The sequence below is a fragment of the Enterobacter asburiae genome (genome assembly GCA_011754535.1).
Taxonomy (GTDB): Bacteria; Pseudomonadota; Gammaproteobacteria; order Enterobacterales; family Enterobacteriaceae; genus Enterobacter; species Enterobacter cloacae_N.
Genome location: JAAQVN010000001.1, coordinates 172,266 through 229,936 on the forward strand (window position 1 = coordinate 172,266; position 57,671 = coordinate 229,936).

General features: G+C 56.6%; 52 protein-coding genes and 1 pseudogene (2 of these 53 cut by a window edge). 26 read left to right on the forward strand and 27 right to left on the reverse strand.

The genetic code is table 11. The annotated features are described in order from the left end of the window. Nucleotides 1-1,265, reverse strand: partial view of a 2,3-bisphosphoglycerate-independent phosphoglycerate mutase gene (gene gpmM, locus HBM95_00760; GenBank protein NIH41484.1) — the 5' portion only. 280 nt of this gene lie to the left of the window's left edge; 1,265 of the gene's 1,545 nt are visible here — the first part of the coding sequence; it begins with the start codon at nt 1,263-1,265; the stop codon falls past the left edge of the window. 246 nt (nt 1,266-1,511) lie between these two features. On the opposite strand from gpmM, the gene HBM95_00765 reads away from it, so the two are divergent. The 5 genes from HBM95_00765 (at nt 1,512) to cysE (ending at nt 4,622) form a co-directional block, all read left to right on the forward strand. Next, nucleotides 1,512-1,943: a rhodanese-like domain-containing protein gene (locus HBM95_00765; GenBank protein NIH41485.1), complete on the forward strand. Its 432-nt coding sequence runs from the start codon at nt 1,512-1,514 to the stop codon at nt 1,941-1,943. Between the two features lie 11 nt (nt 1,944-1,954). Beyond that, complete coding sequence (gene grxC / locus HBM95_00770; GenBank protein NIH41486.1) at nt 1,955-2,206, forward strand: glutaredoxin 3; 252 nt, start codon at nt 1,955-1,957, stop codon at nt 2,204-2,206. Between the two features lie 32 nt (nt 2,207-2,238). Next, nucleotides 2,239-2,706: a protein-export chaperone SecB gene (gene secB / locus HBM95_00775; GenBank protein ID NIH41487.1), complete on the forward strand. Its 468-nt coding sequence runs from the start codon at nt 2,239-2,241 to the stop codon at nt 2,704-2,706. Next, on the forward strand, nt 2,706-3,725 hold the full coding sequence (gene gpsA, locus HBM95_00780; protein ID NIH41488.1) for an NAD(P)H-dependent glycerol-3-phosphate dehydrogenase: 1,020 nt from the start codon (nt 2,706-2,708) through the stop codon (nt 3,723-3,725). Before secB ends, gpsA begins: the two co-directional genes overlap by 1 nt. 75 nt (nt 3,726-3,800) lie before the next feature. Continuing rightward, nucleotides 3,801-4,622 carry a serine O-acetyltransferase gene (gene cysE, locus HBM95_00785; protein ID NIH41489.1) on the forward strand — a complete coding sequence of 274 codons (822 nt, stop codon included), beginning with the start codon at nt 3,801-3,803 and terminating at the stop codon, nt 4,620-4,622. On the opposite strand, the gene trmL is transcribed toward cysE, so the two are convergent. The 9 genes from trmL to HBM95_00830 form a co-directional block, all read right to left on the reverse strand. Beyond that, complete coding sequence (gene trmL, locus HBM95_00790) at nt 4,619-5,092, reverse strand: tRNA (uridine(34)/cytosine(34)/5-carboxymethylaminomethyluridine(34)-2'-O)-methyltransferase TrmL (GenBank protein ID NIH41490.1); 474 nt, start codon at nt 5,090-5,092, stop codon at nt 4,619-4,621. The two genes, cysE and trmL, sit on opposite strands and share 4 nt — an antisense overlap. 45 nt (nt 5,093-5,137) lie before the next feature. Beyond that, nucleotides 5,138-6,478, reverse strand: coding sequence for an aromatic acid/H+ symport family MFS transporter (locus HBM95_00795; protein ID NIH41491.1), 1,341 nt, complete (start codon nt 6,476-6,478; stop codon nt 5,138-5,140). Nucleotides 6,479-6,655: 177 nt separating this feature from the next. Next, a complete protein-coding gene (lldD, locus tag HBM95_00800; GenBank protein NIH41492.1) occupies nt 6,656-7,843 on the reverse strand; it encodes a quinone-dependent L-lactate dehydrogenase in 1,188 nt (395 codons plus the stop codon). After that, nucleotides 7,840-8,613: a transcriptional regulator LldR gene (lldR, locus tag HBM95_00805; GenBank protein NIH41493.1), complete on the reverse strand. Its 774-nt coding sequence runs from the start codon at nt 8,611-8,613 to the stop codon at nt 7,840-7,842. Before lldR ends, lldD begins: the two co-directional genes overlap by 4 nt. Next, nucleotides 8,610-10,265: an L-lactate permease gene (lldP, locus tag HBM95_00810; protein ID NIH41494.1), complete on the reverse strand. Its 1,656-nt coding sequence runs from the start codon at nt 10,263-10,265 to the stop codon at nt 8,610-8,612. Before lldP ends, lldR begins: the two co-directional genes overlap by 4 nt. A gap of 331 nt (nt 10,266-10,596) precedes the next feature. Continuing rightward, nucleotides 10,597-10,959 (reverse strand): YibL family ribosome-associated protein, encoded by a 363-nt coding sequence (locus HBM95_00815; protein NIH41495.1) that lies wholly within the window; start codon nt 10,957-10,959, stop codon nt 10,597-10,599. A gap of 58 nt (nt 10,960-11,017) precedes the next feature. After that, nucleotides 11,018-11,608 (reverse strand): MltR family transcriptional regulator, encoded by a 591-nt coding sequence (locus HBM95_00820; GenBank protein NIH41496.1) that lies wholly within the window; start codon nt 11,606-11,608, stop codon nt 11,018-11,020. After that, a complete protein-coding gene (gene mtlD / locus HBM95_00825; protein NIH41497.1) occupies nt 11,605-12,753 on the reverse strand; it encodes a mannitol-1-phosphate 5-dehydrogenase in 1,149 nt (382 codons plus the stop codon). Before mtlD ends, HBM95_00820 begins: the two co-directional genes overlap by 4 nt. 103 nt (nt 12,754-12,856) lie before the next feature. Further along, nucleotides 12,857-14,764 (reverse strand): PTS mannitol transporter subunit IICBA, encoded by a 1,908-nt coding sequence (locus HBM95_00830; protein NIH41498.1) that lies wholly within the window; start codon nt 14,762-14,764, stop codon nt 12,857-12,859. Between the two features lie 636 nt (nt 14,765-15,400). On the opposite strand from HBM95_00830, the gene HBM95_00835 reads away from it, so the two are divergent. The 5 genes from HBM95_00835 to selB all read left to right on the forward strand — a co-directional run bounded on the left by HBM95_00835 (nt 15,401) and on the right by selB (nt 21,033). Continuing rightward, on the forward strand, nt 15,401-15,757 hold the full coding sequence (locus HBM95_00835; protein ID NIH41499.1) for a DUF3302 domain-containing protein: 357 nt from the start codon (nt 15,401-15,403) through the stop codon (nt 15,755-15,757). Between the two features lie 2 nt (nt 15,758-15,759). Next, the gene (locus tag HBM95_00840) at nt 15,760-16,896 is read left to right on the forward strand and encodes an HlyD family secretion protein (GenBank protein ID NIH41500.1); all 1,137 of its coding nucleotides are present in this window, start codon (nt 15,760-15,762) and stop codon (nt 16,894-16,896) included. 90 nt (nt 16,897-16,986) lie between these two features. Beyond that, nucleotides 16,987-17,595, forward strand: a complete 609-nt coding sequence (locus tag HBM95_00845) for a glutathione S-transferase (protein NIH41501.1) — start codon at nt 16,987-16,989, stop codon at nt 17,593-17,595. A gap of 217 nt (nt 17,596-17,812) precedes the next feature. Further along, nucleotides 17,813-19,198 carry an L-seryl-tRNA(Sec) selenium transferase gene (gene selA, locus HBM95_00850; protein ID NIH41502.1) on the forward strand — a complete coding sequence of 462 codons (1,386 nt, stop codon included), beginning with the start codon at nt 17,813-17,815 and terminating at the stop codon, nt 19,196-19,198. Then, complete coding sequence (selB, locus tag HBM95_00855) at nt 19,195-21,033, forward strand: selenocysteine-specific translation elongation factor (protein NIH41503.1); 1,839 nt, start codon at nt 19,195-19,197, stop codon at nt 21,031-21,033. Before selA ends, selB begins: the two co-directional genes overlap by 4 nt. A gap of 3 nt (nt 21,034-21,036) precedes the next feature. Here selB and HBM95_00860 read toward each other — a convergent pair whose 3' ends face one another. Beyond that, on the reverse strand, nt 21,037-21,921 hold the full coding sequence (locus tag HBM95_00860) for an ROK family protein (protein NIH41504.1): 885 nt from the start codon (nt 21,919-21,921) through the stop codon (nt 21,037-21,039). A gap of 165 nt (nt 21,922-22,086) precedes the next feature. Between HBM95_00860 and aldB the strand changes: the two genes are divergently transcribed. Beyond that, complete coding sequence (aldB, locus tag HBM95_00865; protein NIH41505.1) at nt 22,087-23,625, forward strand: aldehyde dehydrogenase AldB; 1,539 nt, start codon at nt 22,087-22,089, stop codon at nt 23,623-23,625. On the opposite strand, the gene HBM95_00870 is transcribed toward aldB, so the two are convergent. Continuing rightward, on the reverse strand, nt 23,622-24,587 hold the full coding sequence (locus HBM95_00870) for a LysR family transcriptional regulator (protein NIH41506.1): 966 nt from the start codon (nt 24,585-24,587) through the stop codon (nt 23,622-23,624). The genes aldB and HBM95_00870 overlap by 4 nt on opposite strands. A 117-nt stretch (nt 24,588-24,704) precedes the next feature. Here HBM95_00870 and HBM95_00875 point away from each other — a divergent pair, with 117 nt between their 5' ends. The 3 genes from HBM95_00875 to HBM95_00885 all read left to right on the forward strand — a co-directional run bounded on the left by HBM95_00875 (nt 24,705) and on the right by HBM95_00885 (nt 26,259). Then, nucleotides 24,705-25,445: a MipA/OmpV family protein gene (locus HBM95_00875; protein ID NIH41507.1), complete on the forward strand. Its 741-nt coding sequence runs from the start codon at nt 24,705-24,707 to the stop codon at nt 25,443-25,445. A gap of 209 nt (nt 25,446-25,654) precedes the next feature. After that, on the forward strand, nt 25,655-25,840 hold the full coding sequence (locus HBM95_00880) for an addiction module toxin, HicA family (GenBank protein ID NIH41508.1): 186 nt from the start codon (nt 25,655-25,657) through the stop codon (nt 25,838-25,840). Between the two features lie 14 nt (nt 25,841-25,854). Next, nucleotides 25,855-26,259: a type II toxin-antitoxin system HicB family antitoxin gene (locus tag HBM95_00885; GenBank protein NIH41509.1), complete on the forward strand. Its 405-nt coding sequence runs from the start codon at nt 25,855-25,857 to the stop codon at nt 26,257-26,259. A 29-nt stretch (nt 26,260-26,288) separates the two neighbouring features. On the opposite strand, the gene HBM95_00890 is transcribed toward HBM95_00885, so the two are convergent. Both HBM95_00890 and HBM95_00895 read right to left on the reverse strand, forming a co-directional pair. Continuing rightward, nucleotides 26,289-28,238 carry a glycoside hydrolase family 127 protein gene (locus tag HBM95_00890; protein NIH41510.1) on the reverse strand — a complete coding sequence of 650 codons (1,950 nt, stop codon included), beginning with the start codon at nt 28,236-28,238 and terminating at the stop codon, nt 26,289-26,291. Between the two features lie 10 nt (nt 28,239-28,248). After that, a complete protein-coding gene (locus HBM95_00895) occupies nt 28,249-29,649 on the reverse strand; it encodes an MFS transporter (GenBank protein ID NIH41511.1) in 1,401 nt (466 codons plus the stop codon). 221 nt (nt 29,650-29,870) lie between these two features. Between HBM95_00895 and HBM95_00900 the strand changes: the two genes are divergently transcribed. After that, nucleotides 29,871-30,689: a helix-turn-helix domain-containing protein gene (locus HBM95_00900; GenBank protein ID NIH41512.1), complete on the forward strand. Its 819-nt coding sequence runs from the start codon at nt 29,871-29,873 to the stop codon at nt 30,687-30,689. 57 nt (nt 30,690-30,746) lie between these two features. On the opposite strand, the gene avtA is transcribed toward HBM95_00900, so the two are convergent. After that, entirely contained in the window at nt 30,747-32,003 is a 1,257-nt protein-coding gene (avtA, locus tag HBM95_00905; GenBank protein ID NIH41513.1) for a valine--pyruvate transaminase, read from the reverse strand. Between the two features lie 241 nt (nt 32,004-32,244). Then, nucleotides 32,245-34,275, reverse strand: a complete 2,031-nt coding sequence (locus HBM95_00910; protein NIH41514.1) for an alpha-amylase — start codon at nt 34,273-34,275, stop codon at nt 32,245-32,247. A gap of 314 nt (nt 34,276-34,589) precedes the next feature. Between HBM95_00910 and HBM95_00915 the strand changes: the two genes are divergently transcribed. Then, a complete protein-coding gene (locus HBM95_00915; GenBank protein ID NIH41515.1) occupies nt 34,590-35,414 on the forward strand; it encodes a protein bax in 825 nt (274 codons plus the stop codon). Between the two features lie 39 nt (nt 35,415-35,453). Here the strand turns inward: HBM95_00915 and HBM95_00920 are convergent, their stop codons facing one another. The 4 genes from HBM95_00920 to xylF form a co-directional block, all read right to left on the reverse strand. Further along, a complete protein-coding gene (locus HBM95_00920; GenBank protein NIH41516.1) occupies nt 35,454-36,632 on the reverse strand; it encodes a XylR family transcriptional regulator in 1,179 nt (392 codons plus the stop codon). Nucleotides 36,633-36,665: 33 nt separating this feature from the next. After that, nucleotides 36,666-37,847, reverse strand: a complete 1,182-nt coding sequence (locus HBM95_00925; GenBank protein ID NIH41517.1) for a sugar ABC transporter permease — start codon at nt 37,845-37,847, stop codon at nt 36,666-36,668. Beyond that, complete coding sequence (locus HBM95_00930) at nt 37,825-39,366, reverse strand: xylose ABC transporter ATP-binding protein (GenBank protein ID NIH41518.1); 1,542 nt, start codon at nt 39,364-39,366, stop codon at nt 37,825-37,827. The genes HBM95_00925 and HBM95_00930 overlap by 23 nt, the downstream gene beginning before the upstream one ends. A gap of 72 nt (nt 39,367-39,438) precedes the next feature. After that, the gene (gene xylF / locus HBM95_00935) at nt 39,439-40,431 is read right to left on the reverse strand and encodes a D-xylose ABC transporter substrate-binding protein (protein ID NIH41519.1); all 993 of its coding nucleotides are present in this window, start codon (nt 40,429-40,431) and stop codon (nt 39,439-39,441) included. Between the two features lie 371 nt (nt 40,432-40,802). On the opposite strand from xylF, the gene xylA reads away from it, so the two are divergent. From xylA to HBM95_00955, 4 genes are all read left to right on the forward strand, one after another. Continuing rightward, on the forward strand, nt 40,803-42,125 hold the full coding sequence (gene xylA, locus HBM95_00940; GenBank protein NIH41520.1) for a xylose isomerase: 1,323 nt from the start codon (nt 40,803-40,805) through the stop codon (nt 42,123-42,125). 61 nt (nt 42,126-42,186) lie between these two features. Next, nucleotides 42,187-43,641 (forward strand): xylulokinase, encoded by a 1,455-nt coding sequence (xylB, locus tag HBM95_00945; GenBank protein ID NIH41521.1) that lies wholly within the window; start codon nt 42,187-42,189, stop codon nt 43,639-43,641. 103 nt (nt 43,642-43,744) lie between these two features. Then, on the forward strand, nt 43,745-44,284 hold the full coding sequence (locus tag HBM95_00950) for an isochorismatase family protein (protein ID NIH41522.1): 540 nt from the start codon (nt 43,745-43,747) through the stop codon (nt 44,282-44,284). Beyond that, the gene (locus tag HBM95_00955; GenBank protein ID NIH41523.1) at nt 44,284-45,204 is read left to right on the forward strand and encodes a helix-turn-helix domain-containing protein; all 921 of its coding nucleotides are present in this window, start codon (nt 44,284-44,286) and stop codon (nt 45,202-45,204) included. Before HBM95_00950 ends, HBM95_00955 begins: the two co-directional genes overlap by 1 nt. On the opposite strand, the gene HBM95_00960 is transcribed toward HBM95_00955, so the two are convergent. Continuing rightward, a complete protein-coding gene (locus tag HBM95_00960; GenBank protein ID NIH41524.1) occupies nt 45,197-46,192 on the reverse strand; it encodes an acyltransferase in 996 nt (331 codons plus the stop codon). The genes HBM95_00955 and HBM95_00960 overlap by 8 nt on opposite strands. A 182-nt stretch (nt 46,193-46,374) precedes the next feature. On the opposite strand from HBM95_00960, the gene HBM95_00965 reads away from it, so the two are divergent. The 3 genes from HBM95_00965 to glyS all read left to right on the forward strand — a co-directional run bounded on the left by HBM95_00965 (nt 46,375) and on the right by glyS (nt 49,831). Then, nucleotides 46,375-46,680, forward strand: a complete 306-nt coding sequence (locus HBM95_00965; protein NIH41525.1) for a hypothetical protein — start codon at nt 46,375-46,377, stop codon at nt 46,678-46,680. 160 nt (nt 46,681-46,840) lie between these two features. After that, nucleotides 46,841-47,752 carry a glycine--tRNA ligase subunit alpha gene (gene glyQ, locus HBM95_00970; GenBank protein NIH41526.1) on the forward strand — a complete coding sequence of 304 codons (912 nt, stop codon included), beginning with the start codon at nt 46,841-46,843 and terminating at the stop codon, nt 47,750-47,752. Between the two features lie 9 nt (nt 47,753-47,761). Then, on the forward strand, nt 47,762-49,831 hold the full coding sequence (glyS, locus tag HBM95_00975) for a glycine--tRNA ligase subunit beta (protein NIH41527.1): 2,070 nt from the start codon (nt 47,762-47,764) through the stop codon (nt 49,829-49,831). Nucleotides 49,832-49,924: 93 nt separating this feature from the next. Here glyS and HBM95_00980 read toward each other — a convergent pair. Continuing rightward, nucleotides 49,925-50,197 (reverse strand): annotated as a pseudogene (locus HBM95_00980) (hypothetical protein). Nucleotides 50,198-50,496: 299 nt separating this feature from the next. On the opposite strand from HBM95_00980, the gene HBM95_00985 reads away from it, so the two are divergent. Continuing rightward, a complete protein-coding gene (locus HBM95_00985) occupies nt 50,497-52,116 on the forward strand; it encodes an ABC-F family ATP-binding cassette domain-containing protein (GenBank protein ID NIH41528.1) in 1,620 nt (539 codons plus the stop codon). A 38-nt stretch (nt 52,117-52,154) separates the two neighbouring features. On the opposite strand, the gene HBM95_00990 is transcribed toward HBM95_00985, so the two are convergent. After that, entirely contained in the window at nt 52,155-52,442 is a 288-nt protein-coding gene (locus HBM95_00990) for an HTH-type transcriptional regulator (protein ID NIH41529.1), read from the reverse strand. A gap of 330 nt (nt 52,443-52,772) precedes the next feature. On the opposite strand from HBM95_00990, the gene HBM95_00995 reads away from it, so the two are divergent. Continuing rightward, nucleotides 52,773-53,483, forward strand: a complete 711-nt coding sequence (locus tag HBM95_00995; protein NIH41530.1) for a DUF3053 domain-containing protein — start codon at nt 52,773-52,775, stop codon at nt 53,481-53,483. Nucleotides 53,484-53,730: 247 nt separating this feature from the next. Continuing rightward, entirely contained in the window at nt 53,731-53,943 is a 213-nt protein-coding gene (gene cspA / locus HBM95_01000) for an RNA chaperone/antiterminator CspA (GenBank protein ID NIH41531.1), read from the forward strand. Between the two features lie 58 nt (nt 53,944-54,001). On the opposite strand, the gene ghrB is transcribed toward cspA, so the two are convergent. The 4 genes from ghrB to HBM95_01020 all read right to left on the reverse strand — a co-directional run. Next, the gene (ghrB, locus tag HBM95_01005) at nt 54,002-54,976 is read right to left on the reverse strand and encodes a glyoxylate/hydroxypyruvate reductase GhrB (GenBank protein ID NIH41532.1); all 975 of its coding nucleotides are present in this window, start codon (nt 54,974-54,976) and stop codon (nt 54,002-54,004) included. Between the two features lie 26 nt (nt 54,977-55,002). Continuing rightward, entirely contained in the window at nt 55,003-56,283 is a 1,281-nt protein-coding gene (locus tag HBM95_01010; protein NIH41533.1) for an MFS transporter, read from the reverse strand. A gap of 117 nt (nt 56,284-56,400) precedes the next feature. Beyond that, nucleotides 56,401-57,339: a sugar kinase gene (locus HBM95_01015; protein NIH41534.1), complete on the reverse strand. Its 939-nt coding sequence runs from the start codon at nt 57,337-57,339 to the stop codon at nt 56,401-56,403. Nucleotides 57,340-57,342: 3 nt separating this feature from the next. Continuing rightward, a protein-coding gene (locus tag HBM95_01020; protein ID NIH41535.1) for a sugar phosphate isomerase/epimerase crosses the window boundary here: on the reverse strand, nt 57,343-57,671 show its final stretch. Its footprint extends 421 nt past the window's final position; 329 of the gene's 750 nt are visible here — the last part of the coding sequence; its start codon lies off the right edge, out of view; it ends in the stop codon at nt 57,343-57,345.

Below are 57,671 nucleotides of genomic sequence, written 5' to 3' on the forward strand. Positions count from 1 at the left end.
TCCAGCGCTTCAACCGCTTTCACCGCCGCTTCCATCACGCCGGTATGGCCGACCATGTCGCCGTTCGGATAGTTACAGATGATAGTGTCGTACTTGCCGCTTTCGATCGCGGCCACCAGTTTTTCGGTCAGTTCGGCAGAGCTCATCTCTGGCTGCAGATCGTAAGTGGCGACTTTCGGCGAGTTGATCAGAATGCGCTCTTCGCCTTTAAACGGCTCTTCAACGCCGCCGTTAAAGAAGAAGGTCACGTGCGCATACTTCTCAGTTTCGGAGATACGCAGCTGGGTTTTGTCGTTCTTCGCCATCCACTCGCCGAAGGTATTTTCCAGCGAGGCAGGTGGGTAAGCGCAAGGCGCGTTGATATCTGCCGCATATTCGGTCAGCTGGATGAAGTTGATGTTCACCACTTTCTTACGGGCAAAGCCGTCGAAATCGCTGTTGACGAACGCACGGGTGATTTCGCGCGCGCGGTCAGCGCGGAAGTTCATGAAGATCAGCGCGTCGCCATCTTCCATCGCGGCATCGGCCTGGCCTTCAGCGCGGATCACGCTCGCTTTCACGAATTCATCGTTTTCATCACGCGCGTATGCGGCTTCCAGGGCTTCAACGGCGGTCGCGAACTGGAACTCACCTTTTGCCAGGGTCATCAGGTCATAGGCCTGTTCAACGCGATCCCAGCGGTTGTCGCGGTCCATAGCGTAGTAACGGCCAATGATGGAGGCCACGCGGCCTTTGCCCAGCGCGGCGAATTTGTCTTCGAAAGCTTTCAGGGAGCCTTCTGCGCTGCGCGGTGGCGTATCGCGACCGTCCAGGAAGGCGTGCAGGTAGATTTTTTCCGCACCGCGTTCAGCGGCCAGCTCAACCATCGCCATGATGTGATCTTCATGGCTGTGCACGCCGCCCGCGGAGAGCAGACCCATGATGTGCACCGCTTTACCTGCTGCAACGGCTTTATCTACCGCACCGCAGAGAACCGTGTTCGCGAAGAAGGTGCGTTCTTTGATTTCGACGTCCAGACGGGTCAGGTCCTGATACACGATACGGCCTGCGCCCAGGTTAACGTGACCGACTTCGGAGTTGCCCATCTGGCGATCCGGCAGGCCGACTTCCAGACCGGATGCATCAATCAGGGTATGCGGACGTTTTGCCCACAGCGCATCCATTACCGGGGTTTTTGCGTTGAAAATAGCGTTATCCTGGCTGTCTTCGCGGTAGCCATAGCCATCCAGAATCACCAGTACCATAGGTTTTTTAGAAACCGACATTGCAACAACCTCATGCTCAAGAGTCAAAATTTGCGTAATTTTACTACAGCTGAATCGATCAAATAGCCGCAGAAGATCAAAGAAAGCGCGGGGGCAAGATGCTGACCGGACCATTTTGAGGCATTTTTTTAGGTGGCATGCCGCAGAAAATGGATTAGGTTATGGTCGCTGGCTGTATTTGCCAGAACGCACAGGTATACTCCTGTCCTGGTTTTTTTATCACTTAGTCGGGAGTAGTTACCCTCCATGCAAGAAATTATGCAATTCGTTAGCCGCCATCCGGTTCTGAGCATCGCGTGGATTGGCCTGCTGGCTGCTGTACTGTTCACCACATTTAAGAGCCTGACGTCTAAGATTAAGGTTATCACCCGTGGTGAAGCGACGCGTCTGATTAACAAAGAAGACGCCGTTGTTGTCGATCTGCGTCAGCGTGACGATTTCCGTAAAGGTCACATTGCCGGCGCAATCAACCTGTTGCCAGCTGAAATCAAAGCGAACAACGTGGGTGAGCTTGAGAAACACAAAGCTCAGCCCATTATTGTTGTGGATGCGACCGGTATGCAGGCGCAGGAATCTGCCAGCGCGCTTTATAAAGCGGGCTTCGAAAACGTAACGGTACTGAAAGAAGGTATTTCCGGCTGGAGCGGGGAAAATCTTCCTTTGGTTCGTGGTAAATAAGGAGTTCAGTCATGGCCAATATTGAGATCTACACCAAAGCGACGTGCCCGTTCTGCCATCGTGCGAAAGCGCTGCTGAGCAGCAAAGGCGTCACGTTCCAGGAATTGCCTATCGACGGTGACGCGATCAAACGCGAAGAGATGATCCAACGTAGTGGTCGTACGACGGTTCCGCAGATTTTTATTGATGCGCAGCACATTGGCGGCTGTGATGACTTGTATGCGCTCGACGCCCGTGGTGGACTCGATCCGCTGCTGAGCTAAGAGACTTTAGGACAATTAAAAAGGGTATTTCCATGTCAGAACAAAACAACACCGAAATGACTTTCCAGATCCAGCGTATCTACACCAAGGATGTCTCTTTCGAAGCGCCAAATGCGCCGCACGTTTTCCAGAAAGATTGGCAGCCAGAGGTTAAACTTGATCTGGATACCGCATCCACCCAGCTGGCGGATGACGTGTATGAAGTCGTACTGCGTGTGACCGTGACCGCCTCTCTGGGCGAAGAAACTGCATTCCTGTGTGAAGTACAGCAGGGCGGTATCTTCTCCATTGGCGGCATCGAAGGCAACCAGATGGCGCATTGCCTGGGTGCATACTGCCCGAACATCCTGTTCCCGTATGCCCGTGAATGTATCACCAGCCTGGTTTCTCGCGGTACATTCCCGCAACTGAACCTTGCGCCAGTGAACTTTGATGCGCTGTTCATGAACTATCTGCAGCAGCAGGCTGGCGAAGGTGCCGAACAACATCAGGATGCCTGATGAGCACTGTTAATGCGTCAATGACTGTGATCGGTGCCGGCTCATACGGCACCGCTCTTGCCATCACGCTGGCAAGAAATGGTCACGATGTGGTCCTGTGGGGCCACGATCCAAAACATATCGCCACGCTGCAGCGCGACCGTTGCAATGTGGCGTTTCTCCCGGACGTTCCGTTCCCTGACTCTCTGCACCTGGAAAGCGATCTGGCGACCGCGCTGGCGGCCAGCCGCAACATTCTGATTGTGGTCCCGAGCCATGTCTTTGGCGACGTGCTGCATCAGATTAAGCCGCTGATGCGCCCGGATGCGCGTATTGTCTGGGCAACCAAAGGGCTGGAAGCGGAGAGCGGACGCCTGCTGCAGGACGTTGCCCGCGAAGCGCTGGGTGATGAGATCCCGCTTGCGGTCATCTCTGGCCCGACCTTTGCCAAAGAGCTGGCTGCGGGCCTGCCGACGGCGATCTCGCTGGCATCCACTGACCAGGCCTTCTCCGACGATCTTCAGCAACTGCTGCACTGCGGCAAGAGCTTCCGCGTCTACAGCAACCCCGATTTTATCGGCGTGCAACTGGGCGGCGCGGTGAAGAACGTGATTGCGATTGGCGCCGGGATGTCAGACGGCATTGGTTTTGGTGCCAACGCGCGTACGGCGTTGATTACCCGCGGCTTAACCGAAATGTCCCGTCTGGGCGAAGCGCTGGGCGCCGATCCGGCCACCTTTATGGGAATGGCGGGTCTGGGCGACCTGGTGCTGACCTGTACCGACAACCAGTCTCGTAACCGCCGCTTTGGCATGATGCTCGGACAGGGCAGCGATGTAAAAAGCGCGCAGGAGAAGATTGGACAGGTGGTGGAAGGCTACCGCAATACCAAAGAAGTTCGCGAGTTGGCGCACCGGTTTGGTGTCGAAATGCCAATAACCGAGGAAATTTATCAGGTATTGTATTGCGGAAAAAATGCGCGCGAGGCAGCATTGACCTTATTAGGTCGTGCGCGCAAGGACGAGCGCAGCAGTAACTAGTCGGAACCGTTGTCACCTGAATGACCCAGCCAGCGCAGAACTGGCTGGTCATTATACTATCGTCTGGAGTTAGCAATGCCGTGTGAAGAACTGGATATCGTCTGGAATAATATTAAAGCCGAAGCCCGGGCGCTGGCCGACTGTGAGCCAATGCTGGCCAGTTTTTACCACGCGACGTTACTCAAGCACGAAAATCTCGGCAGCGCGCTGAGCTACATGCTCGCCAATAAGCTGGCTTCCTCCATCATGCCGGCTATCGCCATCCGTGAAGTGGTTGAAGAGGCTTACGCCGCTGACCCGGAAATGATCGCCTCTGCCGCCTGCGATATCCAGGCCGTGCGCACCCGTGACCCGGCGGTCGATAAATACTCCACGCCGCTACTGTACCTGAAAGGCTTCCACGCCCTGCAGGCTTACCGCATCGGCCACTGGTTATGGAATGAAGGCCGCCGCGCGCTGGCGATCTTCCTGCAAAACCAGGTCTCCGTGACGTTCCAGGTCGATATTCACCCGGCGGCGAAGATTGGCCGCGGGATCATGCTCGACCACGCCACCGGCATTGTGGTGGGTGAAACGGCGGTGATTGAAGATGATGTCTCGATCCTCCAGTCGGTTACTCTGGGCGGTACCGGTAAAACCAGCGGCGATCGCCACCCGAAAATTCGTGAGGGGGTGATGATTGGCGCGGGCGCTAAAATTCTCGGCAATATTGAAGTCGGGCGCGGTGCGAAGATTGGCGCCGGGTCGGTTGTGCTCCAGCCCGTGCCGCCGCACACCACTGCCGCTGGCGTACCGGCGCGCATCGTCGGTAAACCAGACAGCGATAAGCCGTCCATGGACATGGATCAGCACTTCAACGGCATTCACCATACCTTCGAGTATGGTGACGGCATTTAACTTCTTAAAATGGCGCCGGGATAACCCAGCTGGCGCCAGGCTTCATACACCACCACCGACACCGCGTTTGACAGGTTCATGCTGCGGCTGTCCGGCATCATCGGAATACGGATTTTTTGCTCAGCGGGCAGAGCATCCAGAATCGTGGCCGGCAGGCCGCGGGTTTCCGGGCCAAACATCAGATAGTCACCTTCCTGATAGCACACGGCGCTGTGCGCTGGCGTGCCTTTGGTGGTCAGGGCGAACATGCGCTGCGGCTTCTCCGCTTCCAGAAACGCGGCGTAATCGTGATGGCGAACCACGGCGGTAAATTCATGGTAATCCAGCCCCGCGCGGCGCAGACGTTTGTCGTCCCACGTAAAGCCCATCGGCTCGATGATATGCAGGCGAAAACCGGTGTTTGCGCACAGGCGGATGATATTGCCGGTATTTGGCGGAATTTCTGGTTCGAATAAAACGATGTTAAGCATGCTGCCCCCTTAATTGCGGGGGCAGAATAGCAGAAAAGAGAGGAACTACGCGACGCCGGGTTCGTGCGAGCGGCTGTACAGCATTTTGTAGACGGTTGCCGCCGCGGCCACCAGGGCGGGCACGCTGAGGATCATTAAAATACTGTCTGCCTGCCACTGCATAGAAAGAAGCTGGGCGCTGGTCATGGTGCCCGCCACCCCGCCAAAGCGGCCAATCCCCTGCATCCAGGCGATGCCCGTCGCGCGGCACTCGGTAGGGTAAAAGGTGGCCGCGAGGGTTTGCATGCCCGACTGCGCGCCGTTCATGGCGATCCCCATCAGGAAAATCAGCCCGCCAAACAGGGCGATATGGTTATGCTCAAGGCCGAGTAACAGGATCAATCCCATCGTCAGGACAAATCCCCCTGCGACCACCTTGTGCGCCTCCCAGCGGTCCATCATCCAGCCCGCGAGCAGAATGCCTGCGGTACCCCCGAACGTGAACAGCGAGGTGAGCCAGGCGGATTCCGCCAGCGCATAACCCATCCCCTGCATCAGCGTTGGCATCCAGCTCAGCAGGACGTAGTAAATGACCAGCCCCATAAAATAGGTCACCCACAGCATCAGGGTGCCGGGCAGCCAGGGCATGGAAAACAGCTGCCCCACGCTCCCTTTTTTAGACGCAACTTTCTCCTCCGCCAGGAAAAAGCCCGTGACGCTCTCCAGCGTGCTGCGGCTGAACCGGCTGGCGATGCGGCGGACCTGCATAACGTCTTTCCCGCGCTGCACCAGAAACTTCACCGATTCCGGCAACAGCAGCGCCAGCAGCAGCGTTAAAATGAGCGGGGCAATCGCGCCGGTCAGCAGCACGCTTCGCCAGCCGTAATGGGGGATAAGCCAGGAAGAGATCGCGCCGCCGCCTGCCGCACCCAGAGGGAAGCCGCAGTACATGGTATTAATCGCCATGGCACGACAGCGTTGAGGGGCAAATTCGGAGATCAGCGTGATGGCGTTAGGCATCGCGGCGCCGAGCCCGAGACCCGTCAAAAAGCGCCACAGCGTCAGGGTATTCAGGCTTTGTGCCCAGGCCGTGCCCAGGCTCGCCAGGCCGAAGAACAGGCACGAGAAGACCAGCACGCGCTTGCGTCCCATCCGGTCCGACACCGGGCCTGCAATCAGCGCGCCCAGCGACAGCCCCAGCAGCGCCGCGCTCAGCACCGGCCCCAGATCCTGTTTGTGTATCCCCCATTCTGCCGACAGCGTAGGCGCGATGTAGCCCATCGCTGCGGTATCAAAACCATCGATCGCCAGAACCAGAAAGCCCAGCACGATAAGAAGCCAGTGAAACCCTGAAAAGGGACTCTCGTCGATAACCCGCTGAATATCCACCTTACCTGAATACGTCATACGCTCCCCTCCGATGTAATGTTGTTTTTGTGTTCTTGTATTTGCTTGTCTATACAATTGCGGGCGGGTGGGGTGTGTCAAATTTTCTTATCCAGAATGTTACATAGGTGTTATTTTCGACAAAAAAAGCGCCCGGGGGGAGTCGGGCGCATGAGAAAAAATAGTAACGGATGAAAATCAGGCCGCGTTTCCCTGCGAAAGAGGGGCCAGCGCCGCAGGCAGCTTACTCAGCTCCTGCACCAGCGAATCCTTGCTGATCTCACTAATCGACTTCGCGCCGGTCAGCGTCATCGCCACCTTCATCTCTTTTTCGATCAGGTTGAGCAGATTCGCCACGCCGGCCTGGCCGCTGGTGGCCAGCGCATACAGGTACGCGCGGCCCAGCAGCACGCTGTCTGCGCCCAGGGCAATCATGCGCACCACGTCCAGCCCGTTGCGGATGCCGCTGTCGGCCAGAATCGCAATATCGCCTTTCACCGCATCGGCAATGGCCGGCAGCGCGCGGGCAGAAGAGAGCACGCCGTCGAGCTGGCGTCCGCCGTGGTTAGAGACCACGATCCCGTCCGCGCCGAAGCGCACCGCGTCGCGGGCATCTTCCGGATCGAGGATCCCTTTGATCACCATCGGGCCGTCCCAGAATTCGCGGATCCACTCCAGGTCTTTCCAGGATATCGACGGATCGAAGTTGTTTGCCAGCCAGCCGATGTAATCCTCCAGCCCGGTCGGTTTACCGAGGTACGCCGAGATATTGCCCAGATCGTGCGGACGTCCGTTAAGACCGACGTCCCACGCCCACTGCGGGTGGGTAACCGCCTGCCAGTAGCGGCGGAGCGCAGCATTTGGGCCGCTCATGCCGGAGTGGGCATCACGATAGCGCGCGCCGGGCGTCGGCATATCGACGGTAAAGACCAGCGTGGAGCAGCCTGCCGCTTTGGCACGCTCAAGGGCGTTACGCATAAAGCCGCGATCGCGCAGGACGTACAGCTGGAACCACATCGGGCGCTTGATGGTCGGGGCGACCTCTTCAATCGGGCAGACTGAGACGGTGGAAAGGGTAAACGGAATGCCTTTGGCATCCGCCGCGGCAGCAGCCTGCACTTCGCCACGGCGGGCGTACATGCCGCATAAGCCTACAGGCGCGAGCGCCACGGGCATGGAGAGCGTTTCGTTAAACAGCTTCGTCTCCAGGCTCAGGTCAGACATATTCTTCAGCACGCGCTGGCGCAGAGCCACCTCCGAGAGATCTTCCACGTTGCGGCGCAGGGTATATTCGGCATAGGCCCCGCCGTCGATGTAGTGGAACAGGAACGGGGGCAAAATGCGCTGCGCCGCGGCGCGATAGTCACTGGCTGCTGAAATAATCATGCTTTGTTCTCCCTGGAAATATCACTGTCGCCAGGCAGACGGGTAATACGCGCCTGTCGGGCCTGGTCTTCATCGAATCGTTTAATGGTGGTGTGTACGAAGCCGAGATGCGCCATCATTGCTTTGCGCGCGGCCTCGGCATCACCGGCCAGAATGGCGTTGAGCACGGCTTCATGCTGTTCGGTCAACTGAGCAAAGACCGGCGGAACCAGATACATGCGCTGGCGGCTCTGCTTGACGGAGGATTGCAGCAGATCGAAGAACCCGCGCATGGTCTGGAGCAGAACCACGTTATGCGATGCCTCGGCAATCGCCAGGTGAAAACGGACGTCTGCCTGGGAGGCGATATCCGGATCGCTGCTTTGCGTGGCCTCAAAGCAGGCTTTGAGCTTCTCTTTGTCGGCCTCGGTTGCCCGCATCGCCGCGTGCCAGGCGGTACTGGTTTCGATGGCGTGACGCGCTTCAAGGATGTCGAAGCTGTAGTCCGGGTCGTTTTCCATCAGCGTCTTCAGCGGCTGCACGATGTTTTGCTCGGACCAGTCGTCATGCTGCCAGCGCACAAAGGTGCCACCGCCGCGACGGCTCACCAGCACCCCTTCGCTGACCAGCGTGGCCAGCGCCTCGCGCAGTGAGTTACGCGATACGCCAAGCTGGGCGGCAAGCTGGCGCTCGGCGGGCAACTTCATGCCCGCTTCCAGCTGTTGTTCTTCAATCAGCGCCCGCACGCGAGAGGCAATCTCGTCGGACAGGCGTCTGGGCATCACTATCATGGGATCATCCAGGTTAAGACATAGGCCTGCAGGGTGGTGATCACGCCCACCATGCAGGTAAATATCAGGCTGTGTTTCACGGTAAAGCAGAACAGATCCGACTCTTTACCGACCAGTCCCACCGCCGCACAGGCAATGGCGATGGATTGTGGAGAGATCATTTTGCCGGTTACGCCGCCGGTGGTATTCGCGGCCACCAGCAGGATGTCCGACACGCCAATCTGCTGGGCCGCCGTTGCCTGCAGGGCAGCAAACAGGGCGTTAGACGAGGTATCTGAACCCGTCAGGAACACCCCCAGCCAGCCGAGGAACGGCGAGAAAAAGGTGAACGCGTGTCCGGTGTGGGCCAGCGCTAACGCCAGCGTCGACGACAGGCCGGAGTAGTTCGAGATAAACGCGAACGCCAGCACCATGCCGATGGAGTAGATCGGCAGCATCAGCTCTTTAATGGTCGCCGCAAAGGTCTGTACCGCGGCGGCTGGTTTCATGCGCAGCCATACCACGGAAAGGAGTGCCGCAAACAGGATGGCGGTACCGGTGGCGGAGAACCAGTCGAATTTATAGACCGCGGCATACGGCGTGGCGGCATGCACCACTGGCGGCATACGGGCGACCATCTTGTCGAGGAACGGCACGGAGATGTTAATCACCATGTCGTACAGCGCGCCGCCGGGAGCGAACAGCGCTTTAAACGGCGGAATGCTCCACAGCGTTACCGTTGCGGTCAGGAACAGGAACGGTGACCAGGCGCGAACGATCTGTCCTGCAGTATAGCCCGTGCGGGCGAGGGTCTGATCCACATGCGACGCGCCCATGTCGGCAAAGCGGAAGATGCGCACTGGCTGCCAGCGTTTCAGGAACAGCGTCAGACAGACCAGCGATACCAGCGAAGAGATAATGTCCGGCAGTTCCGGGCCCAGGAAGTTCGAGCTGAGGTACTGGGCAATGGCGAACGAACCTCCCGCCACCATCACCGCAGGCCAGGTCTCCTTCACGCCGCGCCAGCCGTCCATAATCGCCATGATCCAGAACAGCACGATAATAGTCAGGAACGGCAGCTGGCGGCCTACCATCTGGCCAATCTCGAAGCTGTCCAGCCCGGTCACCTGTCCGGCCACCAAAATCGGGATCCCCATCGCGCCAAAGGCCACCGGGGCGGTGTTCACAATCAGGCACAGGCCCGCGGCATATAGCGGGTTAAAGCCCAGGCCGACCAGCAGCGCGGCGGTAATCGCCACCGGCGCGCCAAATCCGGCAGCACCTTCCAGGAACGCCCCGAAGGAGAAGCCGACAATCAGCATCTGTAAACGCTGGTCTGGCGTGATGGAGAGAATCGACGAGCGGATAATGTCGAACTGCCCGGTTTTCACCGAGATTTTATAGACAAAGACCGCCGCGATGATGATCCACGCAATCGGCCACAGGCCGTAGAAGAAACCGTAGACGACGGAGGCCAGCGCGCGATCGATCGGCATTTTATAGAAGAACAGCGCCACCAGTAGGGCGATGGCAACGGTGTACGTCGCGGCGAGGTAGCCCTTCAGCTTGAGCTTAATCAGCGCAAAGAAGAAGAACAGGATCGGAAGCGATGCGATCAGGCTCGACAGCCAGATATTTCCGGCCGGGTCGTAGTTTTGTTGCCAGAGGCTCATGCAGGTCTCCTGGGGACCAGACAGCCTGCGCTGCGGGTGAGTCTCCGCTCATCTCTGCATCACAAACTGTGTAAAAGTGGTCCTGCCAATATTGTGTTGTAGGGTTAATGACAATGAATGGTTAACCAGATGTTATGAGCTAGCAATGGTTTTGTGAGCGGAAATAATGGAATTGTGAACCAGGGAAGAAAGTAAAGGGGGATTGGTTGGGCCAATTTGAAGCGGGAGTGTGGCCTGCTGCCCTCACCCCGGCCCTCTCCCACGGGGAGAGGGAGAAAACAGCACCGTACAGTCCCCTCGCCCCTTTGGGGAGAGGGTGAGGGGGAAGGTATCAGAACGCGGTCTTACAAAAGCCCGTCATCTCTTTCAGGCCCATTTCGCGGCCAAGCTCGGTCATCGGGTGCACCACCACCAGGCCACGGACGCTTTTCTTCAGCTTACCCATGTCAGCCTGCTCTTTTTTGGTGATCGCGCGGCGGTGCGGCATGTTCATCAGCTTCTGCGCTTCTTTGCTCAGCTTCTGGCCTTTCACTTCGCGCAGGCGCTCGATTTCAGCTTCCAGCTTCGCGGTCTCTTTCTCCAGCTCGGCGTACTTCTCGGCGGAATCGACCAGCGACAGGCCAGCCATCTGGTGACGGATCAGATCCAGGCGGTCGCTCAGGCGTTTAATTTCGTTCTTTTCGACTTCTTTCATGACAAATGACTCTGAAAACGGGGAATTTACAGGGAAGGATACACCAATGTGAACGGGCTTACTTCTGAAACGCTTTTTTTAAGCTGATTTTAGAAATCAGCTCAGTCAGGGAGAGGACCATAGTGGAACGGACAACCTGTTGATAGCGCAGCTTTTGCATCGCGTACAGTTCAGGGTCGCTGTTATCAAAATGGGGAGCAGGAGGCAGGGCGGTAACGCAGTGCAGCTCGCCGAAGGGGCCCAGAATCTCATCATCGGTAAAGGTATACTCATTACCGTCATGATTGAGCTCTTCGCGCAGCGCCATTAACAGTTCCGCATCTTCATACTCTTGTCGGTTGAGCACGCCCAGGCCATAAATCAGCTTCAGGCGCACCGACAGATCGCCCAGCGGTCCGTCTCCGTCCAGTAACGGTTCTACAGCGTACTTTACCGCGTAGTCGTCTTTGCGAAACACCTGAAGCACCAGAATGTTCACCGCCTCGGTTAACAGCTCGACGGCGGCAATCAGGAAACTTCGTACGGTTTTGCCAGCATTCAGACGCTCAAGCACACGATTTTCAAAGGCCTGGGTTTGTTCCATTATTGCCTGCATATCTGACAATCTGTTATTCGGGCGCAGGCTAACCTGCGCCGGATTCTGTATCATTTGGTTGCGTTATATGCGTTAACCGCCTCCGCCACCACGTCGCTGCTGGCGTCCAGACCGGAAATCTGCGCCAGCGCAGCCTGCGCGCCTTTGTCATCAATCAGCTGAGCCAGCTCAATCGCCTGCGGATCCTGCTCGCTGCGGTAGTGCATCGCGGCGGCAATTCCTTTCACCAGATTGGCGTGCGGCAGACCGTATTCCAGCGTGCCGAGCAGCGGCTTAATCAGGCGGTCGCCCGCGCTCAGCTTACGCAGCGGCTGACGGCCCACGCGCTCAACGTCATCTTTCAGATACGGGTTTTCAAAGCGGCCGAGGATTTTCTGGATGTATGCTGCGTGTTTATCAGCATCAAAACCGTAGCGTTTGATCAGCACAGCGCCGCTCTCTTCCATCGCCCCTTTTACCACCGCGCGGATCTGCTCATCGAGGATCGCATCACGAATGGTCTGATGACCGGCCAACTTTCCGAGGTACGCGGTTATAGCATGCCCGGTGTTCAGCGTGAAGAGTTTGCGTTCGACAAATGCCATCAGGTTATCGGTTAATTCCATACCCGGAATGGTCGGCAGCGCGCCCTTAAACTGGGTTTTATCGACGATCCACTCGCTGAAGGTTTCTACGGTCACTTCCAGCGGATCGTGGGTGGCGGATTCGGACGGCGGAACAATGCGGTCCACGGCGGAATCGACAAAACCAACGTGCGCGTCAACCCAGGCTTTATCTTCGTCAGCCACGGCCGCCATGACGTGACCTTTCAGCTGCGTGGTACCGCGCACCATGTTTTCGCAGGCGATGATGTTCAGCGGAGCGTCGTTGCCCTGCACCTTACGTTTTGCCAGGCCTTTCGCGACTGCTGGAGCGATACGCTCAAGTACGACCGGGCCCACAGCGGTGGTCACCAGGTCAACGCTGGCGATCAGATCAATCACGTCATCGCCGATGCTGCTGACCGCGTTGACGCCAGAGACGGTTTCAACCTGTTCATTTTCACCCACCACATGGACCTGATAGCTATGACGGGCATTCAGGGCATCCAGAACCACCTGATTCACATCGGCGAATGTCAGGGTAATGCCCGCGTCTGCCAGCAGTTTACCGATAAAGCCACGACCGATGTTACCTGCACCAAAATGTAATGCTTTCATAGTGTTAACCTTAATCAATGTTTTTACCCGAGAGGGCTGGGGTGAGGAACGTTTACCCCCTCACCCTAGCCCTCTCCCCAAAGGGGAGAGGGAAGAGGGACTGCTATTTGTTGAGCAGGGCCAGAACTTCTTCAACGCTGGTGGTGTTAGCCAGACGCTCAATGACGGTTTCGTCGTCCAGCGCGTTGGTCAGGCTGGTAATCACCTGAATGTGCTCGTTATTGCGAGCGGCGATACCAATCACCAGACGGGCGATGTCGTCCTCTTCTTCACCGAAGCGCACGCCGTCAGGATACTGACAGAACACTACGCCGGTTTTCAGCACGCGGTCTTTCGCTTCAACCGTACCGTGCGGAACCGCGATGGATTCACCCAGGTAGGTCGGCGTCAGTTTTTCACGTTCCAGCATCGCTTCAACGTATTCTGGCTGAACGTAGCCGCCTTTCACCAGCTGTTCACCGGCAAAGCGAATCGCCTCTTCTTTAGTGGCCGCGGTACGACCGAGGAAGATGTTCTCCGCGCCCAGCTTGAACAGGTGAGCATTGCTCTCGTCAAAGCTGTCCTGCAGGCTGGTACGCACTTTCACTTCATTATCTTCATGACGCTGCGCGGCAACCAGACGTTCGGTCAGGCTGGTGTACAGGCCGCTGTCGAGGAAGTTGGTCAGCGAGATGTGCTGTGCCTGCGGCACCTGACGCATGGCGCGTTCGGTCAGGTCGCGGTGCGTGATGACCAGGTCAACGTCCGGCGGCAGGCTGTTAATGGCGCTGTTGGTCACGGAGATGTTGGTCAGGCCCGCATCCTGCACTTTCTTACGCAGCACGCCTGCACCCATTGCGCTGGAACCCATACCGGCGTCGCAGGCAACGATGATTTTACGCACGTGGCTCAGGTCGTTAGAGACGTCGCCAGCCGCCAGCGGGGTTGCGCCTTTGGATTCGGCTTTCATGTCGTGCATACGGCGGGTTGCCGCTTCAATATCGTCGTCTTCTTTCACTTTGCTGGTTTTCAGCAGGATAGAAGAGACCACGAAGGAGACCGCCATTGCGGCACAGATCGCCGCGATGTTCGCGAAGTACGCACCTTTCGGGGTCATCGCCAGCACCGCCAGGATAGAGCCCGGAGAAGCAGGAGAGACCAGGCCGCCGCCCAGCACGCTCAGGGTGAACACGCCGGTCATACCGCCGAGGATAACGGCAAGGATCAGGCGTGGGTTCATCAGCACGTACGGGAAGTAAATTTCGTGGATACCACCCAGGAAGTGGATGATAGCTGCACCGCCAGCAGACTGCTTCGCGCTGCCGCGACCAAAGAACATGTACGCCAGCAGAACGCCCATGCCCGGACCCGGGTTCGCTTCAATCAGGAAGAAGATGGACTTGCCGAGATCGTGAGACTGCTGAATACCCAGCGGCGAGAAGATACCGTGGTTGATGGCGTTGTTCAGGAACAGGATTTTCGCCGGTTCAACGAAGATAGACGCCAGCGGCAGCATGTCGTGCGCCACCATGAAGTTAACGCCCGCCGCCAGCAGTTTGGACAGCACTTCAACAGCCGGACCAATGCCGAGGAACGCCAGAATCGCGAGGATCATCCCGATGATGCCCGCAGAGAAGTTGTTCACCAGCATTTCGAAGCCGGATTTGATCTTGCCATCAACCCAGACGTCGAATTTCTTAATCGCCCAGCCGCCGAGAGGACCGGCAATCATCGCACCGAGGAACATCGGCATATCCGCACCGACGATAACACCCATAGTCGTGATAGCACCCACTACGCCACCACGGTCACCGCCCACCAGACGACCACCGGTGTAACCGATGAGCAGCGGCAGGAGATAGGTAATCATTGGGCCAACAAGTTTCGCCAGCGTTTCGTTAGGCAACCACCCTGTCGGAATAAACAATGCGGTGATAATACCCCACGCGATAAACGCGCCGATATTTGGCATCACCATGTTGCTGAGGAAACGACCAAAGCTTTGAACTTTGATCTTGAAATCGGATGACATAAAACACCCCTTCTTATGTTTACGCTTAGGCTTGCGGCCCGAGGTTTATCGTTAATGTGCGGCGGCAGAGGTAGCCGGGCCCTGTTCTGATGCTGTGAAATCTGGCACTGAATCGTTCAACTGTCCAGACAGCGAAAATTTATGTGATGCCCATCACGTAAATGCAGGGGGTGTGCCGCCCTTCATGGTGATCTGAATCACAAAATAAGTGGGCAAAAAAAATACGATGGCGAGAAAAGAAGCAAAAACCACGGATTTTTGTGATGTATATCTCTTTTTGGTTTCGTGAGTTTGTTTCTGGATTGTGACTGATTTCACAAAATATTTTTATGCAGATTTCTCCGACTGGGATCGGCGTCAGGATGGCCTTCCGTGACACGGAAAGCTAAAAAAACACTTTTCGTATGTAGTATGGCGGAAAGCTAAAACCTGAATTACGCTCATTATGTAAGGTTGAGTATATTATTATTCAGGATATATTTTGACACGCTTATAAACTTGCATGGAGATATTATAAAAAACGATACTCCCCGGCTCTGAAATAATCAGTGTGCCTTTTAAATTTAAAAATAAATTAATTAGGCTGCGTGCTGTTTTATTAGTTTAATGAGTTGACGTTGTTTAAGTGAGGAGAATATGTTTCTCAACTATTTCGCGCTGGGCGTGTTGATTTTTGTATTTCTGGTTCTTTTTTACGGAATCATCGCCATTCATGATATCCCCTATAATATGGCCAAAAAGCGCAATCATCCCCATGCCGATGCTATTCATACGGCAGGCTGGATCAGCCTGTTTACGCTCCATGCCATCTGGCCATTCCTGTGGATTTGGGCCACCCTGTACCGCGAAGATCGCGGCTGGGGTATGCAGAACCACATCACCAGGGCGGATGAGGTTCCGGGCATGGATGCGCTGGCCAAACGCGTGGCCGAGTTAGAACACAAGCTGGCAGCGGTTCAGCCCTCTGATGATAAAAACACGCTGGAGCGCTAATCATGGATCTGTTGATTATTCTGACCTATGTGGCATTTGCCTGGGCAATCTTTAAAATATTCCGTATTCCGGTAAACCAGTGGACGCTTGCTACCGCGACGTTAGGAGGCGTGTTTATTGTTGCCGGACTTATTCTGCTAATGAACTATAACCATCCGTATACCTTTACGGCGCAAAAAGCGGTTATTTCCATTCCGATTACGCCGCAGGTCACGGGAGTGGTGACTGAAGTGACCGATAAAAATAACCAGCTCATTAAAAAAGGCGAAGTGTTATTTAAACTGGATCCGGGCCGCTATCAGGCGCGCGTCGACAGACTGAAGGCAGACCTGGTGACCGCGACGCACAATATCGACAATCTGAAAGCGCAGCTGTCGGAAGCGGTTGCCAATACGACACGCGTCTCCGCTGAACGCGATCGCCTGTATAAAGATTATCAGCGCTACCTGAAAGGCAGCCAGGCGAAGGTGAATCCGTTCTCTGAAAGCGATATTGATAACGCGCGGCAGAACTATCTGGCGCAGGATGCCATGGTGAAAGGTTCCGTTGCTGAACAGACGCAGATTCAAAGCCAGCTGGACAGCATGGTGAACGGCGAGCAGTCGCAGATTGCCTCGTTACGTGCCCAGCTTGCTGAAGCAAAATACAACCTCGATCAGACCGTGGTGCGCGCGCCGAGCAACGGCTATATCACCCAGGTGCTGATTCGTCCGGGAACCTATGCCGCCGCGCTGCCTTTGCGCCCGGTGATGGTCTTCATTCCTGAACAGAAGCGTCAGATTGTGGCCCAGTTCCGTCAGAATTCGCTGCTGCGCCTGAAGCCGGGCGATGAAGCGGAAGTGGTGTTTAACGCGCTGCCGGGCCAGGTGTTCACCGGTAAGCTCACCAGCGTTCTGCCGGTGGTGCCGGGCGGGTCGTATCAGGCGCAGGGCGCGTTGCAGGCACTGACCGTCGCGCCGGGTACGGATGGCGTACAGGCGCTGATTGAGCTGGAGCCTAACGCCGACGTCGATGCTTTGCCGGACGGCATTTATGCCCAGGTGGCGGTCTATTCGGATCATTTCGCCCACGTCTCGGTGATGCGTAAAGTGCTGCTGCGTATGACCAGCTGGATGCACTACCTCTATCTCGATCACTAATCCTTCCGGGGCAGGAATGCGACACACATACCTGCCCTTTTTTCATCGCTTGATCCATACTGACTTTTTCCCGGCATCAAGGATCAGGCAATGAAACTCATCGGTAGCTACACCAGTCCCTTCGTGCGAAAAATCTCGATTCTCCTGCTGGAGAAAGGGATTGAATTTGAATTCGTTAATGAGCAGCCCTACAACGCCGAAAACGGCGTCGCGCAGTATAACCCGCTGGGGAAAGTTCCGGCGCTGGTAACGGACGAGGGCGAATACTGGTTCGATTCCCCCATCATTGCGGAGTATGTCGAACTGCTGGGCGTTGCCCCGGCAATGCTGCCGTCTGACCCTAAAGCGGCGCTGGCGGTGAAGCAAATTGAAGCCCTGGCCGATGGCATTATGGATGCGGCACTCACCTCCGTACGCGAGCAGGCGCGTCCCGCCGCGCAGCAGTCAGAAAACGAATTGCTGCGCCAGCGGGAAAAAATCAGCCGCAGTCTGGATATGTGCGAACAGCTTATCCGGGAGGGCAAGATCCACACCGACAGCCTGAACCTGGCAACCATCGCCATCGCCTGCGCCATCGGCTATCTCAACTTCCGCCGGGTGTCCCCAGGCTGGTGCGTAGACCGTCCGCTGCTGGTGAAACTTGCCGAAACGCTCTTTAGCCGCGAGAGCTTTGCCCGTACAGAACCGCCAAAGGCTTGACGCGGGTTATACCCGTCATACTTCAAGCTGCATGTGCGTTGGCACCCCAGTCACGTACTCATGTACGCTCCTGGGGATTCACTGCGTCGCCGCCTTCATGCAACTTGAATTATTTAGGGTATATAACACTTCGGCGTCGGAGGCGGTACAATCCCTCCACATGTTAACTCCCTCTCCCGTCGGGAGGGGGGAAGATATTTACTCGCCAGGCGCTTTCATGACTACTCATCATTCGCTGTACAGCCAGATCCCCGCGACCGACCGACTTCTTCGCGAGCCCCGCATTCATGCTGCCGTTGAGCGCTTCGGCCATACCGCGACGGTGGAGATGTTACGTCTGCTTCAGGATGAAGCCCGCGGCCATATCCAGGCCGAAAACACCTTGCCCGACTGGTGCACAGCGTGGGAGCAGGAAGTTGAGCACCGGCTGGACGAGAAAGCGCAAAGCGCGTTACGCCCGGTGATTAACCTGACGGGAACCGTGCTGCACACCAACCTGGGGCGCGCGCAGCAGGCGGAAGAGGCGGTGGCTGCGGTCGTGCAGGCCATGCGCTCGCCTGTGACGCTGGAGTACGATCTGGACGGCGCGGGGCGCGGGCATCGCGATCGCGCGCTGGCAGATCTGCTCTGCCAGCTAACCGGCGCGGAAGATGCCTGCATTGTGAATAACAACGCGGCGGCGGTGCTGTTGATGCTGGCGGCGACCGCGAGCGGCAGAGAGGTGGTGGTGTCCCGCGGCGAGCTGGTGGAGATTGGCGGGGCGTTTCGCATCCCGGACGTGATGCGTCAGGCGGGCTGCACGCTGCATGAGGTGGGCACCACGAACCGTACCCATGCGAAAGATTATCGCGCGGCGGTGAATGAAAACACCGCCCTGCTGATGAAGGTCCACACCAGCAATTATCATATTGAGGGCTTCACCAAAACCGTTGACGAGGCCGAGCTGGCGGCGATTGGGCAGGAACTGAATATTCCGGTGATTGCCGACCTCGGCAGCGGTTCGCTGGTGGATCTCAGCCTGTACGGGTTGCCAAAAGAGCCGATGCCGCAGGAGATGATTGCCGCAGGCGTGAGCCTGGTCAGCTTTTCCGGAGACAAACTGCTGGGCGGGCCGCAGGCCGGGATTATCGTCGGCAAGCGCGAGCTGATTGCGCAACTGCAGCAGCACCCGCTCAAGCGCGCCCTGCGGGCCGATAAAATGACCCTTGCCGCGCTGGACGCGACGCTGCGGCTCTATCTCCACCCGGAGAAGCTGGCCGACCGTCTGCCCACGCTGCGCCTGTTAAGCCGGGATGCCGCCTCGATTCGCGCGCAGGCCGAACTGCTGCTGCCGCGCGTCGCCCCGCACTACCCCGATTTTGACGTCCGCATTGAGCCCTGCCAGTCGCAGATAGGCAGCGGTTCGCTGCCGGTGGACAGGCTGCCGAGTGAAGCGCTCACGTTCACCCCGCGTGACGGGCGCGGCAGCCGCCTTGAGGCGCTGTCGTTGCGCTGGCGCGTCTTGCCGACGCCGGTCATCGGGCGGATTTACGATGGCCGCATGTGGCTGGATCTGCGCTGCCTTGAAGATGAAGAGCGATTTCTGGAGATGTTGCTGAAATGATTATTGCCACCGCCGGTCACGTCGACCATGGAAAAACCACGTTGCTGCAGGCGATCACCGGCATAAATGCCGATCGCCTGCCGGAAGAGAAAAAGCGCGGCATGACCATCGATCTGGGCTATGCCTATTGGCCCCAGCCGGATGGCCGCGTGCTGGGCTTTATTGATGTTCCGGGGCATGAAAAGTTTCTGTCTAACATGCTGGCGGGCGTGGGGGGCATCGATCATGCGCTGCTTGTGGTGGCCTGCGACGACGGCGTGATGGCGCAAACCCGTGAGCATCTGGCAATCCTCCAGCTGACCGGCAACCCGCAGCTGACCGTGGCGCTGACTAAAGCCGATCGCGTGGATGAGGCGCGCATCAGCGAGGTGCGTGAAGCGGTGCGGGCGACCTTACGGGAATATGGTTTTGCCGAGGCGCCGCTTTTTGTCACCGTGGCGACTGAAGGCCGCGGTATCGACGATCTTCGCCACCACTTGCAGCAATTATCGTCGCGCGACCACGCCAGCCATCACCGTTTCCGTCTGGCGATTGACCGGGCGTTTACCGTAAAAGGCGCGGGGCTGGTGGTCACCGGTACGGCGCTGAGCGGTGAAGTGAAGGTGGGAGATAGCCTGTGGCTGACGGGCGTTAATAAACCGATGCGCGTGCGCGGCTTACATGCGCAAAACCAGCCCGCAGAGCACGCCCACGCCGGGCAGCGGATCGCGCTCAACATTGTCGGGGATGCAGAAAAAGAGCAGCTTAACCGCGGCGACTGGCTGCTGGCCGACGCCCCGCCCGAGCCGTCTGAGCGTGTGATTGTCTCCCTGCAGACGCACGTACCCCTGACCCAATGGCAGCCGCTGCATATTCACCACGCGGCCAGCCATATCACCGGGCGCGTGTCCCTGCTGGAAAACGATCTTGCCGAACTGGTTTTTGATTCGCCGCTCTGGCTGGCGGACAACGACCGTCTGGTGCTGCGGGATATTTCCGCGCGGGAAACGCTGGCCGGGGCGCGGGTAGTGACGCTTAACCCGCCTCGACGTGGCAAGCGTAAGCCTGAATATCTGCAATGGCTTGCAGCGCTGGCCCAGGCTCCGGATGATAACGCCGCGCTGCGGGTGCATCTTGAGCGCGGGGCGGTGAGCCTGAGTGATTTTGCATGGGCACGTCAGCTGAGCGACGAAGGACTACGTCAGCTGACCCGGCAGCCGGGCTTTATTCAGGCCGGCAACAGCCTGCTCGATGCGCCGGTGGCTGCACACTGGCAGCGTAAGATACTGAACACGCTCGCAACGTACCATGAACAGCATCAGGATGAGCCCGGTCCTGGTCGTGAGCGTCTGAGACGCATGGCGCTGCCGATGGAAGATGACGCGCTGGTGCTGCTGCTGATTGAAAACATGCGCGAAAGCGGTGTGATTAAAAGCCATCACGGCTGGCTGCATCTGCCGGATCACAAGGCCGGGTTCACCGCAGAGCAGGAGGCTATATGGCAAAAAGTGGCCTTAATGTTTGGGGATGAACCGTGGTGGGTTCGGGATCTGGCGCGTGAGACGAACACCGACGAGCAGGCGATGCGTCAGGTATTGCGCCATGCGGCGCAGCAGGGGCTGATAGTCGCGATCGTGAAAGATCGTTATTACCGTAACGATCGCATTGTGGCATTTGCCAACCTGATCCGCGAACTGGATCAGGCGCGCGGCTCCACCTGCGCAGCCGATTTCCGCGATCGGCTGAACGTAGGCCGCAAGCTGGCGATTCAGATCCTGGAATATTTCAACCGTATCGGGTTTACGCGTCGCCGGGGTAATGACCATCTGCTTCGCGACGCGCAGCTGTTCCCCTGAGCGCTACGTGCTGCGGGAGAGTTTCTGCTTAGCCAGCCATACCGCGCCCAGTCTTCCCGCCTGGTTACCCAGCTCGCAGGGCAGAATGGGCACCTTGAGTGCCTCCCACTCCTCGAATCGCTGTAGATATTTATCGAGCAGGAGATAGATTTTCTCCTGCTCGCTTACCCCGCCACCAATCAGCACTGCCTGTGGATCGAACATCGAGATCACGCTGTAAACGCCGCGTGAGAGAAAATGTGCCCAGGCTTCAATAGCTTCGCGCAGATGCACGTCGCTCTCCATACGTTTAAAAAGCTCCTCGCCGTCAGGCATCTCTTCTTCTGATACGGCCAGCACGCGGCGGCAGGCTTTCATCAGGCCGCTGGCAGACGCAACCTCGTGCATCGGTTCGCCCTGATCCCCGACGGGTAGCACGCCAAATTCGCCGGCGCGGTAATGTGACCCGCGATAGAGATCGCCTTCCATCACAATCCCGCCACCGATGCCTGTGCCGATGGTAATGCAGACGAAATGCTCGTAATCCCTACCCGCGCCCTGCCAGCGCTCGCCCAGCGCCGCACAGTTGGCGTCGTTTTCTACAGTGACGGGAAGGTCGGTCAGCCCGGCGAAGAGTTCGCACAGGTTTTCGCCGTCGAGATAGTCGAGCGCGCCCGCTTTCGCCGCTTCGCCGCTGTGGTGGTTAATATGGCCGGGAAAACTCACGCCGATACCGGCGATGTCGTGTTCGTCCTGATACGCTTCAACCACCGCTTTCCACTTCTTTTTAAAGGTGTTTTTATCCTCAGGGGTATCGTACTCGTCCGTCGCCAGCTCCCTGCCATTTTCATCAATCACGCCGTGCTTGATGTGGGTTCCGCCTACGTCAAAACCGATAAATAGCTGCATCGCATCGTTCCTCATGAGCGCTTGAGCTGATAAGTATGGCTCAGTAGCAGAAACGAAACGTAAAGTACGGTAATCCGTGATACGGCTCGTAAACCCGTCACCCACTGGCGAGAAAACCGCCAGCCGGGACTACCCTTGTTGTATAACAACAGCAAGGAGACGGTCATGACAAATAATCCTCCCTCTTCGCGTATCCAGCCCGGCGAATATGGTTTTCCCCTCAAGCTGAAGCCCCGCTATGACAACTTTATTGGCGGCAACTGGGTGGCCCCCGTCGACGGCGAATACTATTCCAACCTGACCCCCGTTACCGGCCAGCCGCTGTGCGAGATAGCCAGCTCCGGCAAGCGTGATATCGACCTGGCGCTGGATGCCGCGCACAAAGCGAAAGATAAATGGGGGCATACCTCCGTTCAGGACCGCGCGGCCATTTTGTTCAAAATCGCCGACCGGATGGAGCAGAACCTGGAGCTGCTGGCGACGGCAGAAACCTGGGATAACGGCAAGCCGATCCGGGAAACCATGGCGGCAGACGTGCCGCTGGCTATCGACCACTTCCGCTATTTTGCCTCCTGTATTCGCGCGCAGGAGGGCGGGATCAGCGAAGTTGACAGCGATACCGTGGCGTACCACTTCCACGAGCCGCTGGGCGTCGTCGGGCAAATCATTCCGTGGAACTTCCCGCTGCTGATGGCGAGCTGGAAAATGGCCCCTGCGCTGGCCGCCGGGAACTGCATTGTGCTTAAACCGGCGCGTTTAACCCCACTCTCGGTCCTGCTGCTGATGGAAATTGTTGGCGATCTTCTGCCGCCGGGGGTCATTAACGTGGTGAACGGCGCGGGCGGTGAGATAGGAGAATATCTGGCCACCTCAAAACGGATCGCTAAAGTGGCGTTTACCGGGTCGACGGAAGTGGGCCAGCAGATTATGCAGTACGCCACGCAGAACATCATTCCGGTGACCCTGGAATTGGGCGGGAAATCCCCGAACATCTTTTTCGCAGACGTGATGGAGGAAGAGGACGCTTTCTTCGATAAGGCGCTGGAAGGGTTTGCGCTGTTTGCGTTTAACCAGGGCGAAGTCTGCACCTGCCCAAGCCGCGCGCTGGTGCAGGAATCCATCTATGAGCGCTTTATGGAGCGGGCCATTCGCCGCGTCGAGTCAATCCGCAGCGGTAACCCGCTCGATAACGTCACCCAGATGGGGGCACAGGTCTCGCATGGCCAGCTGGAAACCATCCTTAACTACATTGATATCGGTAAGAAAGAAGGGGCGGATATTCTGACCGGCGGTCGCCGTAAGGTGCTCGGCGGGGATCTGCAGGAAGGGTATTACCTTGAGCCGACGATCCTGTTCGGGCAGAACAACATGCGCGTCTTCCAGGAGGAAATTTTCGGACCGGTTCTGGCCGTGACTACCTTCAAAACGATGGAGGAGGCGCTGGAAATTGCCAACGACACGCCGTATGGCCTGGGGGCGGGCGTCTGGAGCCGCAACGGTAATCTGGCCTATAAAATGGGCAGGGGCATTCAGGCCGGGCGCGTCTGGACCAACTGCTACCACGCCTATCCGGCGCACGCGGCATTTGGTGGTTACAAGCAGTCGGGCATCGGGCGTGAAACCCACAAGATGATGCTGGAGCATTATCAGCAAACGAAATGTCTGCTGGTCAGCTACTCCGATAAACCGCTGGGGCTGTTTTAATCGCCCAGCTCAGGCCGTCCGTGGGCGGCCTGAGCAATTTGCTGGCGCAGGCAGTTCAGAACGCCATCCAGAACGTATTGCACACGCCATGGCTGGTATTCGCGTTTGCGGAAGATGGCCGTCAGATCGAGCCACCACTCTTCCTGGTGCGGGAAGCAGGGAACCAGCGTGCCCTGCGTTAATTCTCTTTTCAGGCTCTCTTTCGGTGCGAACACAATGCCAAGATTATTTCTTGCCAGCTCCAGGGCCGTCTGCGTATTGTCGCAAATATAATTTCCGGTCACCCGATAATCATGCACATCATCGCTGCCATGCATGCGAAAACGCCAGATATTGGCATCATCGACGAGCATGGAGTCAATCAGGATACACGAGTGATTAATTAAATCTTCAGGTCCGGATAAAGGGTGGTTATTTAAATATGCCTGGGTTGCGAATGCCGTGACGGAATATTTTGTTAACACGCTGGCGACCAGGTTTTCATCTTTCGGCTGAGCATAGGTAATTAAAATATCGCAGTCATCCGGAAAGGAAACGCCTTCTGAAAATTCATTGCGGTTCAGATTATAGGTTTTCAGGGAGATGCGAATGTCCCCGATGTCCTTTATCTGGTGGATCACCTGGCGCGCGAGATAGGTCACGATGCCCGTTGGGGCATAAATCGTGACTTTTCCACGCTTTTCATGCTTATAATCGGCAATGAAATTAACAAGTTGAGTGTGTTTGTCCAGTGTGGCGTCGACATACGGGAGTAACGCTTCACCAAACTGTGTCAGAGCGAGCTGACGGGTCGTGCGCTCAAAAACCTTAAGCCCAACCCGCGTTTCAAAATCAGAGAGATATTTACTGACGTTGGCCTGCGCCATGCCCAGCAGGGCGGCGGCATCACCAATGCTGTGGGTGGCTGCGATGACGGAGATTATTTTTAATTCGCGTGGCTTTAGCTGTAATTTACTCATCATGCGCACCCATCTATATGATTTTATATATAATATTATATAAACCGCAGCGTTGCATTGGCAAATTTGTAACCATTATTATGCGCCCCGCTTGTTTGGCATTTTAATGGATTACACGTAATGACTATTAAATACAATTTACTCATCGCTGCCACGTTATTTGCAGCATCTTCAGCAATGGCCGGAGATTTTTCACTTGGAGCGGGGGCTGTATTTAATGAGTCTCCTTACAAAGGCTATAACGAAAATACTACCGCAGTACCGTTAATTAGCTACGAAGGCGATCGTTTTTACGTTCGTCAGACCACCGGAGGATGGATCCTGTGGAAAGACGCAAAAAATGAATTCAGCCTGACCGCGTCGTGGATGCCGCTGCATTTCGATCCTGATGACAACGACGACCATCAGATGAAGCAGCTTGATGAGCGTAAAGCGTCAGCTTTCCTCGGCGGCGCGTACTACCGCCATGAAAGCTGGGGGTCGCTGAAAGTGGCGGTCTCGGGTGATGCCACGGATGAAAGCGGTGGCGTGGTGGGTGAGGTCTCTTACTTCCGTCCAATCAGGATGGAACGCCTGACCCTTACGCCCTCTGTCGGTATTTTCTATAGCGACGAGAGCTATAACGACTACTACTACGGCGTATCCGGCAGCGAGTCTCGCCGCTCAGGTCTGGATCAATACACCGCCGGTGACAGCTGGACGCCCTACGTTGGCCTGGCGGCTAAATATCAGTTAACCCAGAAGCTGTACCTCAACGCCAGCGCGGTCTACACCGTGTTGCCTGACGACGTGAAGAACAGCCCGATGATCGACCGCGACGACAGCTTCGCGCTGATGACCGGCCTGACCTGGCGTTTCTGATGCGGTAAAGCCGGGTGGCGGCGTTGCCTTGCCCGGCCTACGATCGTGCCTGCATTTTTGTCTGCAATACAATGTATTCCTTTTTCATTTCTCGATGCTTCTTCCCGTTCCGTCAAAACACCGCTGCACTGATGTTCCTTGTGCGCTAATGTGATTTAACCCGGTAGTGATGGTGTGTATCATGTGTATAATCATGGAAGGATTGGGAAGTGAAAAGTGCGGATGTCATTACTGTTCTGATCGGCCACGGCTGGAAATGTGTCACAACGAAAGGAAGCCATCATCAGTTTCGCCATCCCGTGCAGAAAGGACTGGTTACCGTCCCACATCCTAAAAAGGATATTAAACCGGGCACGCTCGCGCAGATATGGCGGCAGGCGGGAATTAAACACTGATATCAGGAGTAGTTATGTTTTATCCGGCTTACATTCATTCTGACACCGACGGCAGTGCCAGCGGCTTTTTCCCTGACGTTCCAGGCTGTTTTTTTGCAGGTGACTCCCTGGATGACGCATTTCAGGATGCACGTGAGGCGCTCACAGCGCACTTCGAAGCGCTGTTTGAAATGGATGAAGCATTGCCGCTCCCGGGTAATGTGGAAGCGCACCTGGAAAGTCACCCTGACAACTTCACTGGCGGGCAATGGCTGCTGGTGGATATTAATATGAAACAGTTCGACGGTAGGGCCGAGCGTATCAACATCACGATGCCTCGTCGTTTACTGATGAAGATTGATTCCTTTGTCAGCGAGCATCCGCAGTTCAGCAATCGAAGTGCGTTTCTGGCTGAGGCAGCACGTCGCGTGCTGCCATAGCGTTCAACCTCTCCCGTGGGTGAGGCTATTCAGCCTTCATCCACCCATATCCGCATTTCCCCTTCTCCCCGGTTAGCCCAGCTAAACCAGGGAATAAAGGTCAGCGTCCGGGGCTGACGCTGTACCGGCGAACGGTCGTACTGCCACAGCGCCTCCGTCTCCTTCGCGTGGCATCCGATCCCCTCCGCCTGAATCAGCATCTTGTGCGCGAAAATGCCTTTGCCTTCAAACACCCGGAACTCGCTCTCTCGTGGCAAGGAGAGGTTATGCAGGTTGGCGCCGTTATCCGCTTCTTCCAGGCAGTAAACCAGCGGGCCGCGCTGGAGCGCGACTTTACCCGCCTGCTGGCGCACCTGGGGGTTACCGTACACGCGGCGGACCGGCATCGGTAGCGTGAGGGTCAGGGTATCGCCTTCCTGCCAGCGGCGGCTGAGATAGAGGTATCCACGGGATATCTCGCCAGTCATGGCTTCGCCATTCAGCGAAACAGCAGGTTCCGCACACCAGTCCGGTAGCCTGAGTGCCAGCGTATGGGTGACCGGAACCGGCGAGGTGATTTCGATCTTCACCTGCTCCTGCCACGGATAGTTACCGCTAATGCGCAGCTGTAGGGTGCTATCACCCACCGGAATGGCGACGTCGTTCCCCACGTACAGGTTGATCAACAGCGCATCCGGGCGAACGGTATAAATATAGTGCCCCAGCGAGGTCAGCACGCGGGCAATGTTCGGCGGGCAACAGGCGCAGCCGAACCAGCGCTGGCGCACCGGCTTCACGTGGTCATAGATATGGTTAAAGGCCAGCGTTTTCGGATGCACCTCCAGCGGGTTCACGTAAAAGAAATGCTTACCGTCCAGCGCCATCCCGCCCAGCACCGTATTGTACAGCGCGCGCTCCATCACGTCGGCGTAGTGGCCGTCTGCCTCCATCTCCAGCATCCGGCGGGCAAACATCATCAGGCCAATGGAGGCGCAGCTTTCGGCATAGACCGTATCGTTGGGCAGATCGTAATCGCTGCTGAACGCCTCGCCGCTGCTCTGCGAGCCAATCCCGCCGGTAATGTACAGCTGGCGCTGCGCCATGTTGTTCCACAGCCGCAGACAGTCCTGCCGTTTACCCTCGTCATGACTCAGGCGCGCCAGGTGCGCCATGCCCGCCATCAGGTAGACGAAACGCACCGCGTGGCCGATGGCCGTTTGCTGCTCGGCAAGCGGCTGATGCGCCTGGCTGTAGGCTTTGTCCTTGACCATCCACGCCGGGCCATAGGTGTTCCAGTAAGACGTTTTGCCGCGCTTCTCGTATTCGGTATCGTAGAAGTGAGGCTGCGCGCCGCGTTCTTCGATAAAGTATTTCACCAGATTGAGATAGCGCGGCTCCTGCGTGACATCGTACAGCCGCATCAGCGCCAGCTCGATTTCCGGATGGCCAGGGTAACCGTGCAGCTGTGTTTCGCCCGGGCCAAACACGCTGTCGATATGGTCCGCCAGCCTGCACACCACGTCCAGCAGGCGACGTTTTCCGGTTCCCTGGAAATACGCCACGCCCGCTTCAATCATATGCCCGGCGCAGTACAGCTCGTGGCATTCGGCCAGATTCGTCCAGCGTTCCTCGGGGGCTTTTACCGTAAAGTAGGTATTGAGGTAGCCATCTTCACACTGCGCCGCCGCGACCAGCGAAATCACCTCGTCGGCGGTTTTTTCCAGTTCTGCATCCGGTTTCTGGCACAGCGACCACGCCACGGCTTCGAGCCATTTCGCCACGTCGCTGTCCTGAAACACCATCCCGTAGAACTCACCCTGTTCCAGACCGGCCGCGATGCGGAAGTTGGCGATGGCGTGGCTGGGTTCGGCCTCCGCCACGCGGTCGTTCAGCGCATCCCACTGGTAGGGGATGACCACGTCCCGGACCAGCCGTTGATACTGCCCGAGAAACGGGTCGTTGATTTTCAGCTGGTGCAGATCGGGTTCCATTATGGACATAGCGTTCTCCTCAGGACGGTACGTGACGCTGGCGCAGATCGGTGGCAATGCGCGACATCACAGGGTTGTTAAGCCTGCACCAGCGGATAGCGACCGCCAGCAGCAGGTGGAAAAGGGCAGGCAGCAGCGTCTCCATGGCGGTGATCCCCTGCAATGAGGCTGGCGTCTGGTTGCCCGCGCCTGGCTGATAGGCCACGGCGATAAACACCAGGCTGATGATCCCGGCGCTGGACGCCCATGCGAGCTTGATGAAAAACAGGTTGAAGGCGAAGTTCATGCCCGAGGAGCGCACGCCGGTTTTCCATTCACCGTAGTCGTCGGCAAAGGCCATGAGCGAGAAGTGCAGCGGCAGAGTGAAGCCCAGGATCACGCCGTTGCTTAAAATGACGATCAGCCATAGCGTCTGGTGCGCCGGGTCACCCGGCAGGAACCACATACCCACCGCAAGCGCCGCGAGCACCAGGTTGGTGTGGTAGTAGAGTTTGACGGTATCAATGCGGCGCGACAGCGGGCTGACGATCACCGCGCCCAGAATGGCGGCGAAGGTCACCATCGTGAAAAACAGCGAGGTGTATGCCGTGCTGCCTTGCAGCACGTAGGTGATGAAGTACATATAACCGCCGCCGCGAATATTGAAGACGTTGATCAGCAGGAACGACATCACCAGCATCAGCAGCAGCTGATCGTTTTTACGCAGGCCCGCCAGGTGCTCGCGCAGGGTGAATTTGCCCATCAGCGCCAGCGGGACGCGTTCGCGCACCCAGAAGAAGCAGCACAGGAACATCACCACGGCGATGGCGCACAGCACGCCAACGCCCAGCTGATAACCCCGGGCAGCATTGCCCTGGCCCAGCTCCGCGACCAGCCACGGCAGGCCAACGGAGACCAAAAAGCCCGCCACGCCGCACAGCACAAAGCGCCATGACTGGCAGGCGATCACCTCGTTGTGGCGGGTGGTCATGGTGTTAATCAGCGCGCAGTAGGGCACGTTGATGGCGGTATAGCCCACGGACAGCAGCAAATAGGTGCCGAACGCCCAGGCGATTTTCACGCTCATACTGGCGTCCGGGACGGTGAAGGTCAGTACGCCAACGATCCCGATGGGGAGCGCGACCCACAGCTGCCAGGGGCGAAAGCGTCCCCAGCGGCTCTGTGTGCGGTCAGCAATGACGCCCATCACCGGATCGGAAATGGCGTCAAACACGCGAAGGGCAATAAACAGCGTGCCCACCAGCGCAGGGGTGAGGCCAAATACATCGGTATAGAAAAAGGTCAGAAAGTTCATGATCAGGCAGGTAATCACCGTGCCGCCCGCATCGCCCAGGCCGTAGCCAATTTTCTCGCGGACGGACAGCAGGTCATCGACTTTCTGGTTTGCAACGTCTGCGTCTGTAATCGGGGTGGAAGTCATGGGTAACTCCTCGATAAACGATTTTTTATCGTATTTGTAGGTACCCCATTTATTCTGCATTCAACGGCCAGACCAACAAGGGAAGGGAAAAGTATAAAAAGGTGACGATTCCGACCTGATGATGAAAATGTGATTCCGATCGGACAGTTGTTCGAATATTGATTAATAATCAACGACTAAGTCGAAAATTAACGGTAATAAAAGCGGAATGGTGAATATCGATGCTCGAATTATCCATAGCGCTTCCGGTTAAGGTCCAGAACGGCGGGTTGTTTATTTCCCGCGGAGTGGGCCGCCATCCTGCGCGAAAATTAACGTCATGGGAGATTATTTTTGTCGAAAAAGGGATATTAACGATCCAGGAAGAAAATCATATTTTTGACGTTAATGCAGGAGAGAGTTTGCTGCTCTGGCCGGGCCGTCGGCACGTAGGGGTGGAAGATTTTCCGGCGGACCTGCGCTTTTACTGGCTCCATTTTGAGGTGGAGCTGCCAGATTCATCGTTACCCAACGCCGCTCCTCTGGCAATAGAACAACACTGCCGCGTAAGGGATGCGGAATATGTGATTGCGCTATTTCGGCAATTCCTCAGCGAGCAGGAGAAATTACAGCGAAGTATGGCGCTGGAGATGATTTTATTATTGATTTTACAGCAGGTGTCCCGTTCGTCAGGATATGAAGATAACGCGGATCAGGCCGGCGCGGCGATGGCCTGGAAGGCAAAACAGCTTATTCGCACGCAGTTTCATTTACCAATATCCACATCGCAGCTGGCAAAAGCGTTGCACTGTAATGCAGATTATCTCGGGCGTGTATTTCGCCGGACTTTCCATTTAACCCTGACGGAGGCGATACATCGCCAGCGCGTCAGGGCGGCGGAAAAACTGCTGCTCAACGATTCTGCATCGTTAACCGAGGTCGCAACGCGCTGCGGCTTTAATGACGTGGGGTATTTCCGGCAGATATTTTCTAAGCATACCGGGTTAACCCCCGCCGTCTGGAAACGGCGGTACTGTAAGGAGCATATTAACTCCGGTTGACCCGTGCCGGGGTCGCCAGATTAAGCCCGACCCGGCGGCATAATCTGGCGTAACGCGTTACTGACCGGCTTCGTGCCAGGCTTTTTCGATTTCTTCGGCGAGAATTTTGACGCCTGCTTCAATTTTTTCCGGATCGGGCACGTAGTTCATGCGCATGCACTGGTGAGTGTGCGGCCACGGCTTATCCAGACCCGGGAAGAAGTAATCGCCCGGCACCATCAGCACGCCGCGCTTTTTCAGGCGCTGGTAGAGCAGCTCGGTGGTAATCGGCAAATCCTTAAACCACAGCCAAAGGAAAATCGCCCCTTCAGGTTTATGGATCAGGCAGCGTTCTTCCGGTAAATAGCGGCGAAGCGTCGCGATTGTCTCCTGAACGCGTTGGAAATAGAACGGCTTGATCACTTCATTAGACAGACGCAGCAGGTCGTTGCGCTTAATCATTTCGCACATCATCGCCGGGCCAATGCCGCCCGGTGAAAGGCTGATAATGCCGTTCATATTGGTAATAGCGGTGATGATTTTCTCGTTAGCGATGATGATGCCGCAGCGGCTGCCCGGCAGGCCCAGCTTGGAGAGGCTCATGCACAGGACAATGTTCGGGTTCCACAGCGGACGCGCTTCGCTGAAGATAATTCCCGGGAACGGCACGCCGTAGGCGTTATCGATCACCAGCGGAATACCGTGCTGATTCGCGAGCGCATCCAGCTTCATCAGTTCGTCGTCGGTGATGACGTTGCCCGTTGGGTTAGTCGGGCGCGATACGCAGATCATCCCCGTCTCTTCACCAATATGCAGGTGTTCAAAATCGACGTGATATTTGAACTGGCCTTCCGGCAGCAGCTCGATGTTCGGACGCGCGGAGACGAACAGATCCTCTTCCAGGCCGGAATCAGCGTAGCCGATGTACTCCGGTGCCAGCGGGAAGAGCACTTTTTTGGTCGTGCCGTCGGCGCGACGTCCTGCGAACAGGTTAAACAAGTAGAAAAACGCGCTCTGGCTGCCGTTTGTCAGTGCAATATTCTGTGGTTCGATATCCCAGCCCAGCTCTTCACGCAGCATTTTGGCAAGGAGAGTCAGCAGCTCGGTTTTACCCTGCGGACCGTCATAATTGCATAGCGCATCGGTCGCTTTACCGTTTTCCAGCATCTGTGCGAGCAGTGTCTGGAAATAGGTCGTCATCTCCGGAATTTGCGCCGGGTTTCCGCCGCCGAGCATGATGGCGCCCGGAGTGCGCAGCCCGTCGTTGAGGTCCTCCATCAGGCGAGTAATGCCTGAATGGCGGGTGAATTTGTCGCCGAAAAGTGAAAACGTCATAGCAGGTGTTCTATCGAGCTTATTTTGAAAGTGGGTAACCATAACGCTAGCACCGTGCTGGTGCAAATCGGGGGATGTGGTCGGATTTGTCGTTTTATATGGTAGGTTTGGATTTGTGTAGTGAATAGTTCTGGTTGAATTCCCCTCACCCCGGCCCTCTCCCCAAAGGGGAGAGGGTGAAAGACTGCACCGTGCAATCCCCTCTCCCCTCTGGGGAGAGGGTTAGGGTGAGGGGTATGATCTACTGATTACCCGCCCATACCACCATCACCTTATCGCCCTTGTGCTCGCGCACGAAGCCATACCCTTCTTTCAGCGGCAGCGTGGTTTGCTTGCCTTCGCCAATTGCCGGATGGCGGGCGCGGAACTGGCCCAGCGTTTGCCAGTGGGCAACGGTTAAGGCCTGCTTGCCCGTGACGTCCTGCCAGTTCATATCTGACCGGGTACCCTGTAGTGGGTCGGAGCCTGTCGGCCCGAACGGACGCTCGGATTCATCCCCGTAATAGATTTGCACGCTGCCCGGCGCTAACAGGAGCAGCTCCGCAGCGCGCTGGCCCCCTTCGCGGAACAGACGCGTATCATGTGATGAGAGGTAGCTCAGCACGTTGAAGCTTTGCAGCTTCTCCGCCATCTGCTGCCAGGTAAGGTCCATATCGGCCAGGCAATCCACCGCTTTTGCCGCCTGCTCCTGATAATCAAAATTAATCATCGCATCAAAACCGTGGCGGTAATAATCGCTTTGCATCACCCCGTGGCCCCAGGATTCTCCGGTCATCCAGAACGGTGCGTTATCGAGCTTTTTGTCCGGGTTAGCCCCTTTCCAGGCGGCCAGCGCCTGGCTTGCCTGGTCTTTCAACTGTTGCCAGGCATCAAGCTCGACGTGCTTCGCGGTATCCACCCGGAAACCGTCAATGCCGTAGTCGCGCACCCACTGGCTGAGCCAGTGGATGAGATAGTCGCGTGGGGTATACCCCGGGATGGCTTTCGCGTGGGTATCGGGCTTGTATTGATAGAAGTTGGGCAGGCCTGAAGGGGCGGTGGATTCCGTTTTCAGGTCCGGGAGAAATGCCAGCGACATGGTTAAATCGTCGAAGCCGGGGTTGTCGTAATCGCCAATGTCGGTGCGGATCCATTTCTTGCCCCACCATTTTTCCCATGCGGCTTTGTCGCTGAAGTTGATGTAGTCGTTGAAGCTATGCCAGCTTTGGCCCGCGCCAGGCTTCCAGTCAGTCCAGCGGTCCCCCAGCGTCTTTTTCAGCTCATCGCCCTGCAGATACAACGCGCCAAACTGGTACGCCTGCATGTCCGCAAGCGTCGCGTAGCCCGCGTGGTTCATGACGATATCGAACAGGATGCGAATGCCGCGCCTGTGCGCTTCATCGACAAGATGGCGCAGGTCATCCTCGGTGCCCATGTTGGCATCAAGCTTCGTCCAGTCCTGGGTGTAGTAGCCGTGATAGGCGTAGTGTGGGAAATCCCCTTTGGTGCCACCGCCTACCCAGCCGTGGATCTGCTCAAGCGGGGAGCTTATCCAGAGCGCATTCACCCCCAACTGCTGTAAATAGTCGAGCCTGCTGGCGAGCCCTTTGAGATCGCCACCGTGGAAGGTACCAATCTCCTGCATGCCGTCTTTGTGGCGGTCATAGCTGTTGTCGTTGCTCGGGTCGCCATTCACAAAGCGGTCGGTAAGCACAAAATAGACGGTGGCGTTCTGCCAGCTAAACGGCGCTGGCTTGTCGGTTTCGGCGCGCTCAAGCAGCAGCAGGCCACCACTGCTGGCGGCGGGCTGTAGGGTAATGTTTCCGTTCTGCACCGTCGCGGTCTGTTTGCTGTAAAAATCACGCACCACGGTGCCTTCCGGGAAGGTATGGCTGACGTCCAGCGTCAGCGGTTTACCGTCCCACTTCGGGCACTGGCGGATAACGTTTGCAACCGACTGTTCTGCGGCACTCTGAATTGTCAGCAGCAGGGTGGGCGTGCCGGAGCGGGTATCAATCCGCATCTGGTAGTCACCGTCGCGGAAAAGGCGCCACTGCGGCGGCGTGCCGTCACAGGGCTTAAGCGACAGCATCTCATTGAGTTTTATCGCCTCCGCAGGCTGCCAGCACGTCTTGTCAAAACTCAGCGTCAGAGGGCGCGTACCCTTCGCAAGCTTTGTCTGGCTGGTGAAAATGCCGGTGCCTTCGGCGCGAAATGCGTTAAACCCCGGCGATGACCAGTCGGCATGTGCCAGAGCGGGTAACAGCAGAAGAGCTAATGCGGTGCGTTTCATTCCATTTTCCTGTCGCGGCATTTTTGACCAGTGTGCCATCATGATGCGGTGAAAAACTCATCCCCCATCGCTTTCTCCCGGGAGGACGTGTGAGGATGAGTGATCCCGCGCAAAATGAGGCAGTTATCTGCGATATCGCACACATTTTTTCAGGAATGATGTTTTTGTGAGCAATTTTCAGGTGACATAGTTTCGGAATTGGACTATTTCTATACGTGCTCTTGAAGTCTATTTTTGATATGATTTGAGATTCCGCTCTCAAATTTGTGAAAAAAATAAGGTGTTGGGATGATTACATCCGACCAGGAGACCTAATGATATCGACTCCCATTCGACGATATGGGGCCGCGATACTCATGTTACTCACCACGACATTTTCGGGTGGGGTGCTTGCGAAGACGCACACGGATACAACGAGTAAGAAAGCCCACGTAATAAAGACGACAAGTAGTAAGGTTAGCAGTAAACAAGAGTATTCTCGCAATAGTGCAAAGAGTAGTTCACTTCCTGATTTGCGAAAATACCCTTCCGGAACACCAAGAAAAAAAGCGTTTCTCCGGACGGTAATGCCTTACATAACAAGTCAAAATGCCGCGATTACGGCAGATCGTAACTGGCTGATTTCAAAACAGTACGATAGCCGCTGGTCGCCGTCTGAACGCGCGCGTCTGAAAGACATCACGAAGCGCTACAAGCTGAGCTGGAACGGTAACACGCGTCGCGTACCGTGGAATGCTCTCCTTGAGCGTGTGGACATTATCCCAGGCAGCATGGTTGCGACCATGGCGGCAGCCGAAAGCGGCTGGGGGACCTCTAAGCTGGCGCGTAATAACAATAACCTGTTCGGCATGAAGTGTGCGAAAGGCCGTTGTAATAATGCACCCGGTAAGGTTAAGGGCTATTCTCAGTTCGAATCAGTAAAAGATTCCGTGAATGCTTACGCGGTGAATCTTAATACGCACCCGGCCTACTCATCGTTCCGTAAATCACGCGCTCAGTTGCGTAAAGCGGATCAGGAAGTGACGGCCAGTGCGATGATTCACAAGCTGAAAGGTTATTCGACGAAGGGAAATAGCTATAACAACTATCTGTTCGCTATGTACCAGGATAACCAGCGCTTAATCGCCGCCCATATGTAATGTCAAAAAACGCCTTCCACCTGGAAGGCGTTTTCTTTTCTATATCAGCACCTCGCTGTGGCGATCCCGATACTCTTTTGGGGTGGTGTCATACTCTTTGCGAAACACTGAATAGAAATACTGCAGCGACGGGTATCCGCACATCTGCGAGATTTCGTTGATCGACAGTGACGTGGAGATGAGCAGGCTGCGGGCCTTCTCCAGCTTCTCCGCATGGATGACGGCATGAATAGTCTCGCCCACCTCTTCTTTGAAGCGCTTCTCCAGATTCGAGCGGGAAATGCCCACCGAATCCAGCACCTGATCGACCTTAATCCCTTTGCAGGCGTGGTTGCGAATATAGTGCATGGCCTGAATGACGGCCGGGTCGCTTAGGGAGCGATAATCGGTTGAGCGACGTTCCACAACGCGGACAGGCGGCACCAGCAGGCGCTGAAGCGGCAGAGATTCTTTATCGAGCAGGCGATGCAGCAGCTTCGCCGCCTGATAGCCCATCTGACGCGTGCCCTGCGCAACGGAGGAGAGCGCCACGCGGGACAGGTAGCGGGTCAGTTCTTCGTTATCAATGCCAATCACGCACAGTTTTTCGGGCACCGGAATGTGTAAGTGTTCGCAGACCTGCAGCACGTGGCGCGCACGCGCGTCCGTCACGGCTATGATACCGGTTTGTGGTGGCAGCGTTTGCAGCCAGTCAGCGAGGCGGTTTTGCGCGTGCTGCCAGTTCTCTGGTGCGGTTTCCAGCCCCTGATAGACCACGCCGCGGTACTTCTCCTGCGCGACAAGCTGGCAAAACGCATGTTCGCGCTCAACGGCCCAGCGCTTGCCGCTGGTGGCGGGTAAACCATAAAACGCGAAGCGATGGACGCCCTTCTCTTTTAAATGGAGAAAGGCGGCCTCGACCAGGGCATGGTTATCGGTGGCGATATAGTGGACCGGGGGATAGTGTTCGGGTGAATGGTAGGAGCCGCCGACGCCCACTATCGGGACGTCGACGTCGGTCAGCAACTGCTCGATGACGGGGTCGTCATAGTCGGCGATGACGCCGTCCCCCAGCCAGTCTTTAATGTTCTCCAGACGGGTGCGGAAGTCTTCCTCAATAAAGATATCCCACTCGGATTGCGACGCCTGCAAATATTCACCGACACCTTCCACCACCTGACGGTCGTAGGCTTTGTTGGCATTGAATAACAACGTAATGCGGTGACGCTTTTCAAACATGGCTCACTTCCCAATTAAGTCACTATACGGTTATCAGGCCCGTCGCTTGGTGGCAGAATCCATCCAGACTGCCAGTAAAAGAATGGCCCCCTTGACGATATACTGCCAAAACGTCGGGACGTCCATCATACTCATCCCGTTATCCAACGACGCCATGATAAATGCCCCCATGACCGCGCCCGCCACGCTCCCGATACCGCCTGCGAGGCTGGTGCCACCGATGACGCAGGCGGCGATAGCATCCAGCTCGGCGATGTTGCCGGCGGAGGGAGAACCGGCCCCCAGACGCGAGCTGAGGATCAACCCGGCGATAGCGACCATGAGGCCGTTAATGGCGAAAACAGCCAGCTTGGTACGTTCGACGTTAATACCCGAGAGGCGGGCAGCTTCAAGGTTGCCGCCGATGGCATAAATACGGCGGCCAAACGCGGTACGCGTCGCCATAAACATGCCGCCCAGCAGCAAAAGCGCCAGCAGCAGCACCGGCGTCGGAACGCCGCGATAGTCGTTAAGAAGCCAGATGGCACCCAGCACAATGACCGCCGTCAACGCCTGACGTCCCACCACCGACGTTGACGCTGGCGATGCAAGCCCCAGCGCCTGACGGCGCATGCGTCCACGCCACTGCCACGCGACAAACGCCAGCAGCCCCACCGCGCCGATCGTAAAGCCGATGCTATCGGAGAGGTAACTCTGACCAATCTGCGACATGGCTGCGCTGGTCGGGGAGACGGTGGTACCGTTGGTAATACCGATCAAGATCCCGCGAAAGGCCAGCATCCCCGCCAGGGTGACAATGAACGATGGCACCTTACGGTAAGCAACCCACCAGCCGTTCCAGGCGCCTAAAACCAGCCCCAGCACCAGCGTCACCGCCACTGTCAGCGGCAGCGGCCAGCCAAGCCAGACGTCAAAAATCGCCGCCACGCCGCCGAGAAGACCCATCATTGACCCGACAGACAGGTCGATTTCCGCAGAGATGATCACGAACACCATGCCCACGGCCAGGATGCCTGTGATAGCGGTCTGGCGGAGCAGGTTGGAGACGTTTCGCGCGCTCAAGTACGAGCCATCCGTCATCCAGGTAAAGAACAGCATGATGACGATAATCGCCGCGATCATCACGAAAACCTGCAGGTTCAGCGCTTTTAGCCCAGCGAACGCGCCGGGCGTCGGAACAGCGACTTTGATATCAGACGGATTGCTTTTCGACATGACGTTCGCTCCTTAAAGCGGCTTCCATCACCTGCTCCTGCGTCAGGTTCTGGTTAATCAGGTTGGCTTTCAGTTTTCCCTCGTGCATGACCAACACGCGGTCGCTCAGGCCGAGCACTTCGGGTAACTCAGACGAAATGACGATGACGGCAATCCCTTGCTGTACAAGCTGATTAATCAGTTTGTAGATTTCGTATTTGGCACCGATATCGATCCCGCGCGTCGGTTCATCAAGGATTAATATGCGTGGATTGAGGAGCAGGCAGCGCGCCAGAATCGCCTTCTGCTGGTTACCCCCGCTCAGGCGGCCGATTGCCAGTTCCGGCGAAGAGGTTTTGACCTTCAGCCGGGCAAGCGACTGGAGGATGCACTGCTGCTCGGCAGCATCGTCCAGGCTGCTCAGCGCGCCGGAGAACCGATCGAGTGCCGCAAGCGTAATGTTTTTACCCACCGCCATGACCGGTACTATGCCGTCTTTTTTGCGGTCTTCCGGCACCATGGCAATGCCGCGGGCAATCGCCTGCTGGCAGCTGTCGATTTTCACCGGCTGGCCGTCGATATAAATTGTGCCCTCCCAGCGTCCTGGCCACACGCCAAACAGGCACTGCACGGCTTCGGTGCGCCCGGCACCGACGAGGCCCGCAATCCCAAGAATTTCGCCGCTGTGAAGGGAAAACGAAACGTTATTTACCCGCTTGATGTGGCGGTTGACGGGGTGCCAGGCGGTGAGGTTCTCCACGCGCAGCACTTCATCGCCCGTTGTGTGGGTTTCATTCGGGTAGAGTGCCGTTAGCTCGCGGCCCACCATCATGGTGATGATGTCATCTTCGCTCATGCCTGCGGCTTCACGCGTGCCGATGTGTTGCCCGTCGCGGATCACGCAGATGGTGTCCGAAATGGCTTTGACCTCGTTCAGCTTATGCGAAATGTAGATACAGGCGATGCCGTGGTTTTGCAGATCGCGGATGATATTGAGCAGAACCGCGGTTTCCTGCTCGGTGAGCGAGGCCGTTGGCTCATCGAGGATCAGCAGCCTGACCTGTTTATTCAGCGCCTTCGCAATTTCGACCAGCTGCTGTTGCCCCAGACCCAGATCGCCCACGCGGGTATCCGGCGAAATGTTGAGGCTCACCTGCGCCAGCAGCTTTTCACAGCGGAGCGTCATGGTGTCGTAATCCAGCACGCCGTGGCGGGAAATCTCGGCTCCGAGGAAGATGTTCTCCAGCACGGTGAGATGCTTCACCAGCGCCAGCTCCTGGTGAATGATGGCAATGCCTTTACGTTCGGTGTCGCGAATGTGTGTCGCCTGGATGACTTCACCGGCAAAGACGATTTCGCCTTCATAACTGCCGTGCGGGTAGATCCCGCACAGCACTTTCATCAGCGTTGATTTGCCCGAACCGTTCTCGCCACACAGCGAAACCACTTCGCCGGGGTTCAACCGGAGACTGACGTTGTCGACGGCTTTCACCGCGCCGAAGCGCTTGGTGATGCTTTTCATTTCAAGTAAATAAGGCATAACTGCTCCACATAACCCGAGGGAAGAACAGTACAACGTGATGCGCCCCTGCAGGGCAGGGGCAGCGCCGGATTACAGTTCGCTCTTCTTGTGGAAACCGTCTTTAATCACGGTGGCGTCAATGTTCTCTTTATTGACTTCAATTGGCGTGAGCAGGCGAGCCGGAACGTCTTTCAGGCCGTTATTCAGCGTCGCGTCTGCTTTAGGTTGCTTACCGTTGCCCAGCTCAACGGCGATTTCTGCCGCCGTATTGGCAAGCTCGGTAATCGGTTTGTAGACCGTCATGGTCTGGGTACCTGCGATAATGCGTTTTACGCCTGCCAGATCGGCATCCTGGCCAGAAATCGCAACTTTACCGGCCAGCCCCTGGGCGCTCAGGGCCTGAATAGCCCCACCTGCGGTGGCATCGTTGGAGGCCACAACAGCGTCAATTTTGTTGTTATTTGCCGTCAGCGCGTTTTCCATAATCTTCAGGGCATTTTCTGGCAACCATCCGTCGGCCCACTGATCGCCAACCACCTTAATTTTGCCGTTGTCGATGTACGGCTTAAGGACTTTCATTTGCCCTTCGCGGAACAGTTTGGCGTTGTTATCCACCGGCGAACCGCCCATCAGGAAATAATTGCCCTGAGGCACTTTGTCGATCAGGCTTTGCGCCTGTAATTCGCCAACTTTTTCATTGTCGAAGGAAATATAATAATCAATATCCGCATTATTAATCATGCGGTCATAAGCGAGAACTTTTATCCCTTCCTGCTTCGCTTCTTTCACCACATTACTTAATACCTGGCCGTTATAAGGGATAATGACCAGAACATCGACTCCCCGGTTGATCATATTCTCGATCTGCGACATTTGCGTTTCTTCATTGCCGTTAGCCGACTGTACAAACACATTCGCACCGAGTGATTCCGCTTTTTTCACAAAAATATCACGATCTTTTTGCCAGCGCTCCAGACGCAGGTCGTCAATCGCCATGCCAATTTTGACCTCCTTGGCATGCCCTGCAAAGCTTGCAAGGAGGAGCGTAGTGCAGAGCGTTAGGGTCAGGTTCTTTATCTTCATAATTATTAGGCCTTTTTGTAGGGGTATGTGTTGCTGAGATAAAAGAAACATTCACTGCTGGGTCGCAGCAAATTTTTAACGCGGAAAGGCGGGCTGGCAATTACAGATTTTTATCTTCTCATTACGATATTTGGTTTATTTCTGAATTTATGACCGCGATCGGATTTTAAAATTCGTAACGCCTTAATTACATTTGATTCTGGAATGCGCGCCGAAAAATAGTTTGTCTGCGCATTATTTTGCGAGCCAGCGCACAGTTGTGCATTCTCTCAATAGCAGTGTGAAATAACGTAATTGAGCAACCCAAAATGTCTATTCACTATTACTCCTGTATCAACGACTCGCCGCATACCCTGATTATGGAGCTCAATATGCAAGCTTATTTCGACCAACTCGATCGCGTTCGTTACGAAGGCCCAAAAACGACCAATCCTTTAGCATTTCGTCACTACAACCCGGATGAGCTGGTGCTGGGTAAGCGCATGGAAGATCATTTGCGCTTTGCCGCCTGTTACTGGCATACCTTCTGCTGGAACGGCGCCGATATGTTCGGCGTCGGTTCCTTTGACCGTCCGTGGCAGCAGCCGGGTGAGGCCATCGAGCTGGCGAAACGCAAAGCCGATGTTGCGTTTGAGTTCTTCCACAAGCTGAACGTGCCGTACTACTGCTTCCATGATGTTGACGTGTCGCCGGAAGGGGCGTCGCTGAAAGAGTACCTGAACAATTTTGCGCAGATGGTGGATGTGCTGGCGGCAAAACAGCAGCAAAGCGGCGTGAAACTGCTCTGGGGCACGGCAAACTGCTTCACCAACCCACGCTACGGCGCGGGTGCGGCAACCAACCCGGATCCGGAAGTGTTTAGCTGGGCGGCCACGCAGGTGGTGACGGCAATGAACGCCACGCATCAGCTGGGCGGCGAAAACTATGTCCTGTGGGGCGGTCGTGAAGGCTATGAAACCCTGCTCAACACTGACCTGCGCCAGGAGCGCGAGCAGATTGGCCGCTTTATGCAGATGGTTGTCGACCATAAGCACAAAATCGGCTTCCGCGGCACGCTGCTGATCGAGCCGAAGCCGCAGGAACCGACGAAGCACCAGTATGACTACGACGTGGCGACGGTGTATGGCTTCCTGAAGCAGTTCGGTCTGGAAAAAGAGATTAAAGTGAACATTGAGGCCAACCACGCCACGCTGGCGGGCCACTCTTTCCATCACGAAATCGCGTCTGCGATTGCGCTGGGCATCTTCGGCTCTGTCGATGCGAACCGTGGCGATCCACAGTTGGGCTGGGACACCGACCAGTTCCCGAACAGCGTGGAAGAGAATGCGCTGGTGATGTACGAAATCATCAAAGCGGGCGGCTTCACCACCGGCGGCCTGAACTTTGACGCCAAGGTGCGTCGCCAGAGCACCGACAAATACGATCTGTTCTACGGCCACATTGGCGCGATGGACACCATGGCGCTGGCGCTGAAAGTGGCGGCGCGTATGATTGAAGACGGTGAGCTGGATAAACGCGTGGCGAAGCGCTACAGCGGCTGGAACAGTGAGCTGGGCCAGCAAATTTTGAAAGGTCAGTTATCGCTTGCGGAAATCGCGAAGTACGCTGAACAACATCAGCTGGCGCCGCAGCACCAGAGCGGGCACCAGGAGCTGCTGGAAAATCTGGTTAATCACTACCTGTTCGATAAATAACAGCATCCAGGCCCGGTAAGCGGAAGCGCCACCGGGCATTTCTGTCAAAGGAGTCACCGCAATGTATATCGGGATCGATTTGGGCACATCGGGTGTGAAAGCCATCCTGTTAAGCGAGCAGGGCGAGGTGTTAGCAACGCAGACGGAAAAGCTGCAGGTTTCACGCCCGCACCCGCTGTGGTCGGAGCAGGACCCGGAACAGTGGTGGCAGGCGACGGATCGCGCAATTACCGCGTTAGGCGAGCAGCATTCTCTGCGTGACGTGAAAGCGCTGGGAATGGCCGGGCAAATGCACGGTGCAACCTTATTGGATAGCGAGCATCGCGTGCTGCGTCCTGCGATCCTCTGGAACGACGGCCGCTGCGCAGAAGAGTGCGCGCTTCTTGAGGAGCGCGTATCTGCCTCCCGCGAGATTACCGGCAACCTGATGATGCCGGGCTTCACCGCACCAAAACTCTTGTGGGTTCAGCGCCACGAGCCGGAGATTTTCCGTCAGGTGGCGAAAGTTCTGCTGCCAAAAGACTATCTGCGTTTTCGCATGACGGGCGATTTCGCCAGCGACATGTCCGATGCCGCCGGCACGATGTGGCTCGACGTGGCGAAACGCGACTGGAGCGAGGCGATGCTGGATGCCTGTAATCTGACCCGCGAACACATGCCCGCGCTGTTCGAAGGTAGCGAGGTGACGGGCACGCTGCTGCCGAACGTTGCCGAACGCTGGAACATGCCTGCCGTACCGGTGGTGGCCGGGGGCGGCGATAACGCGGCGGGGGCTGTCGGTGTCGGGATGGTTGAGGCGGGGCAGGCGATGCTTTCGCTGGGAACCTCCGGCGTCTATTTTGCCGTTAGCGACGGGTATCGCAGCAACCCTGAAAGCGCCGTACACAGCTTCTGCCACGCCCTGCCTGGGAAATGGCATTTGATGTCGGTGATGCTCAGTGCGGCGTCCTGCCTGGACTGGGCCGCAAAACTCACCGGCATGGCCGACGTTCCGGCACTCATCTCCGCGGCGCAGCAGGCGGATGACGCGGCGGGTACGGTCTGGTTTTTACCGTATCTTTCCGGCGAGCGTACGCCGCACAACAACCCGGAAGCGAAAGGGGTGTTCTTTGGCTTAACCCATCAACATGGCCCGGCAGAGCTGGCGCGTGCGGTTCTGGAAGGTGTGGGGTATGCACTGGCGGACGGGATGGACGTGGTGCACGACTGCGGCCTGAAGCCGACGAGCGTCACCCTGATTGGCGGCGGAGCGCGAAGCCCTTACTGGCGACAGATGCTGGCGGATATCAGCGGGTTGCAGCTGGATTTCCGCACCGGAGGGGATGTCGGCCCCGCGCTGGGTGCTGCACGACTGGCGCAGATCGCCATGAACCCGGAAAAACCGCTTTCACAGCTGTTGCCGCAGCTTACGCTTGAGCAGGCGCATTTCCCGGACGCTGTACGCCATGCGCGGTACACGGAAAGGCGCGACGTATTCCGCAAAATCTATCAGCAGCTGCTGCCGCTTATGTCTTAAATACGCTTGTCCGGAAGAGGCACGAGGATGTCCTTTTTTGGTCTGTGCGTGCCTTCCATTCCTTGCCAGTATGGTGTTACACCCACTGGCAAGGAGATTTATCATGTCACGCATCGCATTAATCAACATTGATACTCAGCAGTCCTTCCATCAGCGCAATTACTGGCAGGAGGACGAAATTCCTGCCTTTCAGCAGGCGATGCTGGGGCTGATTGAAGGCTGCCAGGCGCGCAATATTCCGGTCGTTGATATTTTTCACGTTGATGAAGACGGTCCCTTTACCCTGGAAAGCGGCTATGTCAAACCGATGGCCTTTTTGCGTCATCAGCCGGATGTGGTTTTCCAGAAACACGTTCATAATGCCTTCACGGATACCGGGCTTGACCGCTGGCTGCGCGAGCGTGATATCAACAGTGTGATTATCTGCGGCATTCGCACTGAACAATGCTGTGAAACCACCGCCCGGGTGGCATCCGATCTGGGGTATGCTGTGACCTTTGTGAGCGAGGCAACGCTGACGTTTCCCATGACCTACAAGGGCATTACCCTTAGCGCAGCGGAAATTCACCACCGTACCGAAACGGTACTGTCCGGGCGTTTTGCCGAAATTAAAACGGTAGCGGAGACGCTGGAGTCACTGTAATGCCCATCGACGTCTGGTTCGTGATGTTGCCCGGAGTGCTGTCATTAGACATGACCGGCCCGGCAGAAACCTTTGTGCTGGCAGGCGACGCGTTTCGTCTGCATTACATTGGCCCGCAGCCGGAGGTTCCGACGTCGATAGGTCTGACGATGAGCGGTATCCAGCCGTTGCCGGAAAGCCTGTCTCCGGGCAGCTTGCTGGTCCTGCCGGGGGTGAGCGACTCCCGCTTTCAGTTCTCAACCCCGCAGGCGCAGCAGATTCAGCACTGGCTGATGCGCCGGCAGCCGCAGATCCAGCGCCAGGAAATCACCGTGATGTGCGTCTGTTCAGGAGCGTTGCTGGCGGCGAAATCGGGCCTGCTGAATAACCGGCAGTGCACAACCCACCATGACGTTATTAGCCGTTTACGCACCGCGGCCCCTACGGCGACGATTAAAGAAAACCGGATATTTGTGCAGGATGAAAATATCTGGACCAGCGCGGGGATCACCTCGGGCATCGATCTGGCGCTGCACACGATCAACCACCTGTGCGGCCCCGAAAAGGCGCTGGCCGTGGCGCGTGAGATGGTGGTCTGGTTCCGCCGTTCCGGTGACGACCCTCAGCTATCTCCGTGGCTACGCTACCGCAATCATCTTCACCCGGCGATCCATCGGGCGCAGGATGCGCTCACCGCCGAGCCGCAAAAAACGTGGAGCTTGCCTGATATCGCCGCGCTGGCGCACGTCAGCCCACGCCATCTCACCCGGCTTTTCCAGTCACATTTAGGGATTAGCGTTCGCGATTATCTGGAGCAGCTGCGTCTGGCGGTGGCGGAGCAGTGGCTGATGCAGGGACGCGGCGTGGAGCAGGCTTCACTGGCGGCAGGGTTTTCCTCCCCGCGCCAGTACCATCGCGCCCGGCAGCGGAGCATTAACTGACGAAGCGGCGAGCATCTATTTTTTGCAGCAGCATCGACAGCAGCAGGCTGATCGCCAGCGTGGCGGCAAAAATCCAGACGATATCCAGCACCGGCCAGCTTTTTAGCTCAACGCCTCTCGTGCGCAGCGCGTGGATCACCAGCGCGTGAAAACCGTAAATCCCGAGAGAGTGGCGAGAGATAAGACTCAGCACGGGCAGGGGACGCGCGTTCAGGGTGTTTTTGACGAGCGTAAGCAGCGATACGGCACAGATAAAGACCATCGGCCCGCAATACAGATACCAGGTATCGGCAAAATTGCCGCGCCACTGAAGCTCATGCAGCGTCCCGCGTGAAATCACCGCCACGCCGGCGATAAACAGCACCCCGCATAGCCAGTTCAGACCGCGTTTTTGCGTGTCCATCATCCCGATGGCGCGCCCCAGCATGCCGTAAAGCACGTAGTAGAAGGTATCGCCGTTGATATAAAGGTTCACCGGCAACCATTCGAAACCGTCGATTTTCTGCGAGACCGTATTCGGGTTGGCGACGATGCCGATCACCACCATCAGGGCCAGGAGCATTTTCCCGCTGACGTTTTTCACCTGAATGAGCGGAGAGACCAGATAGATAACGATGATGGCGAAGAAGAACCACAGGTGGTAGAACACCGGTTTTTGCAGCAAATATTTGAGGGATAACCCGGCGTTAATAGAGGTGAACAGGGTGATATAAAGCAGGGCAACGGCGCTGTAGAACCCCAGGCAGGCCGCGATGCGGATGAAGTGCCTCGGCTGCGCGCTGCGTTCGCCAAAAAAGAGAAAGCCGGAAATCATAAAAAACAGCGGCACGCTGACGCGCGACGCGGAGTTGAGGATATTGGCAATATCCCAGTTAACGGGGCTGATGCTGTGGGCATTCGTGACGTACCAGGTCGTCGTGTGGATCATGACCACCATCAGACACGCTATTCCTCGCAGGTTATCAATCCAGTTAATTTTTGACGGCATCAGTTCCTCGTATTCCCTGTAAATTGAGTGTGACTACCATTGTCCAAAAGTCTTCGTTTGGAAAATTCTGAGTTTTATGTGCAGGCTTGCCGGGAGACCGCGAGATTCGCAGAATGGCAGACCTTAATCTATAAAAGTGTTGATACTAAAAATAACAGCCGCTGACCAGGACGGTAATAAAAATGATGATGAAGCGTGTGGTATCACTCTTTCTGCTATTTATGCTGGCAGGATGCAGTGCGCCACAGGAAGTACCCGTGCAAAAAGCGCAGCAGGGTAAAATAAGCCCGGAGCGTTCCCTGAATATGGAAGAGCTCTGTAAAGACCAGGCCGCCCGGCGCTATAACTCGGACGTTCAGAAAATTAACGTCATCGGATTCGAGCGCTTTCAGGGCAGCTATGAGCTTAGAGGGTATACTGCGCGTAAAGAGGGCTTTGTCTGCTCGTTTGATGCGGACGGTCAGTTTTTACATCTCTCCATGCGCTAGCCTGCTCGCATAATCAACAGCCAGACGCCGCCAGCGTTCTGGCCGGAGGGCTTATTTCCCAATTTTCCCTAAACAACCCCGTTTCGTACTGTATATCTTGCAGCCAGCGGGTATACTGGTCCCTTCCATTTAAAACCACACGTATCCAGCACGAAATACTATGCAAAAGTTTGATACCAAGACCTTCCAGGGCCTGATCCTGACCTTACAGGATTACTGGGCTCGTCAGGGCTGTACCATTGTTCAACCTTTGGACATGGAAGTCGGCGCCGGCACTTCACACCCGATGACCAGCCTGCGCGCATTGGGGCCAGAGCCAATGGCGACCGCGTATGTGCAGCCTTCCCGTCGTCCGACCGATGGTCGTTACGGTGAAAACCCGAACCGTCTGCAGCATTACTATCAGTTCCAGGTGGTGATTAAGCCATCACCCGACAACATTCAGGAACTGTACCTCGGGTCGCTGAAAGAGCTGGGTATGGATCCAACCATCCACGACATCCGTTTCGTGGAAGACAACTGGGAAAACCCAACGCTGGGTGCCTGGGGTCTCGGTTGGGAAGTGTGGCTGAATGGCATGGAAGTGACCCAGTTCACTTATTTCCAGCAGGTTGGCGGGCTGGAATGTAAGCCAATCACCGGTGAAATCACCTACGGTCTGGAACGTCTGGCCATGTACATTCAGGGCGTAGACAGCGTTTACGACCTGGTCTGGAGCGACGGCCCGCTGGGTAAAACCACCTACGGCGACGTGTTCCATCAGAACGAAGTGGAGCAATCCACCTATAACTTCGAATACGCGGACGTGGACTTCCTGTTCACCTGCTTCGAGCAGTACGAGAAAGAAGCGCAGCAGCTGCTGGCGCTGGAGACTCCGCTGCCGCTGCCTGCCTACGAGCGTATTCTGAAGGCCGCCCACAGCTTCAACCTGCTGGACGCCCGCAAAGCGATCTCCGTGACTGAACGTCAGCGCTACATTCTGCGTATTCGTACCCTGACCAAAGCCGTTGCAGAAGCTTACTATGCGTCCCGTGAAGCCCTTGGCTTCCCGATGTGCAACCGAAACAAATAAGAGGCGGCCATGTCTGAGAAAACTTTCCTGGTGGAAATCGGCACCGAAGAGCTGCCACCAAAAGCCCTGCGCAGCCTGGCTGAATCTTTTGCTGCGAACGTGACTGCCGAGCTGGATAACGCTGGCCTGGCGCACGGTAAAATTGAGTGGTTTGCTGCACCGCGCCGTCTGGCGCTGAAAGTGGCAAATCTGGCGGCCTCTCAGCCGGATCGTGAAGTCGAAAAACGTGGCCCGGCGATTGCCCAGGCGTTCGACGCGGAAGGCAAGCCGAGCAAAGCGGCTGAGGGCTGGGCGCGCGGCTGCGGCATCACCGTTGATCAGGCCGAGCGTCTGACCACCGATAAAGGCGAGTGGCTGCTGTATCGTGCGCACGTGAAAGGTGAAAGCGCGGAAGCACTTCTGCCGAACATGATCGCAACCTCTCTGGCTAAGCTGCCGATTCCTAAGCTGATGCGCTGGGGCGCGTCTGACGTTCACTTCGTGCGTCCGGTGCACACCGTGACCCTGCTGCTGGGCGATACCGTTATTCCAGCCACCATTCTGGGCGTGGCGTCCGATCGCGTGATCCGCGGCCACCGCTTTATGGGCGAGCCTGAGTTCACCATCGACAATGCCGACCAGTACCCGCAAATCCTGCTGGAGCGCGGTAAGGTCATTGCCGACTACGAACAGCGTAAAGCCAAAATTAAGGCGGACGCGGAAGAAGCGGCGCGCAAGATTGGCGGTAATGCCGACCTGAGCGACAGCCTGCTGGAAGAAGTCACCTCTCTGGTTGAATGGCCGGTTGTGCTGACCGCGAAGTTCGAAGAGAAATTCCTCGCCGTTCCGGCTGAAGCGCTGGTGTACACCATGAAGGGTGACCAGAAGTACTTCCCGGTCTATGCCAACGACGGCAAGCTGCTGCCAAACTTCATTTTCGTGGCGAACATCGAATCGAAAGATCCGAGCCAGATTATCTCCGGTAACGAAAAAGTGGTGCGCCCGCGTCTGGCGGATGCCGAGTTCTTCTTCAATACCGACCGTAAAAAGCGTCTGGAAGATAACCTGCCGCGCCTGCAGACCGTGCTGTTCCAGCAGCAGCTGGGTACGCTGCGCGACAAGACCGACCGTATCGCGGAGCTGTCCGGCTGGATTGCTCGTGAAATTGGTGCCGACGTTAACCACGCGACGCGTGCGGGCCTGCTCTCCAAGTGCGACCTGATGACCAACATGGTGTTCGAATTTACCGACACCCAGGGCGTGATGGGCATGCACTATGCGCGTCACGATGGCGAAGCGGAAGACGTGGCCGTGGCCCTGAACGAGCAGTATCAGCCGCGCTTTGCGGGTGACGATCTGCCGTCCAACCCGGTGGCCTGCGCCGTAGCGATTGCCGATAAGATGGACACCCTGGCGGGTATCTTCGGTATCGGCCAGCATCCGAAAGGCGACAAAGATCCGTTTGCGCTGCGTCGTGCTGCGCTGGGCGTGCTGCGTATCATCGTTGAGAAGAACCTGAACCTCGATCTGCAGACCCTGACCGAAGAAGCGGTGCGTCTGTACGGCGACAAGTTGACCAACGCGAACGTTGTGGATGACGTGATCGACTTTATGCTCGGCCGTTTCCGCGCCTGGTATCAGGACGAAGGTTACTCCGTTGACACCATTCAGGCGGTGCTGGCGCGTCGTCCGACCCGTCCGGCTGATTTCGATGCGCGTATGAAGGCGGTTTCCCACTTCCGTACCCTGGAAGCGGCATCTGCCCTGGCCGCGGCCAACAAGCGTGTATCCAACATTCTGGCGAAATCCGACGAGACGCTGAACGAGCGCGTGAACGCCGCAACCCTGAAAGAGCCGGAAGAGATCGCTCTGGCGATGCAGGTTGTGGTGCTGCGCGACAAGCTCGAGCCGTACTTCGCGGAAGGTCGCTACCAGGAAGCGCTGGTGGAGCTGGCCGAGCTGCGTGACGTTATCGACGCCTTCTTCGAGAAAGTGATGGTGAACGTAGAAGATAAAGAGCTGCGTATTAACCGTCTCTCTATGCTCGAGAAACTGCGCGAGCTGTTCCTGCGCGTAGCGGATATTTCGCTGCTGCAGTAATGTGCCCGTTGTTACAAATGCTAAAAACCCGCTTCGGCGGGTTTTTTTATGGGGCTTTTGTAGGCCGGATAAGCGCAGCGTCATCCGGCAGGTTTAGCCGATCGCGATTGTGCCTTCGTCTGTCTGCAGCCAGCGCGGTGCCTTCAGCGTATCGGCAAAGTAGCTTACCAGTTCGCACAGCAAATCTTCCATCACGATTTCAGATTGTCGCGGCAGTGAGCCGTTCATCAGCATCTGCGTAAGCTCCTGACAGTAGCACCCCAGCTGATCTTATTCGGGTTCGAAAGCCGGAACGCGTGACGGGAGTTCCTTCACGGTCAGGCTGGCTTTTAAAGCGTCCGGAACAGGATCCAGACGTTACAGAGTAGCAAGGAACAACCTCCACAGCCGTATGCTCCCCCTCACCCCAGCCCTCTCCCTCAAGGGAGAGGGGGCCGTCAGTGCAGGCAATATTTGGTGGGGATCCCTCAGCCCAAAGGGAGAGGGAGTATAAGTCGTCCAAAATTTAACCTTGAAATGGTCAATACATTACCGTTATCCTTATCACGTTAAATTTCTCGCTCTGGAGCGCCCCCAAAAATGAACAAACACGACTGATGAATTTCGATCCTTGCTAAACGCCACCGCGTCGGCAGGGGATGTTTTGATTTCATTCAGGAGTGCTTATGGCTCATTTTGCGCAGTCCCCTTCTTTTATTTTGCATCAGGTCACCTGTCAGTTTGCGACGGGCGATACCCTTTTTGGTCCGCTGAATCTTTCTCTGGAATCCTCCCTGTGCGCGCTGGTTGGCCGCAACGGCAGCGGGAAAACGCGTCTGCTGCGTCTGCTGGCGGGGCTTGATGAGCCTGCAAGCGGGCATATCGAACGTACCGGAACACATGTTTATGTGGCTCAGCAGCAGGACATTTTGCCGCACACGACGCTGGCTGAACTGCTCGGGTTCGAGGCCATCTTCGCGGCGCGAGCGCGCATCGACAGCGGTGATTACCAGCCTGACGATCTGGAAACGCTTGATGGATTGTGGGATTTAGCTGAACGCCTGGGCGAGGCGTTTACCCGGGCAAAACTTCCGCCGTTTGATCCTGATAAGCCAGCCGGTGAGTTCAGCGGCGGCGAGCGCATTCGCGCGCTGCTGTGCGGTGCATTTACTGCTGAAGCGGATTATCTGCTGCTGGACGAACCCACAAACCATCTCGATCGACAAGGCAGGGCGTGGTTCTACGACCAGCTTGCCCGTTATCAGGGCGGCGTGCTGGTGGCCTCCCATGACCGCGAACTGCTGGCGAAGGTGCCGCGTATCCTTGAGCTGAGCAGCGGCGACCTGCGCAGCTACGGCGGGAATTATGCGGATTATCAAACCCAGCGCGATGCCGAACAGCAGGCGGCCAGAGCGGCGCTGGAGCATGCTGCCACGGAGCGCAAACGCACCCGCGCACGCATGCAAAAAGAGCATGACGACAGCCAGCGGCGTTCAGCAAAAACATTGCGCACCGTCGATACCCTGAATATCGCATCGTTTGAACGGGTCAAATACAAAGGCGCGGCGAAGGAGCGGATCGGCTCATGGAAAAAGCAGCATAGCGAACAAAATGAAGCCCTGAACGCTGCGGTAAACAAGGCGCGTGAGCGGGTTGAAGAAGATAGCCCGGTGATGTTCACCCTGCCGGGGAGCCAGATCCCGGAAGGCAAACAGGTGCTGGTGCTGGAGGATCTGGTGCTGCCGCATGTGTCTTTACCACCACTCAACTGGCGGATGGATGGACCGATGCGCGTGGCGCTAAAAGGGCCGAACGGCTGCGGGAAATCGACGCTGTTGAAAACAATCCTCGGCGACATTCGCCCGCGTTCAGGAACCTGTAAGGTGTCGGTCAGCTGCGCTTATCTCGATCAGCATCTTTCCCGGCTCGATCTCTCGCAGTCGGTCATGACACACCTCAGCCTGGGCAATACGCCCCTGGAAGAGGGCATGTTACGAACCCGTTTAGCCCAGCTTCAACTGGGGGCCGATAAAGTTTCGCTTCCGCTGGCGGAACTGAGCGGCGGCGAGCGTCTGAAGGCTGCGCTGGCCTGCGTGCTATGGCGCGCGGAGGCCACGCAGCTCCTGCTGCTGGATGAACCGACCAACCATCTGGATCTGGCCTCGGTGCAGGCCATTGAAGCGGCACTGGCGGGTTTCCCCGGCGCGCTGCTGGTGGTGTCACACGATGATGCGTTTTTAAAAGGGTTAACGTTGACGCATGAGATGGTGTGGGAGGAGACGGGCTGGCGTTTCGAGAGCCTTTAAACACAAGCCCCCGCAGAGGCGGGGGCATTCAATCTTCACTACGCTATCTGTTTGCTGAGTGCAGGGTTGGCCTGAATCAGGCGCATCAGCCTTAACTCGGTTGGGGTGGGTTTCTCTCGTTTTGATTCCCACTCCAGCACCATAGCCACGCTGACACCCATCGCTCTGGCGAATTCTTCCGTTTTCAGTCCTGTCCCTTTGCGCAATTGCTCATATTCTGTAAAGGGATTGGATTTTTGTTGCAGGGTAATGGTCTGCGGTACATCTTTAAAAACGATCTGTTCCAGACTGCTCAGCAGCTCAAACTCAGGATCTTTATATTCCATTGAGAACTCCTCTTAAATCTCACATCGTGATCAAGAACATCAGAGAGCCAATTAAGAATAGTCCCTAATACAAACCCAGGATCGTAACGGCTGTGATTAATCGTGCGGTAACGATCGCTTTATCCGATTCAGCTATATGGATAGTTATGCTAATTACCTGATTAACCATATGTCGGCTTCGCCAGGTATTTTTTTGTAAATAGTAAGAAATAAATCGGCAATAGCCGTTTTACATGAAAAGAGTATCTTGCAAGGCTGACCTGGACTATCCTTGTCAGCGTCGGGCACGCGTGTGCCGGTGTGCGCTTTTTGGGTGAAAGGAGTAATAAAATGGCGACAGGAAAGTCCTGCTCTCGCTGGTTTGCGCCTATTGCGGCGTTGTTGATGGTTGTTAGCCTGAGTGGGTGTTTTGATAAAGAAGGCGATCAGCGCAAAGCGTTTATCGATTTTCTGCAGAATACAGTGATGCGCAGCGGCGAGCGGTTGCCGACGCTGACTGCGGATCAGAAAAAACAGTTTGGCCCCTTTGTGTCCGATTACGCCATTCTTTATGGGTATTCACAGCAGGTGAGCCAGGCGATGGACTCCGGTATCCGCCCGGTAGTGGATAGCGTGAACGCCATCCGTGTTCCCCAGGATTATATGACTCAGCGCGAGCCGCTGCGCCAGTCCAACGGCGCGCTCGGCGTGCTGAGCCAGCAGCTGCAGAATGCGAAAATGCAGGCTGACGCGTCACGTTCTGCGCTGAAGCAGGGCGAGGACCTCAAACCGGTCTTCGATAAAGTGTATGAGAAAGTGGTGACGAAACCGTCTGAAGCGATACAACCGCTGATCCCGGCCGCGCAAGTCTTCACTCAGCAGCTGGTTCAGGTCGGAGATTTTATCTCCCAGCAGGGTACGCAGGTGAGCTTTGTTGCCAACGGCATTCAGTTCCCGACCTCGCAGCAGGCAAGTCAGTACAATACGCTGATTGGGCCGCTGGCCGCCCAGCACCAGGCCTTTAGCCAGGCGTGGGGCGCAGCAGTTGCTGCCACAGAATAAACTGAAAAACCCCGCTTCAGGCGGGGTTTTTTTTCGGCATTCAGAAAATAACGCTTGTCATTCCTCTACCACATCGGTATAACTGTCTGCGTCGGTTTGTTACACAGACCTAAAGCAGTTTAGTAAAGCAGTCCAGATTGTTATCCATAGATACCCTTCGTAGTGACCCTTCCTTCATCGCTTAAAAATCTGTAACGCAATCCATCAAGCCGGAAGGCACAATATATTTGTTAATAAGGTAATTTCTATGTCTGCTAAAATGACTGGTCTGGTTAAATGGTTCAACGCTGATAAAGGTTTCGGCTTCATCACTCCTGACGATGGTTCTAAAGACGTGTTCGTACACTTCTCTGCTATCCAGAACGATGGCTACAAATCTCTGGACGAAGGTCAGAAAGTTTCCTTCACCATCGAAAGCGGCGCTAAAGGCCCAGCAGCTGGTAACGTTGTAAGCCTGTAAGCTTCCAACCCAGTAGCACAAAATTCAAAAACCCGCCTTCTGGCGGGTTTTTTCGTTTCTACTGTTGGATCTGAGGGTTAACGCAGTTCTTATCCACTTTTCCAGCAAGCGCGGCAATCAGGTTGTCTACTGCCGTCGCCGCCATATTGTAGCGCGTCTCATGGGTGGCTGAGCCGATGTGTGGCAGGGCAACGACGTTTGGCATGCTCAGCAGCGGGGAATCCACCGGAAGCGGCTCCTGCTCAAACACGTCCAGACCCGCGGCGTGGATCTCGCCGTTTTGCAGCGCCTCAATCAGCGCCTTCTCATCCACCACCGGGCCGCGACCCGCGTTGATGAAGATGGCGGACTTCTTCATTTTTTCAAACGCGGATTTGCCGATCAGATGGCGCGTTTCATCCGTCAGCGGCAGGATCAGGCAGACAAAGTCGGCTTCCTGCAGCAGCGTATCCAGCTGACAGTAACGCGCGTTAAAGCGTTCTTCAGCTTCGCTGTGATGGCGACGCGCGTTATACAGAATCGGCATGTTGAAGCCGAAATGCGCGCGCTGCGCCAGCGCCAGCCCGATACGCCCCATGCCCACGATGCCCAGCGTTTTGCCGTGCACATCCACGCCGAACCAGTCCGGCCCAATGCTTTTTGTCCATTCGCCGACTTTCACTCGCTCGGCCACTTCCACCACGCGACGGGCCGTGCTGAGTACCAGCGCCATCAGCGTGTCGGCCACGGTTTCCGTCAGGGCATGCGGCGTGTGCATCAGCAGGATTTTACGGGTGTTCAGGGCATCCACGTCGAAGTTATCATAACCTACTGAAACGGTAGAGGTAGCACGAAGCTTCGGCATTTTCTCCAGCAGGGCGATATCCACTTTTTCGCTTGAACCCAGCAGGCCTTCGGCGCTTGCGAACGCGTCGGCGTGCTGCGCCACGGTCTCCGGGCTCAGGTTTTTCACCTGCGTAACGGTGAAGTGTTCTTCCAGGCGTTTCTGCAGATCTTCCGGCAGTGCTTTATACAAAATGACGGACGGCTTCATGCTAATCTCCGTTGATTTTTAAGGATTCAGGCGTGGCGTGCACCGACGGGGTGCTGTTGATTATTAGCAGGCTTAACAATCAGAGTAAGCCACACGGAGGCGAAAAGCGCTACCCCCATAAAGATGTACGATGCAGACGGGCTGCCGGTGGCACCGTTCAGGTAGCCCACAAACCAGGAGCCGCAGAACGACCCCAGCGCACCCATACTGTTAATCAATGCCATTGCACCGCCCGCGACGTTACGCGGCAGCATTTCCGGGATGATGGCAAAGAACGGACCGTACGGGGCGTACATGGCGGCACCGGCAATGACCAGCAGGGCGTAAGAGGCCCAGAAGTGATTCGCGCCGACGGCCCATGAGCCAATGAACGCAAAGGCAGCGATCAGCAGCAGCGGCCAGACAAACAGCTTACGGTTCTGCAGCTTGTCCGATGCCCATGATGCGACGATCATGGCGATGGTCGCGGCGAGATACGGTACGGAAGAGAGCCAGCCCACCTCAACCATGCCGAGGTTTTCTCCGCCGCTGCGGATAATCGACGGCAGCCACAGCACAAAGCCGTACACGCCGATACTCCAGGTAAAATACTGCGCGCAGAGCAGGATAACGTTGCGGGAGCGGAAGGCTTCGCCGTAATTACGTACCGCCTTCAGCCCCTGCTGTTCTTTATCCAGCTGCGCCTGCAGTGCGGCTTTTTCATCTTCGGAAAGCCACTTTGCCTGTGCAGGCTTATCTTTTACCAGCACCCACCAGCAGAATGCCCAGATAATCGCGGGTACCCCTTCGATGATAAACATCTCGCGCCAGCCGAAGGACTGGATCAGGTAGCCAGACACCACCGACATCCACAGTACCGTGACCGGGTTGCCGAGGATCAGGAAGGTATTCGCGCGCGAGCGTTCGGATTTGGTAAACCAGTTGCTGATGTAGATCAGCATCGCCGGCATCACCGCCGCCTCAACGACGCCGAGGATAAAGCGAATGGCGGCCAGGGCAGGAATATTGTTCACCACGCCGGTCAGTGACGCGCAGGCACCCCACAGGATCAGGCAGACGAAGATCAGCTTGCGCACGCTGCGGCGTTCCGCATAAATCGCACCGGGGATCTGGAAGAAGAAGTAGCCCAGGAAGAAAAGGGCACCCAGAAGGGAGGAGATACCTTTGGTGATGCCAAGGTCCTCTGTGATCCCCGCCGCGGATGCGAAGCTGAAGTTGGCACGGTCAAGGTACGCCAGGCTGTACGTGATAAACACGATTGGCATGATGTACCACCAGCGTTTTACTGCATTGGTCGAACTGTTCATAGGCTTGCCTCTGTTGTTGAGGTTGTTACCGCCGTTGTCTGTAGGGTACACGGTGGCTTAATTATTTGGTGCGGCTTGCTGCCCTCACCCTGACCCTCTCCCACGGGGAGAGGGAATTTAAACGCCGAGCTCTGCTCGCGTTGGTAATCCTTCGCTGTCGCCCTGCACCTGAATGGCCAGCGAGCCAATCTTGTTGCCCCGCGCGACGGCCTGCTGCAGCGTTTTGCCTTCCAGCAGGGCGCTAATCACGCCCACGGCAAAACCGTCGCCCGCGCCGACGGTGTCGACAACGTTCTCAACCTTCACCGCCGCGACCGCGCCCTGTTCGCCGTTGGCCGTCTTAAACCATGCGCCATCGGCACCGGTCTTCAGCACTACCGCTTTTACGCCTTTATTGAGGTAGAAATCGGCAATGCCTTCCGGCGTATTTTCACCCGTCAGGATCATCCCTTCTTTCAGGCCCGGCAGCACCCAGTCCGCCCGGAACGCCAGGCGGTTGAGCTTCTCGACCATTTCCGCTTCGCTTTTCCACAGAACCGGGCGCAGGTTCGGATCGAAAGAGATCGTTTTGCCCTGCGACTTCATGGCCGTTGCAGCATGATCCAGCAGTTCATACGAGCTGGCAGAGAGCGCTGCCGCCACACCGCTCAGGTGCAGGTGGCGCGCGGAAGCGAAATAGTCGGCGTGGAAATCCGCCACTGAAAGGTGGCTGGCGGCCGATCCCTTACGGAAATACTCTACGATGGGATCGGTTCCATTTTCGACCTTAGATTTAAGCTGAAAGCCGGTACGGAAGCGTCCATCAAGGGTGACACCTGCGGCATCAATACCCTCTTTTTTCAGCGAGTCGAGGACGAAATGGCCAAAGCTGTCGTCCCCCACGCGGCTGACCCAGCCGACGTTCAGGCCGAGACGCGCCAGTCCGGTCGCGACGTTCAGCTCTGCGCCCGCCACGCGCTTGATAAAGTGCTCTACCGCGCTCAGTTCGCCCGTTTCAGTGGCGACAAACATCGCCATGGCTTCGCCGATCGTGATGACATCCAGCGTCTTGTGCATGGTTTACTCCTCGCGCAGCAGATTGACGTAATGGCGGGTAACGGCGGTTAAATCCGTCCCTTCCAGCGGGAACTCGATACCGCGCGGGGCATCGGCAGGCAGCTGGCCGAGCAGATCCAGCCAGCGCGCATCGGCGTGGTCCGGCGCCACGGCGCGGAAGTTATCTTTATGCGGCACGGCGGCTTTAACGTGGATATAGCTCACCGCAGGGGCCAGGCGACGCGCGGCCTCCTCAGGCGAATCGCCCACCCACAGCCAGTTGCCCATGTCGAAGGTCAGCGTGACGGGCAACGCCATTTCCCGACAGGCGGCCTGGAAGCGCTGCATCGGCG

Excerpts from the sequence above, each read along its gene's own strand:
- HBM95_00765 (NIH41485.1), top strand. The coding sequence starts at position 1,512 with ATGCAAGAAATTATGCAATTCGTTAGCCGCCATCCGGTTCTGAGCATC.
- grxC (NIH41486.1), top strand. The coding sequence starts at position 1,955 with ATGGCCAATATTGAGATCTACACCAAAGCGACGTGCCCGTTCTGCCAT.
- secB (NIH41487.1), top strand. The coding sequence starts at position 2,239 with ATGTCAGAACAAAACAACACCGAAATGACTTTCCAGATCCAGCGTATC.
- gpsA (NIH41488.1), top strand. The coding sequence starts at position 2,706 with ATGAGCACTGTTAATGCGTCAATGACTGTGATCGGTGCCGGCTCATAC.
- cysE (NIH41489.1), top strand. The coding sequence starts at position 3,801 with ATGCCGTGTGAAGAACTGGATATCGTCTGGAATAATATTAAAGCCGAA.
- trmL (NIH41490.1), bottom strand. The coding sequence starts at position 5,092 with ATGCTTAACATCGTTTTATTCGAACCAGAAATTCCGCCAAATACCGGC.
- HBM95_00795 (NIH41491.1), bottom strand. The coding sequence starts at position 6,478 with ATGACGTATTCAGGTAAGGTGGATATTCAGCGGGTTATCGACGAGAGT.
- lldD (NIH41492.1), bottom strand. The coding sequence starts at position 7,843 with ATGATTATTTCAGCAGCCAGTGACTATCGCGCCGCGGCGCAGCGCATT.
- lldR (NIH41493.1), bottom strand. The coding sequence starts at position 8,613 with ATGATAGTGATGCCCAGACGCCTGTCCGACGAGATTGCCTCTCGCGTG.
- lldP (NIH41494.1), bottom strand. The coding sequence starts at position 10,265 with ATGAGCCTCTGGCAACAAAACTACGACCCGGCCGGAAATATCTGGCTG.
- HBM95_00815 (NIH41495.1), bottom strand. The coding sequence starts at position 10,959 with ATGAAAGAAGTCGAAAAGAACGAAATTAAACGCCTGAGCGACCGCCTG.
- HBM95_00820 (NIH41496.1), bottom strand. The coding sequence starts at position 11,608 with ATGATACAGAATCCGGCGCAGGTTAGCCTGCGCCCGAATAACAGATTG.
- mtlD (NIH41497.1), bottom strand. The coding sequence starts at position 12,753 with ATGAAAGCATTACATTTTGGTGCAGGTAACATCGGTCGTGGCTTTATC.
- HBM95_00830 (NIH41498.1), bottom strand. The coding sequence starts at position 14,764 with ATGTCATCCGATTTCAAGATCAAAGTTCAAAGCTTTGGTCGTTTCCTC.
- HBM95_00835 (NIH41499.1), top strand. The coding sequence starts at position 15,401 with ATGTTTCTCAACTATTTCGCGCTGGGCGTGTTGATTTTTGTATTTCTG.
- HBM95_00840 (NIH41500.1), top strand. The coding sequence starts at position 15,760 with ATGGATCTGTTGATTATTCTGACCTATGTGGCATTTGCCTGGGCAATC.
- HBM95_00845 (NIH41501.1), top strand. The coding sequence starts at position 16,987 with ATGAAACTCATCGGTAGCTACACCAGTCCCTTCGTGCGAAAAATCTCG.
- selA (NIH41502.1), top strand. The coding sequence starts at position 17,813 with ATGACTACTCATCATTCGCTGTACAGCCAGATCCCCGCGACCGACCGA.
- selB (NIH41503.1), top strand. The coding sequence starts at position 19,195 with ATGATTATTGCCACCGCCGGTCACGTCGACCATGGAAAAACCACGTTG.
- HBM95_00860 (NIH41504.1), bottom strand. The coding sequence starts at position 21,921 with ATGCAGCTATTTATCGGTTTTGACGTAGGCGGAACCCACATCAAGCAC.
- aldB (NIH41505.1), top strand. The coding sequence starts at position 22,087 with ATGACAAATAATCCTCCCTCTTCGCGTATCCAGCCCGGCGAATATGGT.
- HBM95_00870 (NIH41506.1), bottom strand. The coding sequence starts at position 24,587 with ATGATGAGTAAATTACAGCTAAAGCCACGCGAATTAAAAATAATCTCC.
- HBM95_00875 (NIH41507.1), top strand. The coding sequence starts at position 24,705 with ATGACTATTAAATACAATTTACTCATCGCTGCCACGTTATTTGCAGCA.
- HBM95_00885 (NIH41509.1), top strand. The coding sequence starts at position 25,855 with ATGTTTTATCCGGCTTACATTCATTCTGACACCGACGGCAGTGCCAGC.
- HBM95_00890 (NIH41510.1), bottom strand. The coding sequence starts at position 28,238 with ATGTCCATAATGGAACCCGATCTGCACCAGCTGAAAATCAACGACCCG.
- HBM95_00895 (NIH41511.1), bottom strand. The coding sequence starts at position 29,649 with ATGACTTCCACCCCGATTACAGACGCAGACGTTGCAAACCAGAAAGTC.
- HBM95_00900 (NIH41512.1), top strand. The coding sequence starts at position 29,871 with ATGCTCGAATTATCCATAGCGCTTCCGGTTAAGGTCCAGAACGGCGGG.
- avtA (NIH41513.1), bottom strand. The coding sequence starts at position 32,003 with ATGACGTTTTCACTTTTCGGCGACAAATTCACCCGCCATTCAGGCATT.
- HBM95_00910 (NIH41514.1), bottom strand. The coding sequence starts at position 34,275 with ATGAAACGCACCGCATTAGCTCTTCTGCTGTTACCCGCTCTGGCACAT.
- HBM95_00915 (NIH41515.1), top strand. The coding sequence starts at position 34,590 with ATGATATCGACTCCCATTCGACGATATGGGGCCGCGATACTCATGTTA.
- HBM95_00920 (NIH41516.1), bottom strand. The coding sequence starts at position 36,632 with ATGTTTGAAAAGCGTCACCGCATTACGTTGTTATTCAATGCCAACAAA.
- HBM95_00925 (NIH41517.1), bottom strand. The coding sequence starts at position 37,847 with ATGTCGAAAAGCAATCCGTCTGATATCAAAGTCGCTGTTCCGACGCCC.
- HBM95_00930 (NIH41518.1), bottom strand. The coding sequence starts at position 39,366 with ATGCCTTATTTACTTGAAATGAAAAGCATCACCAAGCGCTTCGGCGCG.
- xylF (NIH41519.1), bottom strand. The coding sequence starts at position 40,431 with ATGAAGATAAAGAACCTGACCCTAACGCTCTGCACTACGCTCCTCCTT.
- xylA (NIH41520.1), top strand. The coding sequence starts at position 40,803 with ATGCAAGCTTATTTCGACCAACTCGATCGCGTTCGTTACGAAGGCCCA.
- xylB (NIH41521.1), top strand. The coding sequence starts at position 42,187 with ATGTATATCGGGATCGATTTGGGCACATCGGGTGTGAAAGCCATCCTG.
- HBM95_00950 (NIH41522.1), top strand. The coding sequence starts at position 43,745 with ATGTCACGCATCGCATTAATCAACATTGATACTCAGCAGTCCTTCCAT.
- HBM95_00955 (NIH41523.1), top strand. The coding sequence starts at position 44,284 with ATGCCCATCGACGTCTGGTTCGTGATGTTGCCCGGAGTGCTGTCATTA.
- HBM95_00960 (NIH41524.1), bottom strand. The coding sequence starts at position 46,192 with ATGCCGTCAAAAATTAACTGGATTGATAACCTGCGAGGAATAGCGTGT.
- HBM95_00965 (NIH41525.1), top strand. The coding sequence starts at position 46,375 with ATGATGATGAAGCGTGTGGTATCACTCTTTCTGCTATTTATGCTGGCA.
- glyQ (NIH41526.1), top strand. The coding sequence starts at position 46,841 with ATGCAAAAGTTTGATACCAAGACCTTCCAGGGCCTGATCCTGACCTTA.
- glyS (NIH41527.1), top strand. The coding sequence starts at position 47,762 with ATGTCTGAGAAAACTTTCCTGGTGGAAATCGGCACCGAAGAGCTGCCA.
- HBM95_00985 (NIH41528.1), top strand. The coding sequence starts at position 50,497 with ATGGCTCATTTTGCGCAGTCCCCTTCTTTTATTTTGCATCAGGTCACC.
- HBM95_00990 (NIH41529.1), bottom strand. The coding sequence starts at position 52,442 with ATGGAATATAAAGATCCTGAGTTTGAGCTGCTGAGCAGTCTGGAACAG.
- HBM95_00995 (NIH41530.1), top strand. The coding sequence starts at position 52,773 with ATGGCGACAGGAAAGTCCTGCTCTCGCTGGTTTGCGCCTATTGCGGCG.
- cspA (NIH41531.1), top strand. The coding sequence starts at position 53,731 with ATGTCTGCTAAAATGACTGGTCTGGTTAAATGGTTCAACGCTGATAAA.
- ghrB (NIH41532.1), bottom strand. The coding sequence starts at position 54,976 with ATGAAGCCGTCCGTCATTTTGTATAAAGCACTGCCGGAAGATCTGCAG.
- HBM95_01010 (NIH41533.1), bottom strand. The coding sequence starts at position 56,283 with ATGAACAGTTCGACCAATGCAGTAAAACGCTGGTGGTACATCATGCCA.
- HBM95_01015 (NIH41534.1), bottom strand. The coding sequence starts at position 57,339 with ATGCACAAGACGCTGGATGTCATCACGATCGGCGAAGCCATGGCGATG.